This is a genomic window from Streptomyces sp. JJ66 (assembly GCF_019303495.1).
Classification (GTDB): domain Bacteria; phylum Actinomycetota; class Actinomycetes; order Streptomycetales; family Streptomycetaceae; genus Streptomyces.
In genome coordinates, this window is sequence record NZ_JAEVFI010000011.1 from 1 (window position 1) to 57,671 (window position 57,671).

Below are 57,671 nucleotides of genomic sequence, written 5' to 3' on the forward strand. Positions count from 1 at the left end.
AGGCGATCTTCGTAATCCATCGGAAACGATCTTCACTCGCCAGGGCGTAGATGAGATCCGCTCATTTCACTCGTCAGCAATCCAGCAGACCCGACCCCCTCGGCCGACACGAACTGGCCCTCCTGACCCTCAGTACGGCCCTGCGTTCCGCCGGTCTGGATTGGTACGAGCAGGGCGACGTGTGGGCGAAGATCGCCGCCCAGCGCAGCGGTGGCACCCCACCCTCCCCGCGGCTGAAGGCCGCCGTTCACCGACTGATGACCGTGGACGTCAGTCCATCCAGCAACCTCATCCGAGACGGCCGTCTTGCGACTCTGAGCGGCTGGATCAACACCTTCGACACCCTCGGCCGCCGACTGGCCGACCTCAACCGCCGGGGGGAGCTCGAACGCGGACTGCGCGCCGTCCTCGCACACCACGCCATCTTCCACTTCAACCGCCTGGGCCTCTCCCGTGCAAACCAGCACACCCTGTCAACACTGGCGAAAGAAGTAGTCATGGGGACGGGCGACAGTGCCGCAACCACCCCCGCCATGGCCTCGCCGACCCCTATGGTCAGCGGCGTGAACAGTGAGCCCATCGACGACAAAGACGCCGACCGCCTCCGCGCCCAACTCATTGACCGCCTAGTCGAAAGCGGCTCGGTGCACACTTCCCGGGTGGAAGACGCCATGCGCACGGTGCCGCGTCATGTCTTCGTCCCCAACGTCCCGCTGGAGAAGGCGTACGGAAACGCTCCGGTCAACGTCAAGCACGACGAGAGTGGCGCGTCCATCAGTTGCGCTTCTCAGCCCGACATCGTTGGCATCATGCTCGAACAGCTCGAAGTCGAGACGGGACACCGGGTACTCGAACTTGGCGCAGGCACCGGCTTCAACGCGGGACTTCTTGGCTACCTCGTGGGACACACGGGCCACGTCACGACGATCGACGTGGACGACGACCTCGTGGAAGGTGCCCGGGCCGGGCTCGTCGCCGCAGGCATCGACAACGTCGAGGTGATCATCGGGGACGGGGCGCTCGGTTACGCCGACAACGCCCCGTACGACCGCATCGTGGCCACGGTGGGCGCCCATAGTGTGCCGCCCTCCTGGCTCGACCAGCTCGCTCCTGGCGGACGTCTCCTCACCCCTCTTCGCCTCCGCGGCAGCGTCGCCCGATCGATCGCTTTCGAGCAGGCCAATGACGGGACATGGCAGAGCATCGGTTCCGAGATGAACACCTTCATGCCGCTCAGGCAGGGCATCGCGGACGACCCGCGACGCTTCGTGAAACTCACGGACGACGGCTCAGTGACCCTCGTGACCAACAGGGACCAGTCCGTGAACGCCGAGGCTCTGGCAGGCGTGCTCACACAGCCGCGCACCGAGGTGTGGAGTGGCGTGCTCTTCCGCGGACCGGAGTCGGCCGAGTGGATGGAGCTGTGGCTGACCTGCGTGATGCCGAACGGTCTCAGCCGGATGCCCGCCACGCGGGAAGCCATCGAGCGGGGCGTGGTTGCCGCCCCATACGCCAGCTCGACCGCTGCCTTTGAGAGTGACACGCTTACGTACCTGACCCGCCGAACCGCCGCCGAGAAGGCACCGGACGGCGCCACCCTGTACGAGTTCGGTGTCGTTGGACACGGCCCTCAGGCCGCCTCGCTGGCTGCCCGGGTCACAGAACAGATCCGCGTATGGGATCACGACTTCCGGGGACACGATGTGGCGTTCGCGATCCAACCACTCGATGCCGCGCCGCCCGCGACCGGGTCCGGCCGCTTCGCCTTCGACAACCCGCTCAACCGTCTGATCATCGAGTGGCACTGAAATGGACGCCAGCCAGATAGCACGGCGATTCCCGCTGGTTCCCCGTCCGCGGCCCGCGTCTCTGCCGCTCACCGAACGGGTGCAAGAGATTCACGAGCTTGCCCGGACGGCAAAGCAAAACGGTGAACTTGCCATCGCTGCCGCGGCGCTGAATCGGGCAGCCTTGATCGCGAGCGACTGCGGGTTGCCCGACCTGGCCCGTGAGCTGTGCTGGCGCCACGCGGAGATCTTCCTGTGTGCCCAGCCCCTGGGCACACAGGAAGCGCGGTACGCGCTAGAACCCCTCGTCAACCTTGCCCGCCTGAACATCCGAGGCGGCGACGGGGAAGGCGCTTACCACCTGCTGGACACCCTGAACCGGGCGGTGAGGCAGCAGGTGGACGCGGTTATCGGGGGCAGCGCCGTTTCCTTCCGGCGTCTGACCAAGACGGCTGAAGACCGGAGAGCGGTCTGTCGGTGGCTGTGGACGGTCCTGCTGGGTGACGGCACACGCGCTCTCATCACGGCTGGCCAATGGGAACGCGCACGGGAACACGCCGGGCAGCACAAGGGGATCGGTCGTCGTCTCTTCGACGGCCGACAAGTGACCATCGTGTCACTGTGTCTCGAAGGGGACCCGGCATCGGCACTGAGGACGCTCGAAGGGAGCATGCCGGGCGAAGCGTGGGAGCAGGCCGTCGCTGCTTGTCTAGCGCTGCTATGCATTGCGACGGCCGGGTTATCAACGGCGGAGGCGGCCCCGACGGCAGTGAGGGAGTACAAGAACCTCGAAGCCACCCCCGAGTTGGTCGTTTTCCGAACGCGCCTTGGGCTCACCGCGCTGGACCTCTGTCCGGAAACGAGCCGTGTCGAGACAGCCTCCCGCATTATCCGCGACGTGGTCGCCTCCGGCGACGGATTCGTCGCGCGGGAGACCCTGGCGCACCCGGCCTGCTTCGAGCAGATGAGCGCGAGAGACCGTGCCCTGCTCTCCGAGGCTGTCTCCGTCGCTGGCCTGGGGCGAGGCAGCATCACGTCAGAGCTGCGACGGACTCTTCTCGAAGCGGTGGCGGTGGGAAGTGCAGCGGCAGAGCGAGCCCTTCGCGCTCATCCATGCCGTCGGTGAAGCTTGCTGGGCCGGTTGCTGTTAGAGGGTGACATACACCACAGGAAAATGTGCGATGGCGGGGCAACTGGGCCATTCATCCGCTTTCTCGTCCGAGTAAGGGTTGCCTGAGCATTTCGATGGTCACAGAAGCGTGCTGACACGGTGCTGTGCTGGCCTTACTGTCGGCCCTGCCGTGCGGCGCGGAGACGACCGAGAGCGCGCTCCGGCATGTGAACGTTTCCCGCGACGACGCCTATGAAGAGGTCACCCATGCGTATTCGCCGTGCAGTTGCGGCCGCCGCCGCCACGGCTGTCATCGCCCCCGCCGCGATCCTCGCGGCCCCCGCCGCCTACGCGACGGACGGCACCAACACGACTCCCACCGTCGAGCAGACGGAGCAGCCGAAGCCGGAAACCCCGGCCGGGCCGGGGACTCCGGAGGTCGAGGAGACCGAGAAGCCGAAGCCGGAGACCCCCGCCAAGACCGAGGCCCCGGTCGAGGAGGAGACCGAGAAGCCGGAGGAGGAGAAGCCGGCTGTCGAGGAGACGGAGAAGCCGAAGGGCGAGACCCCCGCCGAGGAGAAGCCGGAGGAGGAGAAGCCGCAGAGGGTGGTGACGCCGAAGCTGGAGGAGCCCCCGGGCGGCGAGATCATCCCGGAGGCGTGCGAGGACGCCGACTTCCAGGCGACCCTGTCCGGCTTCCCGAACACGATCGTCGCGGGCTCCGGCTGGCATGAGTTCACCCTCAGCCTGGACAACACCGACGGGGAGAAGCTGGACAAGGTCATTGTGGCCTCGGCCGTCCTGGGCGAGGACTCCGAGCAGTGGAGCGACCTTCCGGGGAAGAACTCCGCGATGGAGTACTTCGACCCCGAGGCCGGGAAGTGGAGCGCGGAGTTCTCCAAGGGGGGTTTCCTTGCCGGAGCGGTGGATCTCGGCGCCGGCCAGACGGTGAAGGTCAAGCTGCGCCTCAGCGTGTCCAAGGAGGCCAAGCCGGGGGCCGCCGAGAGCTACGCGTCCGGCGTTTACAGCGACGGGGGGAACTGCGCCCTGCACAGCACGTACTACCCCTTCAAGGTGCTGGCCCCCGGTTCCTCGGCCGGTGACGCGGGCGACTCGAAGCCGCAGGGTGGCAAGAAGCCGGTGGACATGAAGCCTGCTGGTGACGTCAAGGAGACGGGTGACGAGCTGGCGAAGACCGGTTCGGATTCCCAGCTCCCGGTGTTCGCGCTGGCCGGTGCGGCCGCCGTGGCCCTCGGTGGCGGCGCCCTGTTCGTCGTGCGCCGTCGCAAGGGCGCCGACTCGGCTGCCTGAGCACCGGGTGCCGCACCGCCAGGCGTCGATGCGGTAGCTCGGTAGGCCGTGCGGGTCCGGTCCCCCCGGGGGAGGCCGGACCCGCACACGTGGGGCACGCAGCCGACGGCACCTGGAACTCCGGCTGCCTCAAGCGGCAGCCGGAGTTCCGCTGTGAGGGGACGACTCGCAGGCTGGGCGGAAGGTTGTACGGGGCGCGATAACGGTCGGAGCACAGTCACAACAGCGCCACCTGTGAGATAGGGCACAGGGAAAAGTGGGAGGCGTGGGCAACTGCGCCGGGTTGCCCGTTTTGCCACCCGGCCGGGTGACGCATGGGCGTCCGGGGCTCGCCAACACCAGCTGACAGGGCGTTTATTTCGGCCTTACTGTCGGTCCTGCCGTGCAGCGCGAAGACGAACCAGGTGCTCGCGCTCCGGTACCTACCTAGCGCTTGCTTCCTGTGACTGACGCCTATGAAGAGGTCTCCCATGCGTATTCGCCGTGCAGTTGCGGCCGCCGCCGCCACGGCTGTCATCGCCCCCGCCGCGGTTCTCGCGGCCCCCGCCGCCTACGCGACGGACGGCACCGACACGACCCCCACCGTCGAGCAGACGGAGAAGCCGGAGCCGGAGACCCCCGCCAAGCCGGAGACCCCGAGCGAGGACCCGAGCAAGAAGCCGGAGCCGGAGACCCCCGCCAAGCCGGAGACCCCGGTCGAGGAGCCGACCGAGAAGCCCACGCCGGAGACCCCGGGTGAGGAGCCCTCCGAGAAGCCCAAGCCCGAGACCCCGGGCGAGGAGCCCACGGAGAAGCCCAAGCCCGAGACCCCGGGCGAGGACGATGACTCCGAGGGCGACGACGACACCGAGCTGCCCGGTGACCTCGACGAGAACATCGGCGACCTGTGCGAGGCCGACTTCGACGTGAAGCTCTCCGGCTTCCCGAACAAGATCGTCGCCGGTTCGGGCTGGAAGGAGTTCACCCTCAGCCTGGACAACACCGACGGTGAGAAGCTGACCGAGGTCCTCCTGGGCGCGTCCGTCCTGTACAAGGGCGAAGACGAGTACGAGAGCGACCTGGCCGCGAAGTACGCCGAGATCGAGTACTTCGACCCCAAGACCGGTGCCTGGGTGGACGAGTTCTCCGACGGCGGCTTCGTCGCCGGCGAGGTGAACCTCGAGGCCGGGCAGAAGGTGAACATCAAGCTGCGCGTCAGCATCTCCAAGGCCGCTGAGCCGGGCGCGGCCGTGGCGCTCGCCTTCGGTGTGTACGCGGACGAGGACAACTGCTTCTACGACGAGCAGTGGTACAAGTTCGATGTCCTGGCCGCGGGTTCCTCCACCGGTGACGTCAACACCCCGAAGCCGCAGGGTGGCAAGAACCCGGTGAGCGTGAAGCCGGCCGGTGACGTCGAGAAGATGTCTGGTGAGCTGGCGCAGACCGGTTCGGACTCCAACCTGCCGATGTTCGCGCTGGCCGGTGCGGCCGCCGTGGCCCTCGGTGGCGGCGCCATGTTCCTCGTGCGCCGTCGCAAGGGCGCCGGCTCGGCTGCCTGAGCCCCCACCCGCCAGGCGTCACCTGACGGTGGCGCGGTGACGCGGTAAGCCGAAGGACCCGGTCTCCTGCCAGGAGGCCGGGTCCTTCGCGTGTGCGCGGAGTACAGGTCCCCGCGTCAGCGTGTCTTCGGCGGCACCGGTGGCACGGGGAGGACCGGCAGGCGCAGGGCCGCGAACGCGGAGGACGGGACGGCCGGGTTCTGCGGCGGCACCGGGGCCAGCCGGACGTAGGGCGTGCCCTGCCGCGGACGCGGGTCGGCCTCACCCTTGTTCGGCCACAGCGCCATCGCGCGTTCCGCCTGCGCGGTGATCGTCAGCGACGGATTGACGCCGAGATTGGCGGAGACCGCGGAGCCGTCCACGACGGTGATGCCGGGGTGGCCGTAGAGCCGGTGGTAGGGGTCGATGACGCCCTGTTCCGCGTCCGCGCCGATGGGGCAGCCGCCCAGGAAATGCGCGGTCAGCGGTGTCCCCATGACCTCGCCGATGTTCGTGCCCGCGAAGCCGTGGATCTCGTCCGCGAGGTGCCGCGCGGCCTCGGCACCCTCGGGGATGTGCAGCGGGTTGGGCGCGCCGTGGCCCTGCCTGGCGGTCAGCAGCCCCTTGCCGAGGCCCTTCTTCTTCCGGTACGTCGTCAGCGAGTTGTCCAGCGTCTGCATGACGAGTCCGATGATGATGCGCTCGGACCACTTGTAGTTGGACAGCGAGCGCGTGAACATCAGCGGGTGGCGCAGGCAGGTGAGGACGTGGGCGAGCACGCGCGGCAGCTTCGTGCCGTGCCGCACCTGGGTCGTCGTCAGCAGGCCCATCGCGTTGGAGCCCCGGCCGTAGCGGACGGGCTCGATGTGGGTGCTGTCGTTCGGGTGGATGGACGAGGTGATGGCGACGCCACGGGTGAAGTCCAGCTCGGCGTCCTTGCCCCACCTGCGGCGGTAGCGGCCGTGGGTGGTCTGCGCGCCGACGAGCGCTTCGGAGTTGGTGCGGGTCAGCTCACCGAGCCGGCCGGAGACGCGCGGCAGCAGGCCCGCGTCGCGCATGCGGTGCAGCAGCGTCTGGGTGCCGTAGGTTCCGGCGGCGACGACGACCTGGCGGGCGCGCAGGACGCGCGGCGTGGCCCGGCGCCGGTCCGTGGGCACGGTGGCCACCGCGAAGCCGTCGCCGTCCTCCCGGATGCCGCGCACGGTCGTCATGGGGTGGACGACGGCCCCGGCCTTCTCCGCGAGGTAGAGGTAGTTCTCGCCCAGGGTGTTCTTCGCGCCTTCGCGGCAGCCGGTCATGCACGCGCCGCACTCGGTGCACGCGGTGCGCGAGGGGCCCGCGCCGCCGAAGTAGGGGTCGGGCGCGGGCGCGCCGGGCGGGGCGGTGGCGGAGCCGTCGGCGTCCTTGCCGTCGCCGAAGAAGACGCCGACGGGCGCGAAGTGGAAGGTGTCGCCGATGCCCATCTTCTCGGCGGCGGCTTTGAGGTGGACGTCGGAGGGCGTCATCGTGGGGTTGAGCCGGACGCCGAGCATGCGCTGGGCCTGGTCGTAGTAGGGGCGCAGTTCGTCCTGCCAGTCGGTGATGTGGCCCCACTGGCGGTCCTGGAAGAAGGCGGGGGGCGGCACGTAGAGGGTGTTGGCGTAGTTGAGCGAGCCGCCGCCCACCCCGGCGCCTGCCAGGATCATGACATTGTTCAGCAGGTGGATGCGCTGGATGCCGTACAGGCCGAGCGCGGGCGCCCACAGGTAGTTCTTCAGGTCCCAGGAGGTCTTCGGCAGCGTCGCGGCGTCGAAGCGCCGCCCGGCCTCCAGGACGCCGACCCGGTAGCCCTTCTCGGTGAGCCGCAGCGCCGCGACGGAGCCGCCGAACCCGGAGCCGACGACGAGCACGTCGTAGTCGTACCGGGCGCCGGCGGCGGGGGCCGCGCCCGGCGGCGCGGTGGGGACAGACGCGTCCTGGGACACAGGGACCTCCGAACGGAATGCGGTACGGGACGGCCGGAAGCCGCCAGCCACCGACGTGGCCGACAGCCCCCGGCGGGGGTGTCGGCGTCGTTCAGCGGACGCGGAGCGCCTTGAGCGCGCGCAGGGAGCGGGACATGAACGCCGCGAACTGCTCGTCGGACATGCCCAGCGAGGGCGCCAGCGGCAGCAGCCGCTGTTCGGCGACGGTCTGCGCCTCGGTGTACTTCACGATGCCCTCGGCGCCGTGGCGGCGGCCGAGGCCGGAGATGCCCATGCCGCCCATGGGCGCGGACACGCTGCCGTAGGCCGCCGCGTAGCCCTCGTTGATGTTGACGGTGCCGGTGCGCAGCCGGGCGGCGACGGCCCGCGCGGCCCGCGCGTTGGTGGACCAGACGCTGGAGTTCAGGCCGTACGGGGTGCCGTTGGCCAGCGTGACCGCCTCGTCGGTGTCGCGGAAGCGGTAGACGGAGACGACCGGCCCGAACGTCTCCTCGGTGCAGACGGCCATCGGCTCCTCGACGCCGTCCAGGATCGTGGGCTCGTAGAACAGCGGGCCGACGTCAGGGCGGTGGGTGCCGCCGGTCAGCACGCGGGCGCCCTTCTCGACCGCCTCCGCCACATGCTCGGTCACCACCCGCAGCTGGCTCTCGGAGACCAGCGAGCCCAGGTCGGCCCCGTAGGCGAGCCCGGCGCCCAGCCGCATGGCCTGGGTGCGGGCGACGAAACGGTCCAGGAACGCGTCGGCGACCGACGCGTGCACGTACAGCCGCTCGATGGAGATGCACAGCTGTCCGGCGGAGGAGAAACAGGCGCGCACGGCCCCGGCCGCGGCCTGGTCCAGGTCGGCGTCGGGCAGCACGATCATCGCGTTCTTGCCGCCCAGCTCCAGTGAACAGCCCACCAGCCGCGCGCCCGCCCGCTCGGCGACCTCGCGCCCGGTGCGGGTGGAGCCGGTGAAGGAGACGTAGTCGCACCGGTCCACCACCGCGCGGCCGATGACCGGGCCGTCACCAAGCACGACCTGCCACACCTCGCGCGGCAGCCCAGCCTCGATCAGCACCTCCCGGGCCCACAGGGCGGTCAGCGCGGTCTCGGTGTCCGGCTTCATGACGACGGCGTTACCGGAGGCGAACGCGGGCAGCGCGTCCCCGACGCTCAGCTCGAACGGGTAGTTCCACGGGGTGACCATGCCGATGACGCCGCGCGGGTGGCGCAGCTCGCGGGCGCGGGTCAGCGCCGGGATGGCGCCCAGGTGCCGCTTGGGCGCCAGGTACGCGGGGGCCTTGCGGCCGTAGTGCCGCGCGGCGACGCACACCGAGCTGACCTCCTCGTAGGCGTGCAGCCGGGTCTTGCCCGTCTCCAGCTGGATGAGGTCGAGGACTTCCTCCTGGCGGCGCAGTACCAGGTCGTGGAAGCGCAGCAGCACGGCGGCCCGCTCCCGCACCGGCCGGGCCGCCCACGCCGCCTGCGCTGAGCGGGCACGCTCGAAAGCGGTGGTGACGTCCTCGGGCGTGGACTCGGGCAGGTCGGCCAGCTTCTCCCCGGTGAGCGGGCAGTGGCACCGCGTCTGCCCCGCGCCGACGACCTCACGGGTGAGACGGGCGACGAGTTCGGGGGTGACGACGTCGGCAGCGCGGCGGACATCCGCCGGAGCCGGGGCGACCGGATTCGTGTGCTGGGAGTCCGTCATAGGGGGAGGGTAAGCCTGCGGGCGCATCGGCGGTACCCGTCGGTAACTCATTGTCCAGAATGTGCCACTGATTACTGGCGTGGATGTGGCTGGTGGGGGCTGACGGGACGGGCGGGGCGCGGTGTGCTCCGGCGAGCGGGGCTGGTTCCGGCACCGGCTGTGCGGTGAGTCAGCCCCGTTGTGGTGCTCAGCCCGTCGTGGTGGGGCGGTCCCGTCGCGGTGGGGGGGTCCCGCCGTGGTGGTCAACCCTGTCGCGGTGGGTCAGCCGGTGGCGCGGTAGGTGTCCACGAGCTGGGAGAAGTGCGCGTCGATGTCCGCGCGCCGCTCCTCCGGGCCGCGCAGCAGCACCACGTGGTACGTCGAGCCGAGCAGCATCGCGCGGTTGCGGGCCAGCCGCCGCTCACCGCCGGACTCCCACAGGAACTCACCCTCGGCCATCGCCGTCTCCCCCACGGTGATGCTGCGCACCCCGCTGACCGTCTTCCACCCGGTGGACTCGCGATAGTCCGACAGCTCCGGCTCGTCGCCGAGCTGGTATGCGCGCGGGTCGGTGCCGTAGCGGTCGGCGCCGTCCCGGCCGGGGACGACGATCAGCTCCAGGCCGTCACCGCTGTAGCGGACCTGGCCCGCGCTGGTCTGGCCGCGCGCCCAGCCCTCGGGCACGACGATCTGGAACCCGGCCGGGTCGCGGCGCAGCTCGTACCCCTCGGCCACGGCGGGCTCCTCCGCGCCCGGGTCACCGGACTGCGGCCGCTCGCTGTTCCCCGGCTCCGTCGGCTCACCCTCCTCGCCCGGCTCCGGGGACTGCCGCTGAGGTGGTGCGGCGTCCTCGGACGCGGACGGCGCCGGGTCGGAGGGGACCTCGCCGACGGAGCCACGGCGGTTGCGGTCGGACGGATCAGCGGGCGGCATCAGCAGCACCGCGACGCCGACGGCGACGACGAGTCCGGCGAACACCAGCCCGAGCAGCAACGCGCCCAGCCGCCGTGGGCTGCGACCCGGTTTCCGGCGTGCCCCACGGCGAGCGGAAGCCCGGTCGGCACCCCGGGACGCCAGGTGGTCGGCGGGATGGCCCACGGGATGATCGGCGTCCCGGGCGCGGGACGGGGAGGCGGGCGCGGCAGCGGGGTGCACACCGGGGCGGTCGGCCCGCCGGTTGCGGGCACCGCGGTGTCGGCGCCGCCCGGCCGGAGCCGGCTCCCGCACCGGCCGCCCGCGTCGCCGGAAGCGGACCAGCTCACCGCGCAGCCGCAGGATCGGCAGGCGACGCGGATCGGCGCGGCGTCCGGCGGTCAGCGCGTGCGCGGTGACGACGTTGCGGCCCGCGTCCGGCTCCGGCGCGGAGCGGATCAGCGAGCGCAGCCAGCCGCTCAGCTCCTCGAACCGGGGGCGCTCGGTGGGGTCCTGACGCAGCAGCGACTCGATCACCGGGCGCAGCGGACCGCACTCCTCGGCGAACGCGGGCGGCTCCGCGCACACCAGCTGCACCAGTTCCACCGTGCTGTCCTCGGGGTAGGGCGCGTGACCCTGCACGGCGCGGAACAGCAGGGCGCCGATCGCCCACAAGTCGGCGGCGGCGCCCACCGGCGGGGCGAGCCGCCAGTTCTGGTACACCGGGCCCGCCTGCTCGGGCGCCCAGCGCTCGGTGACCGGACCGACCATCGTCATCCGGGCCTGCCGGGCGCGCTCGGCGGCCAGCGCGGTGGCCGGACCACGGTACCGGGGGTCGCCTACGGCGCCGTCCGGTTCGCCGTTCGCACGGCCGTTCGCACGGCCGTCTGCGCCGCCCTCCGGATCGCCGTCCGCACCGCTGTCCGGTTCGCCGTGTAGCGGCTCCGGATCGGCCCAGGAGCGGGGCGGGGCGGCGGGGTCGTGGTCGGGGTTCCGGTGCGAGGGCGCGCCGTACGCGTCGTGGGGGCCGGTGCCGTAGGGGTGGGAGTGCGGGGCCGGGTCGTGCGGGTCGCGCTCAAAGCCGAGGTGGGCGTAGGGGTGCGGCTCCAGGTCCTCCGGGCGCGGGTCGTCACCGTCGTACGGGGTCGCGGGGACGACGTCGGGGTCGTCTGCGTAGGCGAACTCCGGGGGCGGCGGCGGCAGATCGGGGGCGCGGAAGGGCGGGCCGGGCTTGTCGCCGCCCCACGGGCCGTACCGGACACGGGTGTCGTCGTGCTCGGGGTCGGACTCGGTGGCAGGGTCGGGGTCGGTTGCGGAGTCGGGGTCGGTTGCGGAGTCGGGGTCGGTTGCGGGGTCGGGCTCGGTTGCGGGGTCAGGCGCGGGCCGCTGCGCGGGCTGTGCCGCGTAGTCCTGCGCCCGGCCAGGTTCGAGAACGGGGCCGGGGTCGGGGCCGGTTTCCGGGCCGGGTTCGGGGTGTGCGGGGGCGCGGGCCGGGACGGTCCCGGCGGCGTAGCCCGGGCCGCGTCCGGTGTGGGCGGGCTCGTCGGGGGCGGCCGGGTGGTACGGGTCCTCGTCGTCCGGGGCCATGGGGCCATCGGTGGGCAGCGGGTCGTAGCCGCACAGGGCTTCCTCGGCGGCCGCGGAGGCCAGACCGGTGAGCAGGGCCCGCCCGTCGTCGCAGACGAGCACCGAGCGGGCGGTGATGTTGCGGTGCGTCCAGCCGTAGGTGTGGACGGCGCTGAGCGCGGCCAGCAGGTCGGCGGCGATCTCGGCGGCGCGGTGCGGCGTCAGCGGCGCCTGGGCGAGCACCGCCGCCAGTGGCTGCCCGGCGACGTACTCGCTGACGATCCACAGCCCGTCGTCCTCCACGAAGACGTCGAACACCTGGTCCAGGCGCGGGTGGTCCGGTATGCGCGCTGCCGTCAGGGCCGCCTCCACGGCACGGCGCACGGCCGGGTCGTCCGGCTCCCGGGTGGCGCCGCGCGGCCAGCGCCCGCCCGGTTCGCCCAGCACCTCCGCCTCGACGACCTCCGGCAACGGCACCTGGCGGACGACAACTTCCTGCCCGCTGGCGGTGTCGTAGGCGATGGCCTCCCGCAGTTCGTACTCCTCGGCGGGTGGCCGGGGCAGGCGGTACCGGTCAGCCAGCAGCCGACCCGCGAACTCGTCCACGACGCCTCCCCACACGACACATCACACGGGACCGCTCCGCACCGGCCGGGTGGCGGATGCGCACGGTTCCCGGTCTCTCACGATACGTGCCAACTGGGCGCTGTGAAGCACCTCGTGACGCACCGCTCAGCGTACGCGGGCGCACGGGCCGGGGTTCGGTACGCGCCGTGCGCCGGGTGGGCGCCGGGGCCGCGCCGGACGGTCACCGGGGCTTCACCAGGCGGCCACCGGGGCGACTCCGGGCGGCCACCCCGCCGTCAATCTGAAGCTGACCAGGCGTCACCGCGAGCGGTACAGCCGTCAGTCGATCGGCTGGAAGGTCTCGAACGCTGTCTCGCGCAGGGTCGTGCACTCCGCACCGTCCCACGCGTCGGCTGGGCAGGTAATGAGGATGGCGTGGCCACGGCCGGAGTCCACGCGGAAGCCGCGGTTGAGCGACCGCAAGCGCTCGCCGTCGCGGGTGTGTTCGTAGGTCCAGTCGGCGACGGTCGGGTAGTCCCGCCACTCGACGGTGTCCATGCCGATCAGGTCGTAGCCGGTGAACGTCCCCCTGATGGCGCTCTCCAGCGACTCCCAGGCGTTCAGGGCGCTCTGCCCGGGGCTGCCGGTGTAATCGACCTGCACGCTGGGTACAGCACCCCGCTCAGCCGCGTACACGCCGCCGGAGTCCCGCCCCGCCTCCCGGACCCGCGTCCAGCCCTCGGGCAGGGCTATGGAGAACTTGTACTTCTGGTCCGTCACCGTCGCGTAGCCCTCGGGCAGGCCGTCACCGGACTCCTTCTGGCCGCTGTCCGCACCGGTGCCGCCCTTGTCGTCGCCCGCGCCCTCGTCCGTGCCGCCGTTCTGGCCGTCGCCCGGCTCGTCCTCACTGCCGTCCGCAGCGCCGTCCGCACCGCCGGAGGTCTGCTCGCCGCCCTGGGCGCCGCTCTCGCCCGCGTCACCGCCCGGCTCGCCGGTGTCGCCGGAGGCCGGGGCGGGGTCGCCGTCGCCGGTGTTCTCCTCGGTGCCGCCGTTCAGCGTGAACGCCAGCACGGCGCCGAGCACGCCGATCAGGACGACGAGGACGGCCGCGATGACCAGGGCGTTCGCACGCTTCTTCGCTGCGCCGTCACCGTCGCCCGAGCCGCCGAAAACGGCACCGGCGGAAGCGAAGGCAGCCGCCACGCGCTGGCGCTGCGGCTGGCTCCCGGGTTTCGGCCCGGGCTGGGGCTGCGCCGTCTTGGCCGCCCCGGGGTCCGTCCGGGCGGGACGCGCCGCAGGCGTGCCGGTGCCGCCCTGGCCGGACGCGGTGGCGGGGATCGCGACCGTGGCCGTCGCCCCGGGCTTCGGTTCGTCCGGGGCGTCGAGCACGGACTGGAGCAGCACGCGGGCCCCGGCGTCGTCCAGCCGCTTCACCGGGTCCTTGTGCAGCAGGCCGTAGATGACCTCCTCCAGCAGACCGGCGTTCTTCGGCGGCTCCAGCGCGTCCGTCATGACAGCGGTGAGCGTGGCGAGGGCCGAGCCCTTGTCGTAGGGCGGGCTGCCCTCGACGGCCGCGTACAGCAGGCCGCCCAGCGACCACATGTCGGCTGGAGGCCCGGGCAGTTGGCCGCGCGCCCGCTCCGGCGAGATGTACGAGGGGGCACCGACGAGCATGCCGGTGGAGGTGACCGACGGGTCGCCCTCCACCTTGGCGATGCCGAAGTCCGTCAGGACGACGCGGCCGGTGTCCTCCTCGATCAGTACGTTGGAGGGCTTCACGTCGCGGTGCACGATGCCCTCGCGGTGCGCGGCGCGCAGCACGCCGAGCACGGCGAGCCCGATCTCGGCTGCACGGCGCGAGGTCACCGGGCCGTCCTCGCGGATCACGTCGGCCAGCGACCGGCCCTCGACCAGCTCCATCACGATCCACGGCCGGTCGTCCTCGTCCACGACGTCGAAGACGGTGACCGCGCTGCCGCTGCGGATGCGCGCGATCGCCTTGGCCTCGCGCAGGGTCCGGGTGATCAGACGGCGCTTCTCGTCCTCGTCGATATCGGAGGGGAAGCGCAGCTCCTTGACGGCGACGGTGCGGCCCAGCACCTCGTCGCGGGCGCGCCACACGGTGCCCATGCCGCCACGGCCCTGGATGCCGCCGAGCCGGTAACGGCCCGCCAGCAGCCGTCCCGTCTCCCGCCCGGGGGAGGCGGCGGGTGCCGCCTGCTCGCCACGGTCCGTTTCCCCAGCGCCGCTCTCCACCTTGGTCGCGGCGTCCTTGGGGGCGACCTTGGTGGCCGCGTCCTTGGGCGCGCCTTTGGCGGCGTCCTTGGGTGCGTCCTTGGTGGTCGCGTCCTTGGGCGTGTGCTTGGGCGCGCCTTTGGCGGCGTCCTTGGCGGAGTGCGTGGGCGGGTCCTCGGGGGTGTGCTGGGCGGTGTTCTTGCCGGTGTCCTCGGGGGCGGGCTCGGGGGCGGGCTTGCGCGGCGCGGAGTGGGCGAGCTCGGCGGCCCGGGGCTCGCGCTTGCGCGGTTCGGGCCCGGCGTCGGCTTCGGCCCGGCCGGGCTTCGCGCCGTCAGCTTCCCCGGCCCGCCCGACGTCGGCGCCCGCGTCCTTGTCGGCTCGCCCGGGCTTCGCGTCCGTGGTGTCGGGCGCGGCGTCAGCGGGCTTCACGGCCTCGTCCACCCCCGGTTTCCGCGCGGCGGCATCGGCATTGGCCCTCTTGTCGCCGTTCTCGCCCATGTTCCCCTCGCGATCAGCCGCCCAGCAGTTGCCCCATTCTCACCCATGGCGCAGGCCCCCACGGCACACCCCCGGCCGAACACGCAACGCCGCTGCCTGGCGTACATGTTCGGCTCCCGTACGTGCGTCTTGGGCTACCCGGGGGCCACCTCCGGGGCACCGAGCCGGGCGGCGTCAGCGGTCTGGTCGTCAGGCTGGAGCTGCGACTCGCGCTCGGCCTCCACCCGCTTCTCGTAGTGCTCCACCTCGCGCTCGATCTGCTCGTCGCTCCACCCCAGGACGGTGGCCATCAGCTCCGCGCACTCGCGCGCGCTGCGCGTGCCGCGGTCAAACGTCTCGATGGAGATGCGGGTGCGGCGCGTGAGCACGTCGTCCAGGTGCCGCGCGCCCTCGTGCGAACAGGCGTAGACGATCTCGGCTCTGAGGTAGTCGTCGGCGTACGGCAGCGGCTCCCCCAGCTCCGGGTGTTCGGCGACGAGTTCCAGCAGTTCCGGCGTCAGCGTGCCGTAGCGGCCCAGCAGGTGTTCGACGCGGGCGACGTGCAGCCCGGTGCGGGCGGCCAGGCGGGCGCGGGCGTTCCACAGCGCCGGGTAGCCCTCGGCTCCGGCGAGCGGCACGTTCTCGGTGCAGCACTCGGCCACCCGGTGGTCCAGGGCGCGGGCGGCCTCGTCCACGGCGTCCTTGGCCATCACCCGGTAGGTGGTGTACTTGCCGCCCGCGATGACGACGAGGCCGGGCACCGGATGCGCCACGGTGTGCTCCCGCGACAGCTTGCTCGTCGCCTCCGACTCCCCGGCCAGCAGCGGGCGCAGCCCGGCGTAGACGCCCTCGACGTCATCCCGCGTCAGCGGTGTGGACAGCACCTCGTTGACGTGGGCCAGCAGGTAGTCGATGTCGGCGCTGGAGGCGGCCGGGTGCGCCTTGTCCAGATCCCACTGGGTGTCGGTGGTGCCGATGATCCAGTGCCGCCCCCACGGGATGACGAACAGCACGCTCTTCTCGGTGCGCAGGATCAGCCCCGTCGCGGAGTTCACCCGGTCGCGCGGTACGACCAGGTGGATGCCCTTGGAGGCGCGGACATGGAACTGGCCGCGTTCGGCGATGAGCGCCTGGGTGTCGTCCGTCCACACGCCGGTGGCGTTGATGACCTGCTGGGCGCGCACCTCGAACTCGCCGCCCTGCTCGACGTCCTTCACCCGTGCGCCGACCACCCGTTCCCCCTCCCGGAGGAAGCCGACGACGCGGGCCCGGTTGGCGGCCAGGGCGCCGTAGGAGGCGGCGGTGCGGACCAGCGCCGTCACGAAGCGGGCGTCGTCCACCTGGGCGTCGTAGTACTGCAACGCGCCCGCCAGCGCGTCCTTGCGCAGGCACGGGGCGACGCGCAGCGCCTTGCGGCGGCTCAGGTGGCGGTGCACCGGCAGCCCGCGGCCGTGCCCGGAGGACACCGACATGGCGTCATACAGGGCGACGCCGCTTCCCGCGTACCAGCGCTCCCACCCCCGGTGCTGCAACGGGTAGAGGAACGGCACCGGTTTCACCAGGTGCGGGGCGAGGCGCTCCAGCAGCAGGCCGCGCTCTTTCAGCGCCTCACGGACCAGCGCGAAGTCGAGCATCTCCAGGTAGCGCAGGCCGCCGTGGATGAGCTTGCTGGAGCGGCTGGAGGTGCCCGACGCCCAGTCACGCGCTTCCACCAGCCCGGTCGTCAGGCCGCGGGTGGCCGCGTCCAGCGCCGTCCCGGCCCCGACCACGCCACCGCCGACCACCAGCACGTCCAGTTCGTGTTCGGCCATCCGGGCGAGTGCCCCGGCCCGTTCGGCCGGTCCCAGGTTCGCTGTCCTCACTGTTGCCTCCCGTGGTGTCCCACCGTCGTTGCCGCCCTGCCGTGGCTTTCCGGCCGGTTCCCATCATGGCGAAGCTGACCCGCGCACCGTCCACAAGCTGCGCAATCCACCATATCTGTCATATATGCAATTAACCTGACCTGGCGGCTCTTAGTGTTAACCGCTCGGGGAAGGGAATCCGCGCCCATGCCAGCAGATCTCGCCGTGCTCGGACTCGGTCACCTCGGCCTTCCCGCCGTCCAGGCCGCCACGGCAGCCGGCATCACCACCGTCGGCTACGACACCGACGAACGGGTGGTCGCGGACCTCAGCGCGGGCCGGCCGCCACGCGGCTCCACGCTCACCCCGGCCGACCTGCGCCGCATGGCCGCCGCCGGCTTCCGCGCCACCTGCGACCCGGCCCTCCTCAGCCGGGTGCGCACCGCGCTGATCTGCGCCCCGACGCCCCTGGGCGAGGACGGCGCGCTGGACCTCGACGCCGTGCGCGCGGCCGTCCGCACGCTCGCGGTCCACCTGCGTCCGCGCACGACGGTCATCATCGAGTCAGCCGTCTACCCCGGCACCACGCAGGACACACTGCGTGCCCTGCTCGAAGCGGGCTCCGGGTTCCGCGCGGGCCGCGACTTCCACCTCGCCTGCTGTCCCGCCCGCCTCGACCCGGGCAACCGCGACCTCCGCTTCGCCGCCGTCCCCCGCGTCATCGGCGGCCTCACCCCGGCCTGCACCGAGGCCGCCGCGGCCGTCTACGGGCGGTTCACGGACAAGGTGGTGCGCGCCCGCGGGCTGCGCGAGGCCGAGACGACCCAGCTGCTGGAGACCAACTACCGGCACGTCAACATCGCGCTGGCCAACGAGATGGCGATCCTGTGCCACGACCTGGGCGTGGACTACTGGGACGTCGTGCGGTGCGCGGAGACCAAGCCGTTCGGCTTCCAGCCCTTCCGCCCCGGCCCCGGTGTGGGTGGCCACGCCGTCCCCGTCGATCCGAACTACCTCGCCTACCGGGGCCGCACCCTCGGCCACCCGCTGCGCCTGGTGGAGCTGGCGCGCGAGGTCAACGACCGCATGCCGCGCTACGTCACCCAGCGCGCGACGGCCCTGCTGAACGAGTACGGCAAGTCCGCCCGCGGCTCCCGCGTCCTGCTGCTGGGGGTCACCTACAAGCCGGACCTGCCCGACACCGAGGGCTCACCGGCCCGCGAGGTCGCCACCCGGCTGCTCGAACTCGGCGCGCAGCTCAGCTACCACGACCCCCACGTCCCGGTGTGGCACGTCGCCGGCCGCCCCGTTCCGCGTGCCGACTCCCTCTACGACACCGCCTCCGCCGCCGACCTCACCGTCCTCCTGCAACCCCACCGCACGTACGACCTCCAGGGCCTGGCCGCCAAGGCCCAGCTCCTCCTGGACACGCGCGGCACCACCCCGGCGGGCACGGCCTACCGCCTGTGAACGCGGGGCTGGGCGTCCGGCGTCGGCTCCGGTGGCTGGCTCCGGGCTCGGTCACGCACGGGGCGCGGCCGGTGCCGGGTCACGGGGCGCGGCCGGTGTCGTCGAAGTCGTCGAAGTCTCCGAAATCGCCGAAAGCCTCCAGGGGGAGGTCGGCGGGATACTGGGCGTCGGCGAGGGGCTGCTCGGTCCAGATGATCTTGCCGGTGGGTGTGTAGCGGGTGCCCCAGCGGGCGGAGAGCCGGGCGACCAGGAACAGGCCCCGGCCGCCCTCGTCCGTGGTGGCCGCGCGGCGCAGGTAGGGCGAGGTGCTGCTGCCGTCGGAGACCTCGCAGATCAGGGCCCGCTCGTACAGCAGCCGCACCCGCACGGGCGCGGAGCCGTAGCGGATGGCGTTGGTGATCAGCTCGCTCAGCACCAGCTCGGTGGTGAACTCCAGCTCCTCCAGACCCCACTCCGCCAGCTTGCGGGCGCACGCACCCCGGACCGGGCCGACGGCGGCCGGGTCAAAGTCCACCTCCCAGTCGGCGACGTGCTCGGGGTCGATCAGCCGGGTGCGGGCCACCAGCAGGGCGATGTCATCGCGGCGGTGCTCCGGGAGCATGGCGTCGAAGACCGCCTCGCAGGTTTCCTCCGGGCTCCGCAGGGCGCCGCCGGTCAGCGCCGCGCGCAGCCGGTGGAGGCCCACGTCGAGGTCCTGGCCGCGCTGCTCGACCAGTCCGTCGGTGTACAGGACGAGCTGGCTGCCCTCGGGGAGCTGGAGCTCGGTCGTCTCGAACGGTGGCACGCTCAGGCCCAGCGGCGGGGAGACCGGCACCTCGGGCATCCACACCGTGCCGTCCGGGTGGACCACCGCTGGCGCCAGGTGCCCGGCGCTGGCCACGCTGACCCGGCCCGGCACCGGGTCGTAGATCGCGTACAGGCAGGTAGCGCCGGTGATGCCATCGCCGTCGGCGCCGTGGGGGTCGTCCTGGTCGGTGCGGCTGACCAGCTCGTCCAGCCGGGTCAGCAGTTCACCCGGCGGCAGGTCGAGGGTGGAGAAGTTGTGCACCGCGGTGCGCAGCCGCCCCATGGTGGCCGCCGCGTGCAGGCCGTGCCCGACGACGTCGCCGACGACCAGGGCGACCCGGGCGCCGGGCAGCGGGATGACGTCGAACCAGTCGCCGCCCACCTTCGCCTGCGCGGGCAGATAGCGGTAGGCGACCTCCAGCGCGCTCTGCTGCGGCAGGGCGTGCGGCAGCAGGCTGCGTTGCAGCGTCTCCGCCATGGCGTGCTCGCGGGTGAAGCGGCGCGCGTTGTCGATGGCCACGGCGGCGCGCGCGGCCAGCTCCTCGGCGAAGGACAGCTCGTCTTCCTCGAACGGCTCCGGCCGCTCCGCCCGCCAGAAGCTCGCCATGCCCAGCACCACCCCGCGCGCCTGCAACGGTGCCGTGATCAGCGAGTGGACGCCGTAGCGCACGGCGTTGTCGGCGCCCTGCGGGTCCTGGGCCCGCCAGTCCCGCGCGGTGGTCAGGTCCGCCTCCAGCGCGGCGTGCCCGCTGGTCAGCGCCTCGGCCATTGGCGTCCCGGAGGCGACGAAGGCGATCGCGTCGCCCACCGGCTGGAACGGGTGGTCCTTGCTGATGCCGCTCAGGGCGGCGCGGCGCATGCTCCGGTGCGGGCCGCTCGGCTCGTCGCCGCGCAGAACCGGCTCCAGCAGCTCCACCGTCACGAAGTCCGCGAACCGGGGCACCGCGACAGCCGACAGCTCTTCAGCCGTCCGCACGACGTCCAGGCTCGTGCCGATGCGCACCCCGGCCTCGTAGAGGATCTTCAGCCGCTCCCGCGCCGCCTCCGCCCGGCCCGCGAGCGCCCGCAGCTCGGTGGTGTCGCGCAGCGTCGCCACCGAGCCCGACGCGCCGCCGTGGGGCGCGGTGGGCCGCGTGTTGACGGCGACCAGGTGGTCCCCGGCGAGCAGCACCTCGTCCGTCACCGTCCGCCCCGAGGCCAGCAGCGCAGCGGCGTCCGGCTCCAGCCCCAGCTCGGACAGGTGACGGCCGTCCGAGTCCGGCGGCAGGTCCAGCAGGCGCCGTGCCTCGTCGTTGGCCAGCAGCAGCCGGCCGTCCTCCGCGACGATCAGCACTCCCTCGCGCACCGCGTGCAGCACGGCGTCGTGGTGCTCGTACATCCGGGTCATCTCGGTGGGGCCGATGCCCCGCGTCTGCCGCCGCAGCCGCCGGCTCACCAGCGCCGCGCTGCCCACCGCGAACACCAGCGCGGCGGCGGCGGAGCCCAGCAGCATCGGCCACTGCCGGTCCGCCACGTGCCCGACCGTGTCGATCTCCACCCCGGCGGACACCAGACCCACGGTGACGCCGTCGGCGTCCGTCAGCGGCACCACCGCCCGCGCCGCCGTGCTGGGGACGCCCTCGAAGATCTCCGTGAACGCCCCGTCCTCCAGGGCCCGCGTGACCCCGCCGGCCCGGGTGCCGATCAGCTCGGCGTCGGTGTCGGCCAGCCGGACGCCGTCCGTCGTCAGCACGGTGAGGAAATCGACGCCGGAACCCCACGCCGCGTCCACCACCCGGGGTTGGAGGACGGCGGTCGGGTCGTCCGACTGGGTGGCCTGCGCGGTACCGGGCGCCTCCGCGAAGGCGACGGCCACGGCCATCGACCGGTTCTGCGCGTCCTCCTCGCTGTCGTTGCGCGCCTGCACCGCGATGGCGACCACGGCGGCGGTGATCAGCACGACCGCCACGACGATCTGCAGGAACAACACCTGCCCGGCCACGGTGCGCACCCCCAGCAGGGACCGCGCCTCACCACCCCGCGCGCCCCTCGCAGACGGGCGCGCAAGCCACCGCACGACCCCGGCCCACCACCGCGAGACTCGCCCTGTCACACCACCTTTTCTAGCACCACATCCTCTTGTCACACCGCCCCGCGCGACGGTGCCCCACTTCCGGGCACGGCCGAACGTGTGAACGCCCGCCGGGGTGGACGTGCCTCCCGTCTCCCGGGGCCTGCCCGGCAGGTCCCCCCGGCCGCACAACGGCGTCCTCCACCTCGGTGACGCCCCGTGCTCCTTGTCCACCTCGCTCCCCTCGCTCCCCTCGCTCGCGGCAGCCACGCCGCCGCAGCACGGCGCGCGGCCACCGCGTGATCTCCGGGAGTCTTCCGACTCCGGTGATCAGGCGGTGGCCGTCGTGCTGCCGTGGCGCTCGGGGCATCGCGCCCCGCCGCACGCGGTGCCGGGGCGCGGTGGAACGAAGGTGCTCAGTAGTCGATGCGGTCCGACTTGGCCAGCCACGCGTCGAACGGCGCCATGCGGTTCGGCATGTCCACGCGCTCGACCGACATCGGCCACAGGTCCGAGGGCTTCTTCTCGAACAGGTCGTAGAACACGCGGTCGTCGAAACCGGCCACGGCGGCGTCATCCCGGTCGGCGGCGAAGACGATCCGGTCCACGCGCGCCCACAGCGCGGAGGAAAGACACATCGGGCACGGCTCGCACGAGGTGACCAGGACACAGCCCTCCAGCGAGAAGGTGCCGAGCTTTTCGCAGGCGGCACGGATCGCGCTCACCTCGCCGTGCGCCGTCGGGTCCAGGTTCGAAGTGACCTTGTTGTTGCCGATCGCGACGATCTCACCGCCCTTGGCGATCAGTGCGCCGAACGGGCCGCCGCCGTTCTTCACACTGGTGGTGGCAAGGCCGATGGCCTCCTCCATCCAGGCGCGCTCAACGTCCTGGACGCTCGCCTCTTCGGTGTTCGCGGTCATGGTCACTCCTTTTGGGCAGCTGGTGGGGGTGCCGGGGGTGCTCCGTCCCGCTCGGACGGGCCGCCCCCGGCGGTGTGGGGCTTTCGCGGGTGCCGCCTGGAGATCGGCTGGCCCGATGGCACCCGCCGGAGCCCGGCGCGGCTGGCGACGTGCTCCGGTGTGCGCGGGGTGTGGGTCAGGCCCTGCCCCGTGGTGTTGCGGAAGGCTTCGCCACCGCCCAGGTGGCGGGGCGAAGGGACTCCATGGACGGCTCTCTTCAGTCGTGCGGGTCGTGCGGATCGAGCCGAGGGGCCGGGGCCCGCCGCGTCTCGTTCACGTGCTGTTCATCGGAATAGCGCCAGTACACCCGGCGGGCCCCGTCGGGGGTCAGTCACCGAAACCATGAAAGGAGTCGGCGGGCCGACTCACCCACCTTGTAGCTTCACACAAAGAGGACGGGAGCCGGTCACACCACCGTCTGACGCCGACACGCTGGGCGACGACCGCCCGGAGCCGCATGCCCTAGCACGCGCCCTGACCGCGCCTCCTGCGCCTCCCCGTGGCAGGCGACGGCGGGGGCCGCAGCGGTGACGCCCCCGCCCTTCCGCGTGCGGCGCGTACTGCCGGGGACGCCCCAGCCGCCGGGGACGCCTCGGCCCCGCCACGCCGGTGACACCCCGCCCCGCCACCGCGTACCGCGTACCGCGTACCGCGCCGACAGTGCCGTCCCCTCCGGGTCACCTGACCTCTTGACCTCCCTGCCCCCACCCACTACGTTGCGCTGACACCGACCCATGACTGCCGGAAGGAGGCGACCAGCGCATGTGCACCTGCTCTGATCTCGGTCGCCTCGCCCAGTGCACGGTCTGGGTGCCGGGTCGTATCGCGCACGGCTGCTGACCGCGCCGTTCTGACGTGCCCTCTGTGGCACATCCGGGTTTCCCCTCACCGCCTCCTGGCACCTCGCCGCAGCGTGCCGCCCCGCGCCCGCTCCTCCCACGTGGCGCGTCTGAACACAGAAAGCTGCCTGAAATTGGCGAACATGATGAAGCGATCCATCGCGCACCGGAACGAGGGCCCGTCATGGTAGCGGCGCGCATCACGGTCAACGGGAAAGAAGCACCGATCTCACCGGCCCCGCCCCACGCCACCGTGCTGGACTACCTGCGCGAGCGTGGCCTCACCGGCACAAAGGAGGGCTGCGCCGAGGGGGAGTGCGGCGCCTGCTCGGTCCTGGTGGCCCGTCCCGGGGTGAACAAGCCCACCGACTGGGTGGCGGTCAACGCCTGCCTGGTCCCGGTCGCGGCGCTCGACGGTCAGGAGATCGTCACCTCCGAAGGGCTCGCCACCGTCGGTGAGCCCGGCACGCCAGCCACCCTGCACCCGGTACAGGAGGAGATGGCGGCCCGGGGCGGCTCCCAGTGCGGCTACTGCACGCCGGGATTCATCTGCAGCATGGCCGCCGAGTACTACCGGCCCGACCGCTGTGCGAGCGCGTGCTCGGACAGCGGTTCGGTCTGCGGCTCGGAGGCCAGCCCTCAGGCGGCCTCCCCCGCGTCCGAGAGCACCGACGCCGAGCACGGCCCCAACGGTTTCGACCTGCACGCGCTGAGCGGGAACCTGTGCCGCTGCACCGGTTACCGGCCGATTCGCGACGCCGCGTTCGCCGTCGGCACGCCCGCCGCAGAGGACCCGCTGGCGCAGCGGCGCGAGCAGTCGCCGCCCGCGCCGGTCGCCACCGAATACGCCCAGGACGACCGCACGTTCCTGCGCAAGGACACGCTGGCCGAAACGCTGCGGGTACTGCGCGAGCGGCCCGGCGCGGTGGTGGTCGCCGGTTCCACCGACTGGGGCGTGGAGGTGAACATCCGGGCCCGCCGGGCGGACTGCGTGGTCGCCATCGACCGGCTGCCCGAACTGCGGGAGCTGCGCGTCGAGTCCGACCACATCGAGATCGGGGCGGCGCTGACGCTCACCGAGATCGAGCGCCGTCTCGACGGCGACGTCCCGCTACTGGCCGAGCTGTTCCCGCAGTTCGCCTCCCGGCTGATCCGCAACGGGGCGACCCTCGGCGGCAACCTGGGCACCGGCTCCCCCATCGGTGACAGCCCGCCGGTGCTGCTGGCGCTGGAGGCGTCGGTGGTACTCGCCGACGCCGACGGGGAGCGCGTGGTCCCGCTGGCGGACTACTTCACCGGCTACCGGCAGAGCGTGCGCCGTCCCGGCGAGCTGATCCGCGCGGTGCGCGTCCCGCTGCCGCTGTCACCGGTCACGGGCTTCCACAAGATCGCCAAGCGGCGCTTCGACGACATCTCCAGCGTCGCGGTCGCTTTCGCGCTCGACGTCGAGGACGGGATCGTGCGCAAGGCCCGCATCGGCCTGGGCGGAGTGGCCGCCACCCCGATCCGTTCGCTGGCCACCGAGGCGGCCCTGGAGGGCAAGCCGTGGACAGCGAAGACGGCCGAGGCCGCGGCCGGAGTGCTGCGGGCCGAGGGCACCCCGATGAACGACCACCGCGCCAGCGCCGGGTACCGCTCCGCGATGCTCGGCCAGAGCCTGCTGAAGCTGTACGCGCACACCACGGAGGCGGTGCCGTCATGAGTCACCTGTCCCAGCGTCCCGAGCTGCCCGTCGTCGGCGTCTCGATGCCGCACGAGAGCGCCGCCGCGCACGTCACCGGCACCGCGCTCTACACCGACGACCTGGTCCACCGCACCAAGGACGTGCTGCACGCCTACCCGGTGCAGGTCATGAAGGCCCACGGCCGGATCACCGCGCTGCGCACCGAGGCCGCGCTCGCCGTGCCCGGGGTGGTCCGCGTCCTGACCGGGGCCGACGTGCCCGGCGTCAACGACGCCGGAATGAAGCACGACGAACCGCTGTTCCCCGGCGAGGTCATGTTCCACGGCCACGCCGTCGCCTGGGTGCTCGGCGAGACCCTGGAGGCGGCCCGGCTCGGCGCGGCGGCCGTCGAGGTGGACCTCGACGAACAACCGTCCCTGATCACGCTGCGGGACGCGATCGAGGCGAACAGCTTCCACGGCGCCCAGCCCGTCATGGTGACCGGCGACGTGGAGGCGGGCTTCGCCGACTCCGCGCACGTGTTCACCGGCGAGTTCCAGTTCGCCGACCAGGAGCACTTCTACCTGGAGACGCACGCGGCGCTGGCCTACGTGGATGAGGGCGAGCAGGTGTTCGTCCAGAGCAGCACCCAGCACCCCTCGGAGACCCAGGAAATCGTCGCGCACGTCCTCGGCCTGAACAGTCACGAAGTGACCGTGCAGTGCCTGCGCATGGGCGGCGGTTTCGGCGGCAAGGAGATGCAGCCGCACGGGTTCGCGGCCGTCGCCGCGCTCGGCGCCAAGCTGACCGGCCGCCCGGTCCGGCTGCGGCTCAACCGCACCCAGGACCTGACCATGTCCGGCAAGCGGCACGGCTTCCACGCCACGTGGAAGATCGGCTTCGACGCCGAAGGCCGCATCCAGGCGCTGGACGCCACCCTGACGGCGGACGGCGGCTGGAGCCTGGACCTGTCCGAGCCGGTTGTCGCCCGGGCGCTGTGCCACATCGACAACACCTACTACATTCCCCACGCCCGCGTCGCCGGCCGCATCGCCAAGACCAACAAGGCGTCCAACACCGCCTTCCGTGGCTTCGGCGGGCCGCAGGGCATGCTGGTGATCGAGGACATCATGGGCCGGTGCGCGCCGCTGCTCGGCCTGGACCCGATGGAGCTGCGGGAGCGCAACTTCTACGGCCAGGGCCAGGCGACGCCGTACGGCATGCCGGTCAGCCAGCCGGAGCGGATCTCCGCCGTCTGGGAGCAGGTCAAGGAGAACGCCACCCTCGCCGACCGCAAGCGCGAGATCGCCGCCTTCAACGCCGCGCACCCGCACACCAAGCGGGGTCTTGCGATCACCGGCGTCAAGTTCGGCATCTCCTTCAACCTCACCGCCTTCAACCAGGGCGGCGCGCTGGTGCTGATCTACAAGGACGGCTCGGTCCTGATCAACCACGGCGGCACCGAGATGGGCCAGGGCCTGCACACCAAGATGCTGCAGGTGGCCGCGACCACGCTGGGCATCCCGCTGCACAAGGTGCGCCTCGCCCCGACCCGGACCGACAAGGTGCCCAACACCTCCGCCACCGCAGCCAGTTCCGGCGCCGACCTGAACGGCGCGGCGGTGAAGAACGCCTGCGAGCAGCTGCGCGCACGGCTGCGGCAGGTGGCCGCCAGCCAGCTGGGGTCGAACGCCTCGGACGTGCGCATCGTCGAGGGCGTCGCGCGCAGCCTGGGCAGCGACAAGGAGCTGGCCTGGGACGACCTGGTGCGCACCGCGTACCTCCAGCGCGTCCAGCTGTCGGCGGCCGGTTTCTACCGGACCGAGGGCCTGCACTGGGACGCGAAGTCGTTCACCGGTTCACCGTTCAAGTACTTCGCTATCGGCGCCGCCGCGGCCGAGGTGGAGGTGGACGGCTTCACCGGCGCGTACCGCACCCGCCGGGTGGACATCGTGCACGACGTCGGCGACAGCCTGTCCCCGATGATCGACATCGGTCAGGTCGAGGGCGGTTTCGTGCAGGGCGCGGGCTGGCTGACGCTGGAGGACCTGCGCTGGGACGCCAGCGACGGGCCGGGCCGCGGCCGGCTGCTGACCCAGGCCGCGAGCACCTACAAGCTGCCGAGCTTCTCCGAGATGCCCGAGGAGTTCAACGTCGCGCTGCTGGAGAACGCCACCGAGGAGGGCGCGGTCTACGGGTCCAAGGCGGTGGGCGAGCCTCCGCTGATGCTGGCGTTCTCGGTGCGGGAAGCGCTGCGGCAGGCCGCCGCCGCGTTCGGCCCGGACGGGGTCAGCGTGGAGCTGGCCTCCCCCGCGACGCCGGAGGCGGTGTACTGGGCGATCGAGTCGGCACGCCAGGCCACGGTCTCCCGCAGCGGTGACGCCCGCGACGGGGCCGCCGCCGACGGCACCGCCACCACCGTGGGGACCGCCGGCGCGGCCCCCACCGCCGCACAAGCGCTGAGCCGTGCCTGACATGACGTGGGTCGCCGCGGTCGCACGGTTGCGAGCACGCCGGGAGTCCGGCGTGCTGGTGACCGTCGCGACCGTGCGCGGCCACGCCCCGCGCGACGCCGGTGCGAAACTCGTGGTGGGCCAGACCGAGACGTGGGGCTCCATCGGCGGCGGCAACGTCGAGGCCGTCGCGATCGACCGGGCCCGGGAGATGCTCGGCGCCGCCAAGCCCGAGCCGGAGCTGATCGACTTCGCGCTGAACGACAAGGTGACCAACCAGCACGGCGTGCAGTGCTGCGGCGGCACGGTCTCGGTGCTGCTCGAACCGCTGTCCGTGGTACGGGCGGTGGCGATCTTCGGCGTCGGACACGTCGGGCTGGAACTGGCGCGCGTCCTGTCCCGCCAGGACCTCGACCTCCACCTGATCGACAACCGCTCCGACATGCTCACCGAGCAGCGGCTCGACGTGCTGTCGGACGCGGTGGCCCAGGTCCACGTGCACCACACGCCGCTGCTGCCCGAGGAGGTGCTGGCGGAGCTGCCACCCGGCACCCACATCCTGATCATGACCCATGATCACGCCGAGGACGCCGCCCTGTGCGACGCCGCCCTGCGCACCACCCACCTCGGCACCATCGGGCTGATCGGCTCAGCGGCCAAGTGGACCCGGTTCCGCAAACGCCTGGCCACCGAGGGCGGCCACGACGAGGCCACCATCGACCGGATCAAAACCCCCATCGGCCTGGCCGACATCACCGGCAAGGAACCCGCCACCATCGCCGTCAGCGTCGCCGCCGACCTCCTGCGCACCTTCGAATCCGACCCCACCTGACCCCACCCTGAGCGCCTTTACTGCCTCGCGCCCGCACCCACGGGCGCGAGGCATCCCCCGGCGCCACCAGATCGGCCACCCCAGCAGGCATCAGCCGAGTGACCTCCGGTCTACGGGGTCAGGGCCCGAGGAAGTCCGCTGACCTCCGCCTTGCCGGGTCCGGTTACCGTCAGCGCTGCCGTGAAGCGGCAGCTACTCCACGCCGAGGATGCGGAGCCCATGGTGGAGGCGGAAGTCCTCGTAGTCCTTGAGGTTGAGGGTGGCCAGCGGCAGGTCGTAGGTGAGAGCGCTGGCGGCGATCCACATGTCATTGGCCGGGCGGGGGCGCCCCCGCTGTACAGCTGCTGCCGAGAGCCGCCCCCACGTCGCGGCGACGGCCTCGTCGCCAGGCAGAACCGGGATGTCGGCGAGCCAGTCGGCGAGTTCCTGACGGCTTCGGGCGCCCCAGCAGCGGATCTCCGTCCACTTGGTCAGCTCACCGTAGGTCACGAAGGTGATCAGCGGCTTGCGGCCGATGAGACGGGTCGCCAGCGGGCCGGTCAGCTTGCGCTTGTGCAGCAGGGACGCGACGTCGGTGTCGAGCACAACCGGTTGCATAGAGGCCGTCTCAGGCTGCGTCGCGGTGACGCTCGGCGTAGGTGAAAGCGAGGAACTCCTCCAGCTCCTCGTCCGACTCGAAGGTGTCGGCGGCCAGGTCATCAAGGGAGTGGATCGGCTGGGTGTTCTTAACGGCCAGCAGTTCCTCAACCGATAGACGTGGCCATGGCCGCGGGGGACCGGAGTATCCGGGGGCGGGTGTACTCATCAGGACCTCCAGCAGGACGCAGCCGACTCCACTGCCAGCATACGGGCGCCCCTCACCTGCCGACATGGGGCTCCGTTGCCCCGCGCGGCCCCGCCGGAGGCCCACACCGTGCAGTCGTCCGAGTAAGACACTCCCCTGGGCCGTCACCCACGAGGGTGTTCTGTACTTCTACGCGGGCGGACGCGAGCGGCACGGGTCGCGGTACAAGGTCGGCTCTTCGGGCTGGCACCGGCTGCGCACGCTGGGGTGAGACGGGCCNACGGGCCCGGTTCCGGTTCCGGGATGAGGGGGCGGTTACAGCGTCAGCTCCCAGCCGGTCAGGGTGCCGGTGTCCCAGGTGGCCGAGTCGGTGACGCGGAGGTTCCAGGTGCCGTCGGCGGCCTCGGAGGAGAGGTTCACCGTGTAGGTCTGGTTGATGTTGTCGGTGCTGCCGCCGGAGCGGTTGTGCAGGGTGTAGGCGCTGCCGTCGGGCGCTATGAGCTGGACGGTGAGGTCACCTATGTAGGTGTGCTGGATCTGTACCTTCACCGTGGACGTGGTGGACGCCTCGCGGCCACAGCCGCTGACCGTGGCCGGGGAGTTGACGGTGGCGTGGTCGCGGATGGCCAGGTCAGTGCCGTTGGACGCCGAGCAGCCGGGCCCCGGGCCGGGATCGGTGCCGCCGTACGGGTCCTTCGCGTTCTCCGCCGAGTAGACCAGCATCGGCTTCACCTGGTTCCAGAACCTGTTCTGGCAGGAGTAGGACGGGTGGAAGCCGCCGCAGCTGCCGCTGTTGGGGCCGATCTCGAAGGTGTAGCTGGGGACGCCGAGGTCGTCGTAGACCCAGTCGTCGTGGGTTCCGCTGGCGTTGTAGAGGATCTCGCCGGGCTGGCCGTACTGCCAGCCGCCGGCGAGTTCGGCCATGTCCTTGCCCATGCGGCGCAGGTCGGCGTCGTTGCCCGCTTCGACGCCGCTGTTCCAGCCCCAGGGGAAGAGGACCATGTTGGAGTAGCTGTGGAGGGTGACGAAGAAGCCCTGGGTGTCGGGGTCGGCCGGGGTTCTGTCGCCGGTGCCGCGGGTGTCGGGGAACAGCTTGCGGTAGAGGCTGTGCAGCGCCTTGGTCTCGTGCTCGGAGTCGGCGGCCGGGCCCTTGTAGACCTGGCTGCACGGGTTGGAGCTGGTGCCCGCGCCGCCCCAGTGGGAGCTGTTGTTGCGGTTGAGGTCGATGCCGATGCCGCTGCCGGAGTTCTCCGAGCAGTTGCTTCCGTGGGTGTGGTTGGCGTTCTTGCGGTGCCACTGCTGCCCGCTGGGGCCGCCGGAGAACCCCTGCTGCACCATGTCCACGCCGTCCGGGTTGCCGATCGGCACCACCCAGATCTCCCGGGTGTCGAGGAGTTCGGTGGCCTTGGTGTCGCTGCCGTAGCCGTCGGTGAGGTAGTCGATCCAGCGGTAGGCCATCTCGCCGGTGGACAGTTCGCGCGCGTGCACCTGGGCCTGGAGGAGGAAGCGCGGCTTGCTGGAGTTGGGGGTGAGCTGGCAGCTGCCACTGGTCTTCTTCGTCAGGCAGATCGCCTTGAGGTCGTAACCGCCCGCGCGGCCGGTGGACTTGCGCCAGGAGTCGCCGAAGTCAACGACGGTGGCCAGGCCAGCGTGGTCCCGGGCGACCTGGTCGAGGTGGGCGTACTGGGCGTTCACCGTGCGGTAGCCGCCGTAGTACGTCTCCTCGGCGAGCGCGTCCGTCATCCGGGGGGCCTGGCCGCTGCGTTTGGGCGGCTCCCAGGGGGCCGGGGTCAGCTTCTCCTCGACGGTGGGGCGCAGGCCCGCCGCCTTGAGCTCCTGGCCGGTGTCCGCGTCGCCGAGGACGAACAGGTCGTCGCCTTCGCGGGTTTCGAGCAGGTCGAAGGAGCTGAACTTCGACAGCGCGACGTCGGCGCCGCCGTGGACACGGTAGACGTAGGCGTGGTCGTCGCTGTTGGCCGGGTCGGCGGCGCGGGCGGTGTCGGAGGCGGACGCGCCGCTGCCAGCGGTGACCGCGGTGAGCGCCGCGGCGACCGCGGCGGCCCAGAGTATGCGTCTGTGGTGCACAGGGGCCTCACTCGTGGTTGGGGGCTGCGGCCCGGCGCCGGGTGGCGCTGGCACCGGGCCATGGGGGGTGGTCCAGCGAAGTGAGTGACATGAGCATGCCGCTCGAAGGGAGTATTGAGGACAGACGGCACCACGACAAGCAGCACGCGGCCATGACTTTTCGGTAAGTGAACGACGCACTCCGCCAGCCGGACACTTATCCCAGGTGGGAAGCGCGCGGGCACCCAAAAGCGCTCAGGGCCGCCTTCCGTGTGGGAAGCGACCCTTAGCCAAGGAACGCGGCGTGGGCAAGAGCGCGCGGACAGCGGCCCGCGCGTGGCAGGCCGCGCGTCGGCCGGCTCCCCACTGGCACCGTCAGCCCATACGCGCGAGTTCCGCCCCACGCGGCCGACGCGGCGAGGCGTCAGGGAAGGAGCGTGAAGTGACGCGGTGGTTTGGGACGTACGACGGTGAAATGGCGCCGGTCCAGGGTGGCGATCCCGTCTGCGCCGAGGCGCTCGGCGAGGGCCAGAACGGACGCGTCGGCGGCGCCCAACGGGAAGTCCGCGTACGTCTCCACCAGCTCGATCATCCGGTCGAGGTCACCACGTGTCAGCGGAACGAGGCTGATCTGGCCGTTCGCGACGGATCTCAGAAAAGCGGCCTCCGCACGCGTCCCCTGTTGGCGTTCAGGAGATAACAGACCTCTGTGAGAACCGGGTAGGGAACCAGCAGCGGGCGCGGCGTACGCCGCATCAACGCGACGCATTCCGCATGGTGCTTGTCATCCGTGTCAGCAGCGGCGATCAGCGGGCCCGTATCCCAAATGATCACTCCGGCCCACGCCCCAGCTCCGCGCGGAGGATCTCGCCCGAGCGTTCCGCGAGATCACCCACGCCGCTGGAAAGCGCACCGACGAAGTCGGGAAGAGGCCACTCCTCGCCCCCGTCCTCGGCCGGGGTGCTTTCGCGTACGAGCGCGAGTATCGGGGCCACCTGCGCTTCCGGCAGGCGATCGATCAGCTCATGCAACTCATCCCGCATCGTGCTCATGCGCCAAGGATACGGATTCTTCGTGGCCCCGGTCGCGGCATCGCACCACAGACCTCGCGCCGGTGGCCGGTGCATGACCGGACCGGCGCGAGGCGCGGGTCAGCGGCTGCGGGCGACGGTGACCTCGACGCGCTGGAACTCCTTGAGGTCGCTGTACCCCGTGGTGGCCATCGCGCGGCGCAGCGCGCCGAAGAAGTTCATCGAGCCGTCCGGGGTGTGCGACGGGCCGGTGAGGATCTCCTCGGTGGTGCCGACGGTGCCCAGGTCCACCTTCTTGCCGCGCGGCACGTCCTCGTGCACGGCCTCCATGCCCCAGTGGTGGCCGCGCCCCGGGGCGTCGGTGGCGCGGGCCAGCGGGGAGCCCATCATCACCGCGTCGGCACCGCACGCGACGGCCTTGGGCAGGTCGCCGGACCAGCCCACGCCGCCGTCGGCGATGACGTGCACGTAGCGCCCACCGGACTCGTCGAGGTAGTCCCGGCGCGCGGCGGCGACGTCGGCGACGGCGGTGGCCATCGGCACCTGGATACCCAGCACGTTGCGCGTGGTGTGCGCGGCGCCGCCGCCGAAGCCGACGAGCACCCCGGCCGCGCCGGTGCGCATCAGGTGCAGCGCGGCGGTGTAGGTGGCGCAGCCGCCGACGATGACGGGGACGTCCAGCTCGTAGATGAACTGCTTGAGGTTCAGCGGCTCGGCGGCCGAGGAGACGTGCTCGGCGGAGACGGTGGTGCCCCGGATGACGAAGATGTCCACGCCCGCGTCCACCACCGCCTTGGAGAACTGCGCGGTGCGCTGCGGGGAGAGCGCGGCGGCGGTGACGACACCGGCGTCCCGCACCTCCTTGATGCGGCGGCCGATCAGCTCCTCCTTGACCGGCTCGGCGTAGAGGTCCTGGAGGCGGCGGTTGGCCTCACCCTCCGGCAGCTCGGCGATCTCCGCGAGCAGCGGCTCGGGGTCCTCGTACCGCGTCCACAGACCTTCGAGGTTGAGGACGCCCAGGCCGCCCAGCTCGCCGATGCGGATCGCGGTGGCGGGCGAGACGACGGAGTCCATCGGCGCCGTCAGGAACGGCAGCTCGAAGCGGTAGGCGTCGATCTGCCAGGCGATCGAGACCTCCTTGGGGTCCCGCGTGCGGCGACTGGGCACCACGGCGATGTCGTCGAAGGCGTACGCCCGGCGCCCGCGCTTGCCGCGCCCGATCTCGATCTCAGTCACTGGAGCTGCCCTTCCATACGGTGTGCGGCCCCCAGTATCCCGCACGGGGACGTGGGGGCCGCATCCCGTCTCGCCGGGCGGGCGTCAGCGGCGCGAGTAGTTCGGGGCCTCGACCGTCAGCTGGATGTCGTGCGGGTGGCTCTCCTTCAGGCCCGCCGCGGTGATCCGGACGAACTGGCCGCGCTCCTTCATCTGCGGCACCGTGCGCCCGCCGACGTAGTACATCGACTGGCGCAGGCCGCCCACGAGCTGGTGGACGACGGCGGCCAGCGGACCACGGTAGGGCACCTGGCCCTCGACGCCCTCGGGGATCAGCTTGTCGTCGCCGCTGACCTCCTCCTGGAAGTAGCGGTCCTTGGAGAACGAACGCTGCTCGCCCCGCGACTGCATGGCGCCCAGCGAGCCCATGCCCCGGTAGGACTTGAACTGCTTGCCGTTGATGAACAGCAGCTCACCGGGCGACTCCTCGCAGCCCGCCAGCAGGCTGCCGAGCATCACCGTGTCGGCACCGGCGACGAGGGCCTTGGCGATGTCGCCGCTGTACTGCAAGCCGCCGTCACCGATGACGGGGATACCGGCCTCGCGCGCGGCCAGCGCGGCCTCGTAGATCGCGGTGACCTGCGGGACACCGATACCGGCGACGACGCGGGTGGTGCAGATCGAGCCCGGGCCGACGCCGACCTTGATGCCGTCCACCCCCGCGTCCACCAGCGCCTTGGCGCCCTCGCGGGTGGCGATGTTGCCGCCGACGACGTCCACGCCGGGGTAGTTGGACTTGATCTTCGCGACCATGTCGCCCACCAGCCGGGAGTGGCCGTGCGCGGTGTCCACGACGACGAAGTCCACGCCCGCCTCGATCAGCGCCTGCGCGCGGTCGTAGGCGTCCCCCGCGACGCCGACGGCGGCACCGACGAGCAGGCGCCCGTCCGCGTCCTTGGCGGCGTTGGGGTACTTCTCGGCCTTGACGAAGTCCTTGACGGTGATCAGGCCCTTGATGCGGCCCGCGTCGTCCACCAGCGGCAGCTTCTCGATCTTGTGGCGCCGCAGCAGCTCCGCCGCCTCGGCGCGGTCGATGCCCACCCGGCCGGTGACCAGCGGCATCGGCGTCATCACATCGCGCACCTGGCGGGCGCGGTCCAGCTCGAAGGCCATGTCGCGGTTGGTGACGATGCCCAGCAGCTTGCCGGACGCGTCCGTCACCGGGACGCCGCTGATGCGGAACCGGCCGCACAGCTCGTCGGCCTCGCGCAGGGTGGCGTCGGGGCGGATGGTGATGGGGTCGGCCACCATCCCGGACTCCGAGCGCTTGACCCGGTCCACCTGCGCGGCCTGCTCCTCGACAGACAGGTTGCGGTGCAGCACGCCGACGCCGCCCTGGCGGGCCATGGCGATGGCCATGCGCGCCTCGGTCACCTTGTCCATCGCCGCCGACAGCAGCGGAATGTTGACACGGACGTTGCGCGAGACGAGCGAGGAGGTGTCGATGTCCTGCGGCGCCATGTCGGCCTCGCCGGGCAGCAGCAGCACGTCGTCATAGGTCAGCCCGAGCCGCGCGAACTTCTCCGGCACTCCGTCGACGTAGTCAGTCATGACACCTTCCCCATGGTCTTGCCCCGGCACGTGCACCCATGCTAACGGCCCAACCGGACGCCCCGGGTTCGTAGGAATTTACCGTCCGCACGGGGCGGCCCCACCGCTCAGCCGCAGCCCCGGCCCACCGGCGGCCCGGCTCCAGCCCGGCGGCCCCGGCGCTCCGGCCGGCGGTCACCGGGCTACTGCCCGGCGAGCGCGCGCAGCCGGGAGAGCGCGCGGTGCTGGGCGACGCGGACGGCCCCGGGCGACATGCCCAGCATCTGTCCCGTCTCCTCGGCGGTCAGCCCGACGGCCACCCGGAGCAGGATCAGCTCGCGCTGGTGCTCCGGCAGGTTCGCCAGCAGCTTCTTCGCCCACTCGGTGTCGCTGCTCAGCAGCGCCCGCTCCTCCGGGCCAAGGCTGTCGTCGGGCTGCTCGGGCATCTCGTCCGAGGGGACGGCGGTGGAGCCGGGGTGCCGCATGGCGGCGCGTTGGAGATCAGCGACCTTGTGCTGGGCGATGGCGACGACGAACGCCTCGAACGGCTTGCCGGTGTCGCGGTAGCGCGGCAGCGCGCACAGCACCGCGAGGCAGACTTCCTGCGCGAGGTCGTCCACGAAGTGACGGGCGTCACCGGGCAGACGGCTCAGCCGGGTGCGGCAGTACCGCAGCGCGAGCGGGTGGACGTGCGCCAGCAGGTCGTGCGTCGCCTGCTCGTCCCCCGCGACGGCGCGGCGGACGACGGCGCCGATGCCCGAGCCACAGTCCGGTGGCACGACAGCGGTGCCCGGTGTGGTCTCGTCGCGCATCGGTCCATGGTGCACCGAGGTGACGGCGTCCGCCGCACCGCGGTCCTGGTTGTGCCCTGAAGCGTTATATCGGAGTGCACCCATGGCCATACCGCTTGCCCTCCCCCTCTCGGGTTGCCTCACACGCCATCCCGCTCGGCCGCCGCCGACGGCTCCGGGCACCGCGTGGGGACCGGAAGTCACAACTCCAAGGATGCGGCATCGCGGGAGAAAGCGCGGAGCCCCGGCCCGGGCACGACCCGCAGCACCCGGGCCTGGCCCCGCGCCCAGGGACGCGCGGCGGCGGCCCCGGACGGTGGCCGCGCGCCCCAGACCACGCACCCCGGTGGGCACGGCACGCTCCCCGGCCGGCAAGGTGCGCACGCCGGGGACGCTGGGGACGCTGCCACGGTGCACGGTTCGGCGCACCACGCTGACGGCGCGAGGCCCCGGGGACGACGGGCCGGGCGGCCGGGACGCCGACGAGCTGCCCGGCCCGGGCAGCTCCGGCCGCCCCGGCGCCGCACCGGGCGACGGAGCGGACGGGCGCACCGGCAGGGGCCGGGGCCCCGCCCGGGATCAGCGGACGAGGCCCCAGCGGAAGCCGAGGGCCACCGCGTGCGCCCGGTCGGACGCGCCCAGCTTCTTGAACAGGCGCCGGGCGTGGGTCTTGACCGTGTCCTCCGAGAGGAACAGCTCGCGGCCGATCTCGGCGTTGGAGCGGCCGTGACTCATGCCCTCCAGGACCTGGATCTCGCGGGCGGTGAGCGTCGGGGCCGCGCCCATCTCGGCCGAGCGCAGCCGACGCGGGGCGAGCCGCCACGTCGGGTCGGCCAGTGCCTGCGTGACGGTGGCGCGCAGTTCGGCCCGGGAGGCGTCCTTGTGCAGGTAGCCCCGGGCACCGGCGGCGACGGCGAGCGCGACGCCGTCCAGATCCTCGGCGACGGTGAGCATGATGATGCGGGCGCCGGGATCGGCGGACAGCAGCCGCCGTACGGTCTCCACACCGCCCAGGCCGGGCATCCGGACGTCCATCAGGACCAGGTCGGAACGGTCGGCGCCCCAGCGGCGGAGGACTTCCTCGCCGTTGGCGGCCGTGGTCACCCGTTCGACGCCGGGCACCGTCGCGACCGCGCGGCGCAGCGCCTCCCGGGCGAGCGGGGAGTCGTCGCAAACGAGGACGGAAGTCATGGCCGCCCTCCGCTGCTGATGCGCATCACCTTGAGCCTCCAGGCTGTTACGAATCTTCACCTGTGCGGTTGATCCCTCCCGGCCCGGCGAGGGGGCACCCGATGGAGCGCCTCGACGCCGTGCGTACCGGGGTTCCGGTGTTCTGCCAACCGCCTCCGCACTCTCAACGACGGTCACCCAAAAGAGTTACGGGCTACGCCACCCGCTTTCAGCACTCTACGTGATGGGGCGGACACGCAACAGCGCACTCACCGGCATATCCCCGGGGAACACCCCGTCCTGGCGGCGCACCCGAGACCACTGTGCCCTATTTGGGCGCTTTTGCTTCTTCTTTGTGGCGTCCGTGGCAAAATTCGCAAAGAGTCATATTTACAGCTATCCACACCAGCCAGCACCAGCATCGACGGCGGCCAGCGGACCGCCCCCGCTCAGCCTCGACGCAGGGGCTTCCCGTGCCCGGCCGGTGCACCGACGGCGGCCTGCCGCAGCCCACCCGCGGGCTCGGCCCCACACCGCCGGCGGCGCGCCCGCCCGGCCCGCCCGCACGCCGTCTACCAGCCGCAGCAACGCTCCGAGAGGACGAGCAATGGCAGATTTCTCCCGCCTTCCGGGCCCCAACGCCGACCTGTGGGACTGGCAGCTCCTGGCCGCCTGCCGCGGCGTCGACAGTTCGCTCTTCTTCCACCCGGAGGGCGAGCGCGGGGCGGCCCGCAGCGCGCGTGAGGCGTCGGCGAAAGAGGTGTGCATGCGTTGTCCGGTGCGCGCGCAGTGCGCGGCCCACGCCCTGTCGGTGCGCGAACCGTACGGCGTCTGGGGAGGACTGACCGAGGACGAACGCGAGGAGTTGATGGGACGCGCCCGGCACCGGTTGGCCTCCGGCGCGGCGGCGACGCCCTCCGGTTCGGGCGCGCCGACGTAGCGGGACAGCGCAGATACGTTTCCGCACGGCCGCGAGGGGCCACGGCCCTGACCCACCCCCCGTCCCGGCCGGGAGGGTCACCGCGCCACGGGACCCGCCCCGCCCGCGCACGCACCCGTCGGCGGGCCGGAAGGGCGTGTCATGCGGCGCGGACAGACGTGCTCACGCGGCGCGGGCCGCCGCCTCCAGGTGCGTCAGGGCCGCCGCGACGGCCGGGACGCGGGTGAGGTCAGGCAGCGTGACCGCCACCACCTCGCGCCGGACGGACGGGGTGAGCCGGACGGTGCGGGTGCCCTTGGGGCGGACGGAGGAGACCGCCAGCTCGGGCAGGACCGCGACCCCCAGACCCGCGCCGACCAGGCCGACGACGGCCGGGTAGTCGTCGGTGGCGAAGTCGATACGCGGGGTGAAGCCGGCCGACTCGCAGATGCCCTCCAGGTGGCGGCGGCAGCGCGGGCAGCCCGCGATCCACGGCTCCTCGGCCAGCTCCGCGAGACGCACCGACGACGCGGCGGCGAAGCGGTGGTCCTCGGGGACGAGGGCCACCAGGCGGTCGGTGAGCAGGGGGCGGACGTCCACGTCGTCCCACTCGGGCGGCTCGCCGGTGGCGGGATAGCGGAAGGCGAGGGAGATGTCGCACTCGCCAGCCCGCAGGAGTTCGACCGAGCCGGGCGGCTCGGCCTCGACGAGCGAGACGCGGGTGCCGGGGTGGTCGGCGCGCAGGGCGGCGACGGCGGCGGGGACGAGGGTGGAGCTGGCGCTGGGGAAGGAGACGAGCCGCACCCGGCCCGCGCGCAGCCCCGCGATCGCGGCGACCTCCTCCTCGGCGGCGGTCAGCGCGGCCAGCACCGCGGCGCCGTGCCGGACGAGCGCCTCACCGGCCTGCGTCAGCCGGGTCTCCCGGCCCGCCCGGAAGAGCAGCGGCGTGCCGGCCGCCTGTTCCAGCGAGCGCATCTGCTGGCTGACGGCGGGCTGGGTGCAGCCCAGTTCGCGGGCGGCGGCGGAGTACGAACCGGTCGCCGCGACCGTGCGCAGGACCCTCAGATGGCGGGCTTCGAGCATGCGGCAACCATAAGCACGCCTTGGGGAAGCGGGCCAGTAAAGCCCTCTTCGTTTGGCACTGTCCCGTAGGCTGACCGGCATGCGCGTACTGTCGGTGAACCTCGGGTCTCTGCGTTCATCCGCCCACACGGGCGCCCCCGGCGGGCTGACCGGGATCGGCAAGGAGCCGGTCAGCGGACCGGTGCGGGTGAGCGCGCCGGGGCCGAAGGGGAGCGGCGGCAGCGGGCTCGCGGGCGACGCCATCGGGGACCTGCGGCACCACGGCGGCGACGAACAGGCCGTCTACGCCTACGCCCGCGAGGATCTGGACGCCTGGGAGCGCGAGCTGGGCCGCGAGCTCGCCCCCGGCGCGTTCGGCGAGAACCTGACGACGACCGGGCTGCGTACGGGCGAGGCCGTGCTGGGCGAGCGCTGGCGGATCGGGGGCGCCCTGGTGCTCCAGGTGTCCTCGGTGCGCATCCCGTGCCGCACGTTCGCCGGGCACCTGGGTGCGCGGGGCTGGGTGAAGCGGTTCACGGAAGCAGCCGTGCCGGGGCCGTACCTGCGCGTCGTCGAGCCGGGCGAGGTGCGGGCCGGGGACGCGATCGAGGTGGTGCACCGCCCGGCGCACGAGGTCACCGTCAGCCTGCTGTTCCGGGCACTGACGACCGAGCCGGGCCTGTGGGAGCGGGCCGCCGCGGCGGGCGACGACCTTCCGGCCACCGCCCGCAAGCGCCTCACCGGACGCACCGGCTGACCGGACGGGCCAGCATCACCCCCTGACCCCGCGTCAGGCCAGGCCGTATCCGGGATGTGCCCGCTGCGGCCCCGGCCCCGGCCGCTACCGTTCGCGGTATGACGACTGCACTCATCACCGGAGCCACGGCCGGGATCGGCGCCGCGTTCGCCCGACGGCTGGCCCGCGACGGGCACAACCTGGTGCTGGTGGCCCGGGACACGACGCGGCTGGCCGAACAGGCTACGCAGCTGCACGACCGGCACGGCATCGAGGCGTCCACCCTGCGGGCCGACCTGGCCACCGAGGAAGGCATCACCGCCGTCGCCGAGCGGCTGCGCGAGCCCACCCACCCCATCGACCTGCTGGTCAACAACGCGGGTTTCGGGCAGAAGGGCCGCTTCCTGGAGATTCCGGAGGCCGACGAGCTGCGCATGCTGCGCGTGCACTGCGAGGCGGTGCTGCGGCTGACCTCGGCGGCGGCCGGGGCCATGCGGGAGCGGGGCCGGGGCGGCGTGGTGAACGTGGCCTCGGTGGCCGCGTTCGTGCCGCGCGGCACCTACGGGGCGAGCAAGGCGTGGGTGGTGCAGTTCACCCAGGGCGCGGCACAGGACCTCGCGGACTCGGGGGTGCGGATGATGGCGCTGTGCCCGGGGTTCGTGCGCACCGAGTTCCACGAGCGCGCGGGGATGTCGGCTTCGGACATCCCGGGGTGGATGTGGCTGGACGCCGACCGGGTGGTGGACGCGGCGCTGAAGGACCTCGCCCGCGGGCGCACGCTGTCCGTCCCGGACCCGCGCTACAAGACGCTGCTGGGCGCGAGCAAGCTGGTGCCGCGCGGCATGCTGGGCCGGGTGTCGTCGTCCTCGGGGCGCAAGTACGGGCCGAAGTAGTGGGCGGCCCACCGCCCGCCGGGCCGGACTGACGCGGCGCGCTGCCGCCGCCACCCGGCCCCGGGGCTGCCCGGAGGGCGAGCGGCCAGGCGGCAGTCCTTCCGCACCCAGCGGCGAGGCCCGTCACCCCGGGCGGGGTGACGGGCCTCGCTCGTCAGGCGGCGTGCCTCAGTGGGCGTGGCCGTGACCGGCGGGCGCCTCGTCTTCCTCGGCGGGCTTCTCGACGACCAGGGTCTCGGTCGTCAGCATCAGCGAGGCGATGGACGCGGCGTTCTCCAGCGCGGAGCGGGTGACCTTGACCGGGTCGATGACTCCGGCCTTCACCAGGTCGCCGTACTCGCCGGTGGCGGCGTTGAAGCCGTGGCCCTTGTCCAGGTCGGCGACCTTGGAGGTGATGACGTAGCCCTCCAGGCCCGCGTTCTCCGCGATCCAGCGCAGCGGCTCGACGGCGGCGCGGCGCACGACGGCGACACCGGTGGCCTCGTCGCCGGTCTTGCCCAGGCTGTCGTCCAGCACCTTCGCGGAGTGCACCAGGGCGGAGCCGCCACCGGAGACGATGCCCTCCTCGACCGCGGCGCGGGTCGCGGAGATGGCGTCCTCCAGGCGGTGCTTCTTCTCCTTCAGCTCGACCTCGGTGGCCGCGCCGACGCGGATGACGCACACGCCGCCGGCCAGCTTGGCCAGGCGCTCCTGGAGCTTCTCGCGGTCCCAGTCCGAGTCGGTGGTCTCGATCTCGGCCTTGATCTGGGCGACACGGGCCTGCACCTCGTCGGCCTTGCCCGCGCCATCGACGATGGTGGTGTCGTCCTTGGTGATGGTGACGCGGCGGGCGGAGCCGAGCACGTCCAGACCCACCTGGTCGAGCTTGAGGCCGACCTCCTCGGCGACGACGGTGCCGCCGGTGAGGGTGGCCATGTCGCCCAGCATCGCCTTGCGGCGGTCGCCGAAGCCCGGGGCCTTGACGGCGACGGCGTTGAACGTGCCGCGGATCTTGTTGACGACCAGCGTGGACAGGGCCTCGCCCTCGACGTCCTCGGCGATGATCAGCAGCGGGCGGGAGCCGCCAGCCTGCATGATCTTCTCCAGCAGCGGCAGCAGGTCGGCGATGGCCGAGATCTTGCCCTGCGTGATGAGGATGTAGGGGTCGTCGAGAACGGCCTCCATGCGCTCCTGGTCGGTGACCATGTACGGCGACAGGTAGCCCTTGTCGAAGGCCATGCCCTCGGTGAAGTCCAGCTCCAGGCCGAAGGTCTGCGACTCCTCGACGGTGATGACGCCGTCCTTGCCGACCTTGTCCATGGCCTCGGCGATCAGCTCGCCGACCTGCTTGTCCTGCGCGGACAGCGCGGCGACGGAGGCGATGTCGGCCTTGGAGTCGATCGGGCGGGCGGAGGCGACCAGGTCGTCCGACATCGCCTTGACGGCGGCGTCGATGCCCTTCTTCAGCGCGGCCGGGGAGGCACCGGCGGCCACGTTGCGCAGACCCTCGCGGACCAGCGCCTGGGCCAGCACGGTGGCGGTGGTGGTGCCGTCACCCGCGATGTCGTTGGTCTTGGTCGCCACCTCCTTGACGAGCTGCGCGCCGAGGTTCTCGTACGGGTCCTCGACCTCGACCTCGCGGGCGATCGTGACGCCGTCATTGGTGATGGTCGGCGCGCCGAACTTCTTGTCGATGACGACGTTGCGGCCCTTGGGACCGATCGTCACCTTCACGGTGTCGGCCAGCTTGTTGACGCCGCGCTCCAGGGCGCGACGGGCGTCCTCGTCGAACTTCAGGATCTTCGCCATGGCGAAAGGGTGTCCTCTCAGGGCTTCTTCACAAACGAGCCGCGCCCTGGCCCCGGCGGTCAGTGAACGGGGAGGCCAGGGCGCGGATCAACAACAGACGAAAGGTGTCGTCTCGCCTTACTTCTCGATGATCGCGAGCACGTCGCGAGCGGAGAGGACGAGGTACTCCTCGTTGTTGTACTTCACCTCGGTGCCGCCGTACTTGCTGTACAGGACAACGTCGCCGACCTTGACGTCGAGCGGCAGACGGTTGCCGTCCTCGAAGCGGCCCGGGCCCACGGCCAGGACGGTGCCCTCCTGGGGCTTCTCCTTGGCGGTGTCCGGAATGACCAGGCCCGAGGCCGTGGTCTGCTCAGCGTCGAGCGGCTGGACCACAATGCGGTCCTCAAGCGGCTTGATGGCAACCTTGGAGCTGGCGGTCGTCACGATCCGACCTCCCCCTTCGGAGATCTCACGGGGTCTTATGTCTAGAGGTGGCGACCTGGTCGATCCGTCGTCGCGGGTGCCGGACCGTCCCGTCGCGCCTGGCACTCCCCGGCGGAGAGTGCCAACGGTGAGACTATGCCTCAGTTAGCACTCGGTCAAGCGGAGTGCCAAAGTCGCGCGGCGCGTCGCCGATCAGGGCCGGGTGGCAGTGGCCTCCGGCTCCCCCGGGCGGGCTGGACCGGGCGGCTAGACGTAGTCCTCCAGGCGGGCGAGGGCGTAGCCCTGACGGGTGACCTCGTTCAGCGTGCGGCGGACCATGTCGGTCATCGTGCCGCCGCCCGGCCACTCCTTAGGCCCGCGGAAGTGGGTGAGGATGATGTCGCCGGGGCGCAGCTCGCGCTCCGCGCGCGCGTAGTCGAAGCGCTGGGCCCACGCCTCCTCCATCCACAGCGGCACGGCCTCCAGCCCGCAGCTGGCCGCCGCCCGCAGCGTGTCGCGGTTGTAGGCACCGTACGGCGGGCGGAACAGGCGCGGGGTCACGCCGATCTCGTCCCGCAGTACCTCCTGCATGTCGCAGATCTCGCGGCGCTGCCGCTCGTAGCTGAGGGTCGGCAGCTCCTTGTGGTGCAGCGTGTGGTTGTGGATGGCGGCGCCGTCGCGGTACATGCGGCGGAAGTAGCCGTAGTCCTCCTTGGCCACGTAGTGGGAGAGGAAGGCGCTGTAGGGGACGTCGAGCTCGCGGAGCATCTCCAGCAGCGCCGGGTCCTTCTCCCAGCCGTCGTCGATGGTGAAGAAGACGACCTTGTCCTCGGTCGGGACCCGGGTGATGACCGGGGGCAGGCCCTCGCCGCTGATATGCCCGGGGGTGGTGGTCAGGGCGGGCTTCTGGGCGGGCGGCGCGGGCGGACGCAGCGGCACCTCGGCCAGGCCCCAGCGCTGCGCGGCGGCGACACGGCGGGCCTCAGCCCGCGCCAGGTGTTCGGCGTAGCCGGCGAGCGAGGCGGCGGCATAGGCGGTCTCGGCCTGCTGGGCCGCGCCGAGCGGGAGCCCGGCGCCCGCGGCGGCCAGCGGCTCGTCCAGCCGGGGGCCGCCTGCGGGCGCGCCGGACGGCCCGGCGGTGGCGGCGCAGGAGACGGCGAGCAGGGCGGCGAGCGAGGCGCCCCCGGCACGGCGGAGGTGACGCCGCGCCCGCGCGCCCTTCATATAGTTTTGTGTGATTTGTCTGATGATCGTCATAGCGCCGGATGGTGCCAGGGAGCACCCCCGGCCCGGCGACGGCGCCTCCGCGCGGGCGGGGAAAATGGACCGTGTGGCCGCACCCGAATCACCCGACACGCCGACCTCCCCCGCCGGGGACACCGCCGCCTTCCGGGCCCTGCTGACCGACGAAGGCCAGCGTCTGCTCGCCGAACTGCGCGACTACGACCCGGCCGACGAGCTGGCGCTCGCCACCCGGCTGCGCCGGGACCACTCCCTGGGCCTCGTCTCCGCCGCGCTCGGACAGGCCCGGCTGCGGCAGCGCGCGGTGGCCAAGTTCGGCCCGGTGGACGCGGGTCGCATGTACTTCACGCCCGACGGCGTCGAGCAGGCCACGCGCTCGGGCGTGGCCGCCTACCGGGCCGGGCGGCTCGCCGGGTGGGGCGTGCGGCACGTGGCCGACCTGTGCTGCGGCGTCGGCGGCGACGCGATCGAGCTGGCGCGCGCCGGAGTGGAGGTGCTGGCGGTGGACCGCTCGCCGCTCACCTGCGCGGTGATCGAGGCCAACGCCGCCGCGCTCGGACTGGACGGTCGGATCGAGGTGCGGTGCGCCGACGTCACCGCAGTGGACGTCAGCGGTTTCGACGCCGTGTTCGTGGACCCGGCCCGGCGCGGCGGACGCGGCCGGGTGTTCGACCCGGAGGCGTACTCGCCCCCGCTGTCGTGGGCCATCGAGGCGGCCCGCCGGGTCCCGCGCGCGGCGCTGAAGCTGGCGCCGGGCGTGCCGCACGAGGCGCTGCCCGCCGACGCCGAGGCGGAGTGGATCTCGGTCGCCGGGGAGGTGAAGGAAGCCGTGCTGTGGTTCGGGACGGGGGGCACGGGGGAAGCGGGGCGCCTCGGGGGTTCGGGGGATTCGGGTGGCCCGGTCGTCGGCGCGACGAAGCCCGGCGGCTCCGGCGGCACGAGCGGTTCCGGCAGCTCCGGCAGCTCAGGCAGCGAGGGCGGCCCCGGCAGCCCCGGCAGCCCCGATGACGCGGGCGGTTCCGGCAGACCCGGCGACACGGGCGGTTCCGGCAGCACGGCTGGCACCGTGCGGGCGACACTGCTGCCCGGCGGGCACTCGCTGGTCTGCGGGCCGCTGCCCGCGCCGCCGGTGGGCCCGGTCGGGCGGTACCTGTACGAGCCGGACGGCGCGGTGATCCGGGCCCACCTGGTCGCGGAGGTGGCGCGGCGGCTGGACGGACGGCTGATCGACGCGACCATCGCCTACATCACCGCCGACGACCTGCGGTCCACGCCGTTCGCGCGCGCCTACGCGGTGACCGACGTGCTGCCGTTCCACGTCAAGCGCCTGCGGGCCCTGCTGCGCGAGCGGAACGTCGGCACGCTGACGGTGAAGAAGCGGGGTTCGGCGGTGGACCCGCAGGAGCTGCGCCGCCGCATGCGGCTGAGCGGCACGGGCGCCGCGACGGTGTTCCTCACCCGGGTGGCGGGGGCACCCACGATGCTGCTGGCCGAGCCGGTGGCCCCGTAACCTCCCCGCCCGCCTGCCGTACGTGCCGGGCCAAAGGCGCGGGAAGCGGTGCCGCGCGAACGGCGCTCGTGTGGCGGGCGGCGGCCGGGCGGCGGAAGGTGGAGGCGGGTACCCGAAAGCCACAGATCGAGGTGAGCAGCGTGCCGGAGGATTCGGGAGCCGTGCACGGCGCACCGTGCTGGGTGAGCCTCATGACGCACGACCCGGCGACGGCCCAGGAGTTCTACACCAAGGCGCTCGGCTGGACGTTCCGGCCGGGGTTCCGCCGTGAGGAGCAGGGCTATCACCTGGCGCTCGCCGAAGGGGGTCTCCCCGTCGCCGGGATGGGGATGACGGCCCGCACCACGGGGTTCTCCGCCTCCTGGACGACCTACTTCCGCGTGGACAGCGCCAACGACATGGCGAACCGCATCCGGGACCACGGCGGCACGGTGGCTGTGGGGCCGATGGCGTTCGGCACCGGACGCGTCGCCTGGGCGGCGGACCGGCAGGACGCCCGGTTCGGCGTGTGGGAGGGCGCCCCGGTGCCGGGCTGGCGGATGCAGCGGCGGCACGGCGCACCCGCCCGGCTCCAGCTGCACACCGGGGACGCGTTCGGCGCGGCGATGTTCTACGGCGCCGTCTTCTCCTGGGACAGCCACGCACCGGACCGGCTGGGCGTGCGGTTCGAGGCGGACCACGTGGTGGTGTCGGTCGATGGCCACCACGCGGCGGACCTGTGGGGCGGCGCCGTGGACAAGGCCCCGGACCCGACCATCCGGCCGCAGTGGCATGTCTACTTCTGCGTGGACGACGTGGACGCGGTGGCCGAGCGCGCGGCCAGCGCGGGCGGCAGCGTGGTGCGCGAGCCGCACGCCTCGTACTTCGGCCGCGTCGCGGACCTGCGGGACCCGGAGGGCGCGCTGTTCCACATCACGTCGGAGAACGACTGAGGACGCCGGGCGGCTGAACGTCGGCTCACCCCCGGCTGCCCGGGCTCACCCCGGCTGCTCGGCTCACCCCCGGTTCAGGACGCCACCTGCCGGAAGCGCCAGCGGTGCACGGGGCGGTGCAGCAGCTCCGTGGGCGGATCGGGCAGCTCGACGGGTGCGGCGCCGGCGCCGTCCCCAGCGTCGGCGTCGGCCCAGTGGGTGATGACCAGGACGCGGTCAGCGGTGGCGGTGTAGGTGTCGCGGCGAGCGGGCGCGGGGTCCAGGCGCTGGGCGCGGACCCAGGCCAGCAGCTCCGCGCCACGGCCCTCGGCGGCGCGGGCCTCCCACATCAGGGCGGTCGTCATGCCTAGTAGAGGTTCTTCCGGCTCAGTTCGTGCACGTGGTCGTGGGAGTGCGCGGAGTCGTGGGGGTGGTCCGGCCCGGGGCGCGCGGCCGGGACGTGGGGCTCGGTGACGGGCAGGGAGGAGTCGGCCGGGAGGTCCCAGCCGGAGGCAGGCCGGCCCCGGGCGACCATCTCCGCGCCCAGTGCGGCGACCATCGCCCCGTTGTCGGTGCACAGCTTGGGCCGTGGCACGCGCAGGGTGAGCCCCGCGTCGGCGCACCGCTCCCGCGCCAGCGCGCGCAGCCGCGAGTTGGCCGCGACGCCGCCGCCGATCATCAGGTGGTCCACGCCCTCCTCCTTGCAGGCCCGGATCGCCTTGCGGGTGAGGACGTCGGTGACCGCCTCCTGGAAGGACGCGGCGACGTCGGCGACCGGCACCTGTTCCCCGGCGCGGCGGCGGGCCTCGATCCAGCGGGCGACGGCGGTCTTCAGGCCGGAGAAGGAGAAGTCGTAGGGGGCGTCGCGCGGGCCGGTCAGGCCGCGCGGGAAGGCGATGGCCGCCGGGTCGCCCTCGCGCGCGTAGCGGTCGATGACCGGGCCGCCGGGGAACCCCAGGCCGAGCACGCGGGCCACCTTGTCGAACGCTTCCCCGGCCGCGTCGTCGATGGTGGCGCCCAGCGGCCGCACGTCGGTGGTGATGTCGGGCGCGAGCAGCAGCGAGGAGTGGCCGCCGCTGACGAGCAGCGCCATCGTCGGCTCCGGCAGCGCCCCGTGCTCCAGCTGGTCCACGCAGATGTGCGAGGCGAGGTGGTTGACGCCGTACAGCGGCTTGCCCAGCGCGTAGGCGTACGCCTTGGCCGCCGAGACGCCGACGAGCAGCGCGCCCGCGAGGCCCGGGCCCGCCGTCACCGCGATGCCGTCGAGGTCAAAGGCGGTGACCTGGGCCTGGTCCAGTGCCCGCTGGATCGTCGGGACCATCGCCTCCAGGTGGGCGCGGCTGGCGATCTCGGGGACGACGCCGCCGTAGCGGGCGTGGTCATCGACGCTGGAGGCGACGGCGTCGGCGAGCAGGGTGTGGCCGCGTACGACGCCGACGCCGGTCTCGTCGCAGGAGGTCTCGATGCCCAGGACGAGCGGTTCGTCGGTCCGCGCGGGGATCAGGGTCGCCATCGGAAAAGTCAGTCCTAGCTCGGGTCGGAAGGGGGTAGGGGGGCGCCGGTGTGCTCGCGCCGCATGACCAGGGCGTCCACGTTGCCGGGCTGGTAGTAGCCACGGCGCAAGCCCACGGGGGCGAAGCCGAACCGCTCGTACAGGCGCTGGGCGCGCGCGTTGTCCACGCGGACCTCCAGCAGCACCTGGTGGCACTCGAAGGCGGTGGCGGCGGTGAGCAGGTCGGTCAGCAGCCGGGCGCCGAGGCCGGTGCCCTGGTATTCGGGGGCGACGGCGATGGTCTGCACGTCGCCGGTGCCGTCCACGGCGGTGGCCAGGCCCGCGTACCCGGCGAGCGTGCCGCCCGCCTCCGCGACGGTGTAGTGCCGGGTGGCCCGCGGCCCGCGCGCGTACGCCAGCTCGGACCAGAACATCCCGGGCGTCCAGGCGTCGTCCGGGAACAGCCGGTGCTCCAGGGTGAGCACCGGTTCGATGTCCCACCAGCGCATCGTGCGCAGGGTGACGGCGGCCGGGGCGTCCGGCGCCGGTGCCTGCGGCCCGTTCACCGGTCGCCGACCGCCTGCCTGGGGGTGACCGCCTTGTACCCGGCGGGCACCTTGGCGTCCGGGCGGCGCAGGTACAGCGGGCGCGGCGGCAGCAGCTCCTCGCCCGCCGCCAGCTTCTCGGCGGCCAGCGCGGCCAGGGCGCCCGCGGTGACGTGCTCGGGGCCGCCTGTGCGCAGGCCGGTGAACGTCTCGGGGTAGAGCACCGCGCCCGCACCGACGGCCGGGACCCCGGCGACCCGCTCGGCGATGTCGGCCGGGCGGTCCACGGCCGGATCACCCTCCCGAGTGCGACCGTCGGCGAGGTACGTAGCCCAGTAGACCTCCTTGCGGCGGGCGTCGGTGGCGACGACGAACGGCGCCCCCGCCCCGCCGGCCACCCCGGCCCGGGCTGCCGCGTGGGCGATGCCGTCCAGCGTGCACAGGCCGTGCACCGGGACGCCGAGCGCCGCCGCGAAGCTGGCCGCCGTCACCAGACCGACGCGCAGCCCGGTGTAGGGGCCGGGGCCGACGCCGACGACGATGCCGGTGACGTCGGCCAGCGCACACCCGGCCTCGGCCAGCGTCGCGTCAACGGACGGCAGCAGCAGCTCTCCGTGGCGGCGGGCGTCCACCTGGTCGCGGGAGGCCAGCACCCGCTGCCCGTCGTGCAGGGCGACGGTGACGGCGGGCGTGGCGGTGTCAAGAGCGAGCAACAGCACGGGGCAAGCCTACGGCGCGCGCGGGGTGCCCCGCCCCGCCTGTCCGGGAGGCCGCGACCCGTCCTGCTACCGTCCGTGTGACGATCAGCCAGCAGTATCGAAGGGTGAACCCGGTGGCACGAGGCAGTGCGAGGACGTTCGTGACCGGGCTGACCGCGGCGGCGCTGGCGATCGTCGGCTTCCTCGCCTACCAGGCGTCCGCCGCCCACGAGCGGGCCGAGCAGAAGACGGAGCAGCCCACCGCGTCCGCCTCCGCCCAGCCCGGGGCCGACGCCGACGCCGACGAGAAGACGGCAGGCCCCGAGGCGCTGCCGCCCGGCTCCGGCACCGGCAGGCGCGTGGTGTACGCGCTGGGGGCCGACCGCGTGTGGCTCGTCGCCGAGGACGGCTCGGTGCGGCGCACCTACACCGTCAAGCCGGGCACGCTCGACCCGGTGCCGGGCGCGTACACGGTGACGTCCCGGGACAACGCGGTGACGGGCACCGACGGGGTGCCCGTCGAGCACGTGGTGCGGTTCGCGACGTTCGGCGGCACCGGGATCGGGTTCAGCGCGCCACGGGAGGACGACGCCGAGCCCGTCACCTCGCCGACGCCCGGGCAGGAGACCGGCGGCATCCGCGAGGAGCGGGCGGACGGGCGCGCGATGTGGGTGTTCGCGGAGATCGGCACGCCGGTCGTCGTCGTACCGTAACGGCGCGCTCGGGCGCGGCGAGGGTGTCAGGCCGCCTCCGCTTCCTCGCACTCCTCGGTGCGGGCGGTGGGCTCGCCGGGCTCTTCGGGCTCCGGTGGGCGGGAGACGGCTTCGGCGGCGGCGCAGGACGCCAGCAGCTCGCGGAACGCGGGTACCTCCTGCATGGGGCCTCCCTCAGCCAACTTAGGCGTACCTAACCCATGGGATCACGCGCGCGGGGCGCTCCGCAAGGTCTTACCGACGCACCGTCGGGATGAAGGTCTGCCCCGCCCCGCACCTTCCCGAAACGGGGGCTGCCCCGCCTCCCGGACGACTCCGGCGTGCGGGCTGCTCCGGTCGCCCAGCGGGTCAGGGGCTCACCGCCGCGAGATCGACGCCGCGCCAGCGGTCGCCGTAGGCGGCGAGGGTGACGACGCGGGCGTCGTGCTCGTCGGCGTCGTGGGCCAGCTCGCGCGCGATGACCACGTGCAGCCGGTCCTCGGTCAGCTCCTCCACGCGCCCCTCACCCCACTCGACCGCGACGACCGACTCCGGGAGGCAGACGTCGAGGTCCAGGTCCTCCATCTCCTCCAGCCCGCCGTCCAGCCGGTAGGCGTCCACGTGCACCAGCGGCGGCCCGTCACCCAGCGGGGGGTGGACGCGGGCGATGACGAACGTCGGCGAGGTGACGTCGCCGCGCACCCCGAGTCCGGCGCCCAGGCCGCGCGCGAGCGTCGTCTTGCCCGCGCCCAGCTCACCGGTGAGGAGTACCAGGTCTCCGGCGCGCAGCAGCGCGGCCAGCCGGCGGCCGAGCTGCCGCATGTCCTCGGGGGTGCTGACCGTGATGCGTGTGGGGGTGGTGGCCGTCTGCATGGCCTCGATGGTAGGCGGGCGGGGACCGGCCCCGCCCGCCGCACGGCCAGCGCACTGTGCGCCGTCAGCCCGCCTGGCACGCGGGCATCGCGGGAACGGCGTCAGCGCGCGGCGCGCGGCGCCCACTGAAGGCGGCGGCGTCCCCCACCTTCACCCGATCAGGCGTACCGCGTCGCGTCAGCCAGCACCGTCACCCCTCCAACGGGTGACCCGGTGGGCGGTCCCGGCGAGGACGAGGGGCGAGGAGGGGATGAGGAGGGAATGCTGAGGACCAGGGGCACGGCGGGAGTCAGGCGGCGCGGATCACAGCCGTGTGCAGCTCGGGCACGCCGGTGGTGCGAGGGTGGCGCACGGCCAGTTCGGAGACGATCTGCCGGATGGCGGGTCGGTCCCGGACCTCTCCAGGGCTTGCGCGGTAGGCGTCGAGCAGGGCTTGGGCGGTCTGCTCGGGGCGGCCCCACGCCCACCAGGCTCGCGCCATGTCGGTTCCCCAGCGGGCCTTTCGCTCGGCTGTGGGGAACTGGCTGGCCCGCAAGTCCTTCCCGGCTTCCAGCGCGGCTCCTGCGTCGCCCAGCGCCCAGTGGACGCCCACCGCGTACAGGTCGACGGCTGCCGGACTGATGGGGAAGAGGCGGCCCGTCGGAGCGGTCTCGGGCAGCCGGCAGGCGGCACGGCGGGCCTCTTCGGTCATGGCCAGGGCCTCGGCGCGCTGACCGCCTCGGGCAGCGGTGTAGGCGAGGGTGCACAGCATCTGGGCATACGCCGAGGCGGCGGCGTCCGTACGCAGCCCGGTCGCTTCCACCTTCGCGGCGGCCAGGGACATGACGCGCTGCGCATCGGCGTGCTGGTCCTGGTGACGCAGCACGATGGCCCACTCCCGGGCAGCGGCCGCCGCCGCGAGCGGCGAGCCGGACACCTCAGCCCAGGTGCGGGCACGGTCTGCCGTGGACCGGGCCCGGTCGTAGGAGCCGACCTTGATCAGCACGGCGGAGGCGAGGCTGTAGACGGAGGAGAGCCGGGCCTGGTCGAGATCGCGGCGGGAGGCGGCGGAGGCGTGCCCGTCGGCGATCAGGCTGGGCAGTGCGGCGAGGAGTCGCTGGTGCGCGCCCGCGTCGTACAGTTCGCGGGCTGCGGGCAAGCGGCGGTCCAGCGGCTGGGCGCTACGAGTCGTCGCGGGGGTGTGGGCTAGGACGTCGTCCAGGCCCATGAGGAGGGCGGCCGGTCCTGTGGCTGCCGTGGCGGTGAGCAGCGTACGGCGGCGCATAGGGTCCTCCTCGGCGTGCGGACTGGCCGTCACTCTAGTAGTGGCCGGAGCCGTTGCGAGAGGAGGCGCCAGAGATGCCATCAGAGTGTGTCGGGGGACGCCGACTTCGAGCGCGGCGCGTTGCAGCAGTGCCAGGTCGACGACCCGCGAGCGGCGCTCCAGCCGGGAGACCGTGGCCGGTGAGCAGCCGAGCCGATCCCCGAGCGCGGCCAGTGTCCATCCGTGGTGCTGGCGGCCGAGCCGGATCAGGGCACCGGGGTGCCGTTGTGCTGCTAACTCGTGGACTTTCGTGCTGTTCCAGAGCGGGTCAACGGGCACTGGCCCCTCCCACGCCGCGCAACCTGGGGGATTCCACGGTATGGGTGCCGCGCGACGGCGTCGAGATGGCTTGCAGAACGTGCAAATCGCTTGCACACCGTGAGAGGTGATTACCACTCAGCCCGGTGATGGGGTGTGGTGGAGGCGACAGCCCCGACCCCCGGGGCACCGTCCATCGGAGGGCACCATGGCAACAGCCGCACTCCTGATCACCGACCCGGCGACCGGCCCGCTCCGCTCCGTGCGCGACATCGTGCCGGCCGACCTGTGGGACAAGCAGGTCGGGCTGCTCCAGCGTGACTACCCCTACGACTCCGTCATGGCCGCCCGTGTCCTCGGACAGGGCTACGCCTACCTGCTGACCGCGATGGCCCACCGCGGCGAGCAGCTTGGGCTCGCGCCGAGCACGCTGGTCGATATCGGCGTCCACACCATCATCCTCGACACCGTGGCGTACGCCGAGCTGTGTGAGAAGCACAACGAGGGGCATTTCCTGCACCACGTGCCGAAGGTCGAGTTCAAGAACGACGGCTCCGTGATGAAGACCGCCCACCTCATCGCGGGCGACGGTTGGGAGGTTGACTTGCCCCTGTGGGCGGACGCCGCCGAATGCGGTCCGTGCCACCCGGGCAACGACTCGCACTGATTCGCTCCCGATCCGCGCATGCCTGGCGTCCCGTTCTGTGGCCGGGACGCCAGGCACACCCCGGGGTGAGATTGCGCGGAATCGGCCCATGGGCCGATCGCGCCCGCCAGGATGGGGCGGGTGACCACCACGACAGATCTCTGGCACCACTACGGCCGCACCCGCACCGAGCACGACCGCGCGGTCCCAGAGACCTTCCACTGGAGCTGGAGCCAGGACACCGGGCCTGGGCCGGAACTTTTGGGTGACCTCACCGGCAGGTGTGTCGGCGACCTCGGAGCCGGGGCCGCCCGGCACGCCGCCCACCTGGCGACCCGCCACCAGCCATCCCGCGTCGACGCGATTGACGCATCATCTGCCCAGCACGCCATGGCCACGGACCTGTACGCGCACCTCGCCCCACGCCTGCGTCTCGCCCACGCCGACGTGGTGAGCTACCTGCGCGCGGCACCGGAGACCTATGACGTGCTCTACAGCGTCTTCGGCGCCGTGGACTTCACCGAACCGCGCGACGTCCTACCTGCGGCGGCTGCCGCTCTCCACCCGGGCGGGCGGCTCGTATTTTCCTCTCTCGCCCACTACCTGAACGGCGCGCCCGCGCAGTCTGACGTCGTGCACGCCGACGTCCCGGCGAAGACACCGGACGGCGAGGCCACCACGATGCGCCGCTGGGTGCTCCAAGAGCAGGTATGGACCAAGCTGCTCGATGAGGCAGGACTGACCAGTATCACCACCGAGGTGCTGTCGGCGACCGGAGCTGGGCAGCGTTGCGCCGACACGCTGTTGGTAACCGCCTACCGCGTGAAGTGACCTGATCGGGCCGTGGCCGCGCTGGTGGCCGTGCCCGGCGCCTACGGCTCGCGGTTGATGTACACGCGCGGCACGCGGGCGCCGACGCGGGTGATGATCTCGTACCCGATGGTGCCCACGGCCCGCGCCCAGTCTTCGGCGGTGGGCTCGCCGCGCTCGCCGGGGCCGAACAGCACCGCCTCGTCACCGGGTTCCGCCGTGTCGCCGCCGAGGTCCACGACGAACTGGTCCATGGCCACGCGTCCGGCGACCGTGCGCCACTTGCCAGCCACCAGCACCGGGCCGGTGCCGGAACCGTGGCGGGGCACGCCGTCCGCGTAGCCGACGGGGACCAGGGCGAGCGTCGTGGCGCCCGGGGTGGTGTAGGTGTGGCCGTAGGAGACGCCGTGACCGCCGGGGACGCGCTTGACGTTCGCCAGAGCGGCGCTGAGCGTCATCGCCGGGCGCAGCCCGAAGTCCTGCGGCGCCCCCAGTTCCGGCGCGGGGGACAGGCCGTAGCAGGAGACGCCGGGGCGGACGAGGTCGAAGTGGGCCTCGGGAAGCGTCAGCGTCGCCGGGGAGTTGGCCAGGTGCCGCACCTCGGGGCGCAGCCCGGCCCGCTCGGCGGCGCCCAGCGCCTCCCGGAAGGCGTCCAGTTGGCGGACGATGGAGGGGTGGCCCGGTTCGTCCGCGCAGGCGAAGTGCGACCACAGCCCGGTGACGCGCAGCGTGCCCTCGGCCTCGGCGGCGCGGGCGGCGGCCACCAGCTCGGCCCAGTCGGCGGGCTGGCAGCCGTTGCGGCCCAGGCCGGTGTCGGCTTTCAGGTGCACCCGCGCGGTGCGGCCGAGCGTGCGGGCGGCGGCGGTGATCTCCGCCAGTGCCCACAGCCCGCTCGCCGAGACGTCGATGTCCGCGTCGATCGCCCGCTCCCACGGCCCGCCGGGCGTCCACAGCCAGGCCAGGACGGGCCCGGTGTCGCCGTTGGCGCGCAGCGCCAGTGCCTCCTCGGGCGTGGCGGTGCCCAGCCAGTCGGCGCCCGCCTGCCGGGCCGCGCGGGCGCAGGGCAGCAGGCCGTGCCCATAGGCGTCGGCCTTGACGACGGCCATCAGCCCGGCGCCGCCCACGGCCCGCTCGCGCAGGGCGCGCACGTTGCCGCGCAGGGCGGCCAAGTCGATCTCGGCGCGGGCGCGCGGGGGGTGGGCGGCGGCAGCGGTGTTCACCGCACCAGTGTCTCAGGCGCCCCGTTCGGCGGGTGGGCACACCTCGCGCCAGGCGGCGGGCAGCGCGGCGGCGATGTCGGACGCGGCGGGCGGGGCGGCGGCCCGCCGCCCGGCGATGCCGTGCAGGTACGCCCCGGCGCTCGCGGCCTCCCGCGCGGGGAGCCCGGCGGCCAGCAGCGCCCCGACCAGGCCGGAGAGCACGTCGCCGCTGCCCGCGGTGGCCAGCCAGCCGGTGCCGGTGGGGTTGACGCGCACCGGGCCGCCGTCCGGACCGGCGACGAGCGTGTCCGAGCCCTTGAGCAAGACCGTCGCCCGGTAACGCCCGGCCAGCGCGCGCACGGCGTCCAGACGGCGGGCCTCCACCGCCGCGCGGTCGGTGCCCAGCAGCGCGGCGGCCTCCCCGGCGTGCGGGGTGAGCACGGTGTCCGCGCGGCGGGCGCGGACCTGCTCGACGTCGGCCAGCCGCAGCCCGTCGGCGTCCACCAGCACCGGCACGTCGGCGTCCAGCACCTCGCGCACGGCCCGCGCGGCCTCCTCACCACCGGACAGCCCGGACCCGACGGCCCACGCCTGCACCCGGCCCGCCGCACGGGGCGAACCCTGCGACACCAGCGTCTCGGGGTACCGCGCGATCACCTCGTGCGCGGCCGTCCCCGCGTACCGCACCGCGCCCGCGCCGCCGCGCAACGCCCCGGCGACGGCCAGCACCGCCGCCCCCGGATACCGCTGGGAGCCCGCCGCGACGCCGACGACGCCGCGCCGGTACTTGTCGGTGTCCGCCCCCGGACGTGGTAGCAGCGCCGCCACGTCGGCGTGCTGCAACACCTCGATGTCGGCCTGTGGTGGCAGGTGCGGCCCCAGTCCGATGTCCACCAGGTGCGTCACCCCCGCGTATCGTCGCGCGGGCTCGATGAGCAGTCCCGGCTTCCACGCCCCGAAAGTGACGCTCGCCGTGGCGCGCACGGCGTCCCCCGCCACTTCGCCGGTGTCGGCGTCCACCCCGCTGGGCAGGTCCACGGCCAGCACCGGCGCCGTGACCCCCACCAGCACTCGCACCGCGTTCTCCCGCAGCCCGCCCGTGCCGCCGATCCCGGTGATGCCGTCGATGACCAGGTGCGGCGTGCCCAGCTCCCCCACCCGCCCCCCGGCCCGCCGCAGCGCCGCCAGCCCGCCCGGGTGCGCCCGCTCCGGGTTCAGCAGCACCGCCGTCACCCCGGCCCCGCGCCGCGCCAGCCGCGCCCCGGCGTACAGCGCGTCGCCGCCGTTGTCCCCGCTGCCCACCAGCAGGCTGACGCGCCTGCCGTACACGCGGCCCCCGAGCAGCCTGCCCGCCGCCACGGCGAGCCCGGCGGCAGCCCGCCGCATCAGCTCACCCTCCGGCACCCGTGCCATCAACGCCCGCTCAGCCGCGCGCACCGTCTCCACCCGATACCCGTACCGCATACCGCCAGCCTAAGCACCCGCCCCTGGCCTGCCGGGCCAACCGCCGTAGGACCGCCGGTTGCGGTCACGCCTCCGCGATCACCACGGCTGAGGCGATGCCCGCGTCGTGGCTGAGGGAGAGGTGCCAGCGGCGGACGCCGAGGGCGGCGGCGCGGGCGGCTACCGTGCCGCGGACCACCAGCGAGGGCTGGCCGGAGTCGGCGGTGATGACCTCCGCGTCGGTCCAGCGCAGGCCGCCGGGGGCGCCGAGCGCCTTGGCCAGGGCCTCCTTCGCCGCGAAGCGCGCGGCCAGGGAGGCGACGCCGCGCCGCTCCCCGCCGGGCAGGAACTCCTCGGCGGGGAGGAACAGCCGCGCGGCGAGCGCCGGGGTGCGCTCCAGGGACTGCGCGAAGCGGTCGATCTCGGCGACGTCGATACCCACCCCCACGATCACGCCGGGCTCACTCCACCGTCACGGACTTGGCGAGGTTGCGCGGCTGGTCCACCTCGTTGCCGCGCGCCGTGGCCAGCTCGCAGGCGAACACCTGGAGCGGGACGGTGGCCACCAGCGGCTGGAGCAGCGTGGGCGTGGCCGGGATGCGGATGAGGTGGTCGGCGTAGGGCACGACGTCCTCGTCGCCGTCCTCGGCGATGACGATGGTGCGGGCGCCCCGGGCGCGGATCTCCTGGATATTGGAGACGATCTTGTCGTGCAGGACGGAGCGGCCGCGCGGCGAGGGCACGACCACCACGACGGGCAGGTCTTCCTCGATCAGCGCGATCGGGCCGTGTTTCAGTTCACCGGCGGCGAAGCCCTCGGCGTGCATGTACGCCAGCTCCTTGAGCTTCAGCGCGCCCTCCAGCGCCACCGGGAATCCGACGTGGCGGCCGAGGAAGAGCACGGTGTTCTTGTCCGCGAGCGAGCGGGCCAGCTCGCGCACCGGTTCCATCGTGCCCAGCACCGTCTCGACCTCGGTGCCGATGTGCGCCAGCTCGCTCACCACGGAGTTGATCTCGTCGCCCCACTTGGTGCCGCGCACCTGGCCCAGGTAGAGCGCCACCAGGTAGCAGGCGACGAGCTGGGTGAGGAACGCCTTGGTGGAGGCGACGGCGACCTCCGGCCCGGCGTGCGTGTAGAGCACGGCGTCGGACTCGCGCGGGATCGTCGAGCCGTTGGTGTTGCAGATGGCGAGCACCTTGGCGCCCTGCTCGCGGGCGTGCCGCAGCGCCATCAGCGTGTCCATGGTTTCGCCGGACTGGGAGATGGCGATGACGAGCGTGCGCTGGTCGAGGATCGGGTCGCGGTAGCGGAACTCGCTGGCCAGCTCCGTCTCGCACGGGATGCGTGTCCAGTGCTCGATGGCGTACTTGGCGATCATGCCCGCGTGGTAGGCGGTGCCGCAGGCGACGATGACGACCTTGGTCACCTCGCGCAGCACGGACGCCGGGATGCGCACCTCGTCCAGGTGCAGTGCGCCCTGCGCGTCGATGCGGCCCAGCAGGGTGTCGGCGACGGCCTTGGGCTGCTCGGCGATCTCCTTGAGCATGAAGTAGTCGTAGCCGCCCTTCTCGGCGGCCGACGCGTCCCAGTC

At 72.8% G+C, this 57,671-nt stretch carries 47 protein-coding genes (1 of these 47 running past the window's edge); 16 read left to right on the top strand and 31 right to left on the bottom strand.

The window, feature by feature from the left end:
* Nucleotides 1-50 precede the first annotated feature (50 nt).
* The 4 genes from fxlM (at nt 51) to JJV70_RS23210 (ending at nt 5,747) form a co-directional block, all read left to right on the top strand.
* Nucleotides 51-1,808, top strand: coding sequence for a methyltransferase, FxLD system (gene fxlM, locus JJV70_RS09655; RefSeq protein ID WP_219047412.1), 1,758 nt, complete (start codon nt 51-53; stop codon nt 1,806-1,808).
* 1 nt (nt 1,809) lies between these two features.
* The gene (locus tag JJV70_RS09660; RefSeq protein ID WP_219047413.1) at nt 1,810-2,913 is read left to right on the top strand and encodes a hypothetical protein; all 1,104 of its coding nucleotides are present in this window, start codon (nt 1,810-1,812) and stop codon (nt 2,911-2,913) included.
* A 252-nt stretch (nt 2,914-3,165) separates the two neighbouring features.
* A complete protein-coding gene (locus JJV70_RS23205) occupies nt 3,166-4,209 on the top strand; it encodes an LAETG motif-containing sortase-dependent surface protein (RefSeq protein WP_219047414.1) in 1,044 nt (347 codons plus the stop codon).
* Between the two features lie 470 nt (nt 4,210-4,679).
* Nucleotides 4,680-5,747, top strand: a complete 1,068-nt coding sequence (locus tag JJV70_RS23210) for an LAETG motif-containing sortase-dependent surface protein (protein ID WP_219047415.1) — start codon at nt 4,680-4,682, stop codon at nt 5,745-5,747.
* A gap of 116 nt (nt 5,748-5,863) precedes the next feature.
* Here JJV70_RS23210 and JJV70_RS09675 read toward each other — a convergent pair whose 3' ends face one another.
* The 5 genes from JJV70_RS09675 to JJV70_RS09695 form a co-directional block, all read right to left on the bottom strand.
* Nucleotides 5,864-7,690 (bottom strand): GMC family oxidoreductase, encoded by a 1,827-nt coding sequence (locus JJV70_RS09675; RefSeq protein ID WP_219047416.1) that lies wholly within the window; start codon nt 7,688-7,690, stop codon nt 5,864-5,866.
* Nucleotides 7,691-7,781: 91 nt separating this feature from the next.
* Nucleotides 7,782-9,380, bottom strand: a complete 1,599-nt coding sequence (locus JJV70_RS09680) for a succinic semialdehyde dehydrogenase (protein WP_219047417.1) — start codon at nt 9,378-9,380, stop codon at nt 7,782-7,784.
* 261 nt (nt 9,381-9,641) lie between these two features.
* On the bottom strand, nt 9,642-12,443 hold the full coding sequence (locus JJV70_RS09685) for a protein kinase (RefSeq protein ID WP_219047418.1): 2,802 nt from the start codon (nt 12,441-12,443) through the stop codon (nt 9,642-9,644).
* A gap of 300 nt (nt 12,444-12,743) precedes the next feature.
* Complete coding sequence (locus tag JJV70_RS09690; RefSeq protein ID WP_257573689.1) at nt 12,744-15,137, bottom strand: protein kinase; 2,394 nt, start codon at nt 15,135-15,137, stop codon at nt 12,744-12,746.
* Nucleotides 15,138-15,271: 134 nt separating this feature from the next.
* Nucleotides 15,272-16,978 carry a glycerol-3-phosphate dehydrogenase/oxidase gene (locus JJV70_RS09695; protein ID WP_219047419.1) on the bottom strand — a complete coding sequence of 569 codons (1,707 nt, stop codon included), beginning with the start codon at nt 16,976-16,978 and terminating at the stop codon, nt 15,272-15,274.
* A gap of 186 nt (nt 16,979-17,164) precedes the next feature.
* Here JJV70_RS09695 and JJV70_RS09700 point away from each other — a divergent pair, with 186 nt between their 5' ends.
* Nucleotides 17,165-18,427 (top strand): nucleotide sugar dehydrogenase, encoded by a 1,263-nt coding sequence (locus tag JJV70_RS09700; protein WP_219047420.1) that lies wholly within the window; start codon nt 17,165-17,167, stop codon nt 18,425-18,427.
* Between the two features lie 79 nt (nt 18,428-18,506).
* On the opposite strand, the gene JJV70_RS09705 is transcribed toward JJV70_RS09700, so the two are convergent.
* Together JJV70_RS09705 and JJV70_RS09710 are read right to left on the bottom strand one after the other, a co-directional pair.
* The gene (locus tag JJV70_RS09705; protein WP_374227269.1) at nt 18,507-21,203 is read right to left on the bottom strand and encodes a SpoIIE family protein phosphatase; all 2,697 of its coding nucleotides are present in this window, start codon (nt 21,201-21,203) and stop codon (nt 18,507-18,509) included.
* A 476-nt stretch (nt 21,204-21,679) separates the two neighbouring features.
* Nucleotides 21,680-22,183, bottom strand: a complete 504-nt coding sequence (locus JJV70_RS09710; protein ID WP_219047421.1) for a nucleoside deaminase — start codon at nt 22,181-22,183, stop codon at nt 21,680-21,682.
* A 1,062-nt stretch (nt 22,184-23,245) separates the two neighbouring features.
* Here JJV70_RS09710 and JJV70_RS09715 point away from each other — a divergent pair.
* From JJV70_RS09715 to xdhC, 3 genes are read left to right on the top strand one after another with little or no spacing between them, the layout of a single operon-like run.
* Entirely contained in the window at nt 23,246-24,763 is a 1,518-nt protein-coding gene (locus JJV70_RS09715) for a xanthine dehydrogenase small subunit (RefSeq protein WP_219047422.1), read from the top strand.
* Complete coding sequence (xdhB, locus tag JJV70_RS09720) at nt 24,760-27,198, top strand: xanthine dehydrogenase molybdopterin binding subunit (RefSeq protein WP_219047423.1); 2,439 nt, start codon at nt 24,760-24,762, stop codon at nt 27,196-27,198. The genes JJV70_RS09715 and xdhB overlap by 4 nt, the downstream gene beginning before the upstream one ends.
* Before the next feature lies 1 nt (nt 27,199).
* Nucleotides 27,200-28,009 carry a xanthine dehydrogenase accessory protein XdhC gene (gene xdhC, locus JJV70_RS09725; RefSeq protein ID WP_219047638.1) on the top strand — a complete coding sequence of 270 codons (810 nt, stop codon included), beginning with the start codon at nt 27,200-27,202 and terminating at the stop codon, nt 28,007-28,009.
* A gap of 192 nt (nt 28,010-28,201) precedes the next feature.
* On the opposite strand, the gene JJV70_RS09730 is transcribed toward xdhC, so the two are convergent.
* The 9 genes from JJV70_RS09730 to JJV70_RS09770 form a co-directional block, all read right to left on the bottom strand.
* Nucleotides 28,202-28,594 carry a type II toxin-antitoxin system VapC family toxin gene (locus JJV70_RS09730; protein WP_308294762.1) on the bottom strand — a complete coding sequence of 131 codons (393 nt, stop codon included), beginning with the start codon at nt 28,592-28,594 and terminating at the stop codon, nt 28,202-28,204.
* A 22-nt stretch (nt 28,595-28,616) separates the two neighbouring features.
* A complete protein-coding gene (locus JJV70_RS09735; RefSeq protein ID WP_219047425.1) occupies nt 28,617-28,814 on the bottom strand; it encodes a hypothetical protein in 198 nt (65 codons plus the stop codon).
* Between the two features lie 294 nt (nt 28,815-29,108).
* Nucleotides 29,109-30,878: a M14 family zinc carboxypeptidase gene (locus tag JJV70_RS09740; RefSeq protein ID WP_308294763.1), complete on the bottom strand. Its 1,770-nt coding sequence runs from the start codon at nt 30,876-30,878 to the stop codon at nt 29,109-29,111.
* A 403-nt stretch (nt 30,879-31,281) separates the two neighbouring features.
* Nucleotides 31,282-31,626 (bottom strand): type II toxin-antitoxin system VapC family toxin, encoded by a 345-nt coding sequence (locus tag JJV70_RS09745; RefSeq protein WP_257573690.1) that lies wholly within the window; start codon nt 31,624-31,626, stop codon nt 31,282-31,284.
* 61 nt (nt 31,627-31,687) lie between these two features.
* Nucleotides 31,688-31,909, bottom strand: coding sequence for a hypothetical protein (locus JJV70_RS09750; protein ID WP_219047426.1), 222 nt, complete (start codon nt 31,907-31,909; stop codon nt 31,688-31,690).
* A 99-nt stretch (nt 31,910-32,008) separates the two neighbouring features.
* On the bottom strand, nt 32,009-33,124 hold the full coding sequence (locus JJV70_RS09755; protein ID WP_219047427.1) for a GuaB3 family IMP dehydrogenase-related protein: 1,116 nt from the start codon (nt 33,122-33,124) through the stop codon (nt 32,009-32,011).
* A gap of 84 nt (nt 33,125-33,208) precedes the next feature.
* Entirely contained in the window at nt 33,209-34,714 is a 1,506-nt protein-coding gene (guaB, locus tag JJV70_RS09760; protein ID WP_219047428.1) for an IMP dehydrogenase, read from the bottom strand.
* A 182-nt stretch (nt 34,715-34,896) separates the two neighbouring features.
* On the bottom strand, nt 34,897-35,505 hold the full coding sequence (locus JJV70_RS09765; protein WP_306823437.1) for a sigma-70 family RNA polymerase sigma factor: 609 nt from the start codon (nt 35,503-35,505) through the stop codon (nt 34,897-34,899).
* 558 nt (nt 35,506-36,063) lie between these two features.
* Nucleotides 36,064-36,675, bottom strand: coding sequence for a response regulator transcription factor (locus tag JJV70_RS09770; RefSeq protein ID WP_028426699.1), 612 nt, complete (start codon nt 36,673-36,675; stop codon nt 36,064-36,066).
* Between the two features lie 586 nt (nt 36,676-37,261).
* Here JJV70_RS09770 and JJV70_RS09775 point away from each other — a divergent pair.
* The gene (locus JJV70_RS09775; RefSeq protein WP_219047430.1) at nt 37,262-37,594 is read left to right on the top strand and encodes a WhiB family transcriptional regulator; all 333 of its coding nucleotides are present in this window, start codon (nt 37,262-37,264) and stop codon (nt 37,592-37,594) included.
* Nucleotides 37,595-37,756: 162 nt separating this feature from the next.
* Here JJV70_RS09775 and JJV70_RS09780 read toward each other — a convergent pair whose 3' ends face one another.
* On the bottom strand, nt 37,757-38,656 hold the full coding sequence (locus JJV70_RS09780; RefSeq protein WP_219047431.1) for a LysR family transcriptional regulator: 900 nt from the start codon (nt 38,654-38,656) through the stop codon (nt 37,757-37,759).
* 79 nt (nt 38,657-38,735) lie between these two features.
* On the opposite strand from JJV70_RS09780, the gene JJV70_RS09785 reads away from it, so the two are divergent.
* Nucleotides 38,736-39,392, top strand: a complete 657-nt coding sequence (locus tag JJV70_RS09785) for an MOSC domain-containing protein (RefSeq protein WP_219047432.1) — start codon at nt 38,736-38,738, stop codon at nt 39,390-39,392.
* Between the two features lie 98 nt (nt 39,393-39,490).
* On the top strand, nt 39,491-40,264 hold the full coding sequence (locus JJV70_RS09790; protein ID WP_219047433.1) for an SDR family oxidoreductase: 774 nt from the start codon (nt 39,491-39,493) through the stop codon (nt 40,262-40,264).
* Between the two features lie 168 nt (nt 40,265-40,432).
* Here the strand turns inward: JJV70_RS09790 and groL are convergent, their stop codons facing one another.
* The 3 genes from groL to JJV70_RS09805 form a co-directional block, all read right to left on the bottom strand.
* Nucleotides 40,433-42,052 (bottom strand): chaperonin GroEL, encoded by a 1,620-nt coding sequence (gene groL / locus JJV70_RS09795; RefSeq protein WP_219047434.1) that lies wholly within the window; start codon nt 42,050-42,052, stop codon nt 40,433-40,435.
* 117 nt (nt 42,053-42,169) lie between these two features.
* Nucleotides 42,170-42,478, bottom strand: a complete 309-nt coding sequence (groES, locus tag JJV70_RS09800) for a co-chaperone GroES (RefSeq protein WP_191209702.1) — start codon at nt 42,476-42,478, stop codon at nt 42,170-42,172.
* Nucleotides 42,479-42,724: 246 nt separating this feature from the next.
* Entirely contained in the window at nt 42,725-43,714 is a 990-nt protein-coding gene (locus JJV70_RS09805) for a polysaccharide deacetylase family protein (protein ID WP_219047435.1), read from the bottom strand.
* Nucleotides 43,715-43,778: 64 nt separating this feature from the next.
* On the opposite strand from JJV70_RS09805, the gene JJV70_RS09810 reads away from it, so the two are divergent.
* Together JJV70_RS09810 and JJV70_RS09815 are read left to right on the top strand one after the other, a co-directional pair.
* Nucleotides 43,779-45,209 (top strand): methyltransferase domain-containing protein, encoded by a 1,431-nt coding sequence (locus JJV70_RS09810; RefSeq protein ID WP_374227275.1) that lies wholly within the window; start codon nt 43,779-43,781, stop codon nt 45,207-45,209.
* Between the two features lie 191 nt (nt 45,210-45,400).
* Complete coding sequence (locus tag JJV70_RS09815) at nt 45,401-46,141, top strand: VOC family protein (protein WP_219047436.1); 741 nt, start codon at nt 45,401-45,403, stop codon at nt 46,139-46,141.
* 74 nt (nt 46,142-46,215) lie between these two features.
* Here the strand turns inward: JJV70_RS09815 and JJV70_RS09820 are convergent, their stop codons facing one another.
* From JJV70_RS09820 to tsaB, 4 genes are read right to left on the bottom strand one after another with little or no spacing between them, the layout of a single operon-like run.
* Entirely contained in the window at nt 46,216-46,485 is a 270-nt protein-coding gene (locus JJV70_RS09820) for a hypothetical protein (protein ID WP_219047437.1), read from the bottom strand.
* Between the two features lie 2 nt (nt 46,486-46,487).
* On the bottom strand, nt 46,488-47,633 hold the full coding sequence (gene tsaD / locus JJV70_RS09825; RefSeq protein WP_219047438.1) for a tRNA (adenosine(37)-N6)-threonylcarbamoyltransferase complex transferase subunit TsaD: 1,146 nt from the start codon (nt 47,631-47,633) through the stop codon (nt 46,488-46,490).
* A 14-nt stretch (nt 47,634-47,647) separates the two neighbouring features.
* On the bottom strand, nt 47,648-48,121 hold the full coding sequence (gene rimI, locus JJV70_RS09830) for a ribosomal protein S18-alanine N-acetyltransferase (protein ID WP_219047640.1): 474 nt from the start codon (nt 48,119-48,121) through the stop codon (nt 47,648-47,650).
* A gap of 53 nt (nt 48,122-48,174) precedes the next feature.
* Nucleotides 48,175-48,876, bottom strand: coding sequence for a tRNA (adenosine(37)-N6)-threonylcarbamoyltransferase complex dimerization subunit type 1 TsaB (gene tsaB / locus JJV70_RS09835; protein WP_219047439.1), 702 nt, complete (start codon nt 48,874-48,876; stop codon nt 48,175-48,177).
* 140 nt (nt 48,877-49,016) lie between these two features.
* Between tsaB and JJV70_RS09840 the strand changes: the two genes are divergently transcribed.
* Nucleotides 49,017-49,568, top strand: a complete 552-nt coding sequence (locus tag JJV70_RS09840) for a L,D-transpeptidase (RefSeq protein WP_374227270.1) — start codon at nt 49,017-49,019, stop codon at nt 49,566-49,568.
* A 26-nt stretch (nt 49,569-49,594) separates the two neighbouring features.
* On the opposite strand, the gene JJV70_RS09845 is transcribed toward JJV70_RS09840, so the two are convergent.
* From JJV70_RS09845 to JJV70_RS09855, 3 genes are all read right to left on the bottom strand, one after another.
* The gene (locus JJV70_RS09845) at nt 49,595-49,732 is read right to left on the bottom strand and encodes a hypothetical protein (protein WP_219047441.1); all 138 of its coding nucleotides are present in this window, start codon (nt 49,730-49,732) and stop codon (nt 49,595-49,597) included.
* 184 nt (nt 49,733-49,916) lie between these two features.
* The gene (gene tsaE, locus JJV70_RS09850) at nt 49,917-50,420 is read right to left on the bottom strand and encodes a tRNA (adenosine(37)-N6)-threonylcarbamoyltransferase complex ATPase subunit type 1 TsaE (RefSeq protein WP_219047442.1); all 504 of its coding nucleotides are present in this window, start codon (nt 50,418-50,420) and stop codon (nt 49,917-49,919) included.
* A 289-nt stretch (nt 50,421-50,709) separates the two neighbouring features.
* A complete protein-coding gene (locus JJV70_RS09855; protein ID WP_219047443.1) occupies nt 50,710-52,002 on the bottom strand; it encodes a helix-turn-helix transcriptional regulator in 1,293 nt (430 codons plus the stop codon).
* 187 nt (nt 52,003-52,189) lie between these two features.
* Between JJV70_RS09855 and JJV70_RS09860 the strand changes: the two genes are divergently transcribed.
* Both JJV70_RS09860 and JJV70_RS09865 read left to right on the top strand, forming a co-directional pair.
* Nucleotides 52,190-52,648 carry a hypothetical protein gene (locus JJV70_RS09860; protein ID WP_219047444.1) on the top strand — a complete coding sequence of 153 codons (459 nt, stop codon included), beginning with the start codon at nt 52,190-52,192 and terminating at the stop codon, nt 52,646-52,648.
* A gap of 120 nt (nt 52,649-52,768) precedes the next feature.
* Complete coding sequence (locus JJV70_RS09865) at nt 52,769-53,458, top strand: class I SAM-dependent methyltransferase (protein ID WP_219047445.1); 690 nt, start codon at nt 52,769-52,771, stop codon at nt 53,456-53,458.
* 41 nt (nt 53,459-53,499) lie between these two features.
* On the opposite strand, the gene alr is transcribed toward JJV70_RS09865, so the two are convergent.
* The 4 genes from alr to glmS form a co-directional block, all read right to left on the bottom strand.
* A complete protein-coding gene (gene alr, locus JJV70_RS09870) occupies nt 53,500-54,657 on the bottom strand; it encodes an alanine racemase (RefSeq protein WP_219047446.1) in 1,158 nt (385 codons plus the stop codon).
* A gap of 12 nt (nt 54,658-54,669) precedes the next feature.
* Nucleotides 54,670-56,100: an NAD(P)H-hydrate dehydratase gene (locus JJV70_RS09875; protein ID WP_219047447.1), complete on the bottom strand. Its 1,431-nt coding sequence runs from the start codon at nt 56,098-56,100 to the stop codon at nt 54,670-54,672.
* 64 nt (nt 56,101-56,164) lie between these two features.
* Entirely contained in the window at nt 56,165-56,533 is a 369-nt protein-coding gene (locus JJV70_RS09880; protein WP_219047448.1) for a holo-ACP synthase, read from the bottom strand.
* 7 nt (nt 56,534-56,540) lie between these two features.
* Nucleotides 56,541-57,671, bottom strand: partial view of a glutamine--fructose-6-phosphate transaminase (isomerizing) gene (gene glmS / locus JJV70_RS09885; RefSeq protein ID WP_219047449.1) — the 3' portion only. It continues 717 nt past the right edge of the window; the window shows 1,131 of its 1,848 coding nt (coding positions 718-1,848); the start codon falls outside the window, past its right edge; its stop codon occupies nt 56,541-56,543.

Bases quoted from the DNA above. Each gene is read 5' to 3' on its own strand.
- JJV70_RS09690 (WP_257573689.1), bottom strand. From the start codon at position 15,137: ATGGGCGAGAACGGCGACAAGAGGGCCAATGCCGATGCCGCCGCGCGG.
- JJV70_RS09660 (WP_219047413.1), top strand. From the start codon at position 1,810: ATGGACGCCAGCCAGATAGCACGGCGATTCCCGCTGGTTCCCCGTCCG.
- JJV70_RS09820 (WP_219047437.1), bottom strand. From the start codon at position 46,485: ATGACGACCGCCCTGATGTGGGAGGCCCGCGCCGCCGAGGGCCGTGGC.
- JJV70_RS09845 (WP_219047441.1), bottom strand. From the start codon at position 49,732: ATGCAGGAGGTACCCGCGTTCCGCGAGCTGCTGGCGTCCTGCGCCGCC.
- JJV70_RS09780 (WP_219047431.1), bottom strand. From the start codon at position 38,656: ATGCTCGAAGCCCGCCATCTGAGGGTCCTGCGCACGGTCGCGGCGACC.
- JJV70_RS09875 (WP_219047447.1), bottom strand. From the start codon at position 56,100: ATGCGGTACGGGTATCGGGTGGAGACGGTGCGCGCGGCTGAGCGGGCG.
- JJV70_RS23205 (WP_219047414.1), top strand. From the start codon at position 3,166: ATGCGTATTCGCCGTGCAGTTGCGGCCGCCGCCGCCACGGCTGTCATC.
- JJV70_RS09785 (WP_219047432.1), top strand. From the start codon at position 38,736: ATGCGCGTACTGTCGGTGAACCTCGGGTCTCTGCGTTCATCCGCCCAC.
- xdhB (WP_219047423.1), top strand. From the start codon at position 24,760: ATGAGTCACCTGTCCCAGCGTCCCGAGCTGCCCGTCGTCGGCGTCTCG.
- guaB (WP_219047428.1), bottom strand. From the start codon at position 34,714: ATGACTGACTACGTCGACGGAGTGCCGGAGAAGTTCGCGCGGCTCGGG.
- xdhC (WP_219047638.1), top strand. From the start codon at position 27,200: ATGACGTGGGTCGCCGCGGTCGCACGGTTGCGAGCACGCCGGGAGTCC.
- JJV70_RS09860 (WP_219047444.1), top strand. From the start codon at position 52,190: ATGGCAACAGCCGCACTCCTGATCACCGACCCGGCGACCGGCCCGCTC.
- JJV70_RS09775 (WP_219047430.1), top strand. From the start codon at position 37,262: ATGGCAGATTTCTCCCGCCTTCCGGGCCCCAACGCCGACCTGTGGGAC.
- JJV70_RS09765 (WP_306823437.1), bottom strand. From the start codon at position 35,505: ATGCGCGACGAGACCACACCGGGCACCGCTGTCGTGCCACCGGACTGT.
- JJV70_RS09745 (WP_257573690.1), bottom strand. From the start codon at position 31,626: ATGCGTCGCGTTGATGCGGCGTACGCCGCGCCCGCTGCTGGTTCCCTA.
- JJV70_RS09810 (WP_374227275.1), top strand. From the start codon at position 43,779: ATGGACCGTGTGGCCGCACCCGAATCACCCGACACGCCGACCTCCCCC.
- JJV70_RS09770 (WP_028426699.1), bottom strand. From the start codon at position 36,675: ATGACTTCCGTCCTCGTTTGCGACGACTCCCCGCTCGCCCGGGAGGCG.
- tsaD (WP_219047438.1), bottom strand. From the start codon at position 47,633: ATGGCGACCCTGATCCCCGCGCGGACCGACGAACCGCTCGTCCTGGGC.
- JJV70_RS09715 (WP_219047422.1), top strand. From the start codon at position 23,246: ATGGTAGCGGCGCGCATCACGGTCAACGGGAAAGAAGCACCGATCTCA.
- tsaE (WP_219047442.1), bottom strand. From the start codon at position 50,420: ATGCAGACGGCCACCACCCCCACACGCATCACGGTCAGCACCCCCGAG.
- fxlM (WP_219047412.1), top strand. From the start codon at position 51: ATGAGATCCGCTCATTTCACTCGTCAGCAATCCAGCAGACCCGACCCC.
- rimI (WP_219047640.1), bottom strand. From the start codon at position 48,121: ATGCGCTGGTGGGACATCGAACCGGTGCTCACCCTGGAGCACCGGCTG.
- groL (WP_219047434.1), bottom strand. From the start codon at position 42,052: ATGGCGAAGATCCTGAAGTTCGACGAGGACGCCCGTCGCGCCCTGGAG.
- JJV70_RS09790 (WP_219047433.1), top strand. From the start codon at position 39,491: ATGACGACTGCACTCATCACCGGAGCCACGGCCGGGATCGGCGCCGCG.
- JJV70_RS09700 (WP_219047420.1), top strand. From the start codon at position 17,165: ATGCCAGCAGATCTCGCCGTGCTCGGACTCGGTCACCTCGGCCTTCCC.
- JJV70_RS09680 (WP_219047417.1), bottom strand. From the start codon at position 9,380: ATGACGGACTCCCAGCACACGAATCCGGTCGCCCCGGCTCCGGCGGAT.
- JJV70_RS09710 (WP_219047421.1), bottom strand. From the start codon at position 22,183: ATGACCGCGAACACCGAAGAGGCGAGCGTCCAGGACGTTGAGCGCGCC.
- JJV70_RS09815 (WP_219047436.1), top strand. From the start codon at position 45,401: ATGACGCACGACCCGGCGACGGCCCAGGAGTTCTACACCAAGGCGCTC.
- JJV70_RS09750 (WP_219047426.1), bottom strand. From the start codon at position 31,909: ATGAGCACGATGCGGGATGAGTTGCATGAGCTGATCGATCGCCTGCCG.
- JJV70_RS09735 (WP_219047425.1), bottom strand. From the start codon at position 28,814: ATGAGTACACCCGCCCCCGGATACTCCGGTCCCCCGCGGCCATGGCCA.
- JJV70_RS09805 (WP_219047435.1), bottom strand. From the start codon at position 43,714: ATGACGATCATCAGACAAATCACACAAAACTATATGAAGGGCGCGCGG.
- JJV70_RS23210 (WP_219047415.1), top strand. From the start codon at position 4,680: ATGCGTATTCGCCGTGCAGTTGCGGCCGCCGCCGCCACGGCTGTCATC.